Raw genomic sequence first — 42027 nt, 5'->3', positions numbered from 1 at the left:
TAGAGATAACAATCTTTATCATTCATCTTATCCACAAAATTATCATCGAAGACCTGGATTCGGATTTGGCGGACCATTCTCAGGATTCGGTGCATTTCCTGGTCCAGGAATCGGTCGACCAGGCTTTGGTTTTGGCTCACCACTAATAGGTTTTGGTGTACCCTTTCTAACTGGTGTAGCAACGGGAGCATTATTAACTCCAGGGTATGGACCTGGTTATGGCTATCAGCCTTACCCTCCATATCCCTATTATTAACAGGTCACCATGAGCTTTGTTGTTGCAACAAAGCTCATTTTTAATTTTTATATATAGGTAAACGCACAATTCTATAAGTACAAGTTGAGCGTTGTCTGTTTCTAACATAGGATGTGACATGAGGCCACTAGGCTTTAGTAATTAACTATTCATGTAAGGAGTAGATATCATGTATTCAGACCATTCATATGAATATAATTATATGCACGATCAGAATGATTGTTATCATTGCCCACCTCAAGAACCTAGTAACAGTTATCTAGAGGCAGATGAGCAACGACAGTTATTCCCTTGGCTCCCATCTTTCGGAGGCGGAGGACAAGGAGGACCTAGTTCACCACCTCCCTTTCCACCTCCTGGTCAAGGTTCACAATCTGGACCACCAATGGGACCACCACCAGAATTCACACCGTCACAAACACAAAAAGCACAAACATTTGCAGTTGACCCAGGAAGTATTCAAGGGTGCCTATATCGTTACACCTATATCTGGCTAAGAGGTTTCCAGCAGTTCTGGTTTTATCCAACGTATGTAGGTCGCAGATCTGTTTCTGGTTATCGTTGGAATGGATTTAGGTGGGTTTATTTCGGTATCGACTTACGTCAAATCCAATCATTTACTTGTTTCTAAATTTAAAAAGGCGTCAAGATCAGACACTGATCTTGACGCCTTTTTATATCTAACTATTTTCTCTTCCTTCATTTTCTTTTTTTTCTGCTACTTTATCTTGCATTTCCCCTTTTGCTTTATCTTTCTTTCCTTCTGCTTGGAGCTTAGGGTTATTTGTTGCATTTCCTATTTGATCTTTTACTTCTCCCTTTACCTTACTAACTGCACTTTTTACTTTATTGCTTAAATCTTTTCTTTCATTCATTGTTTTACACTCCCTTATAAGTGTTGGTATGTATTTACCACGTAGAAGAAATGATAAAACGTTTGATAATAATAAAATGATTCTAGCTAACAATAAGGTGAACTTACACAGAAACAAGGAGTGCTCTAACATGGAAGAATTTCCGATTATTCACACAAATTTCTGGGATGCAATACTTGCTGTACCAACTGTAGTCATACTTACCCAAATCATTAAAATTTGGATACACATTAAGCCCGTTTTGGTTCCAACAGTAGCAAATATCATAGGTTTACTAATTGCTATATTTTTTGCGCATAAACACAATATTTGGGCAGGTGTTTTTATGGGATTCTTTTATGGAAACGCTAGTGTCGGTGTCTATGCATCACTTAAAACAAGTCTAATAGCATACAAAAACAAACAAATAAAAAAATAGTTTTTCATCTTTTCTTAGGCTATAGAGATGAACATCCCATTATACTAACGCATAAGCTAATAGGAATACAACAAACGGGAGTGTATCGAATGGTAAAAAATGAAGTACAGCAGTTAATAAATCAATTAATTCAAATCGAACAAATCTCTACCACATTATATTTAGCTATGTCGGCGTATATGGAGCAAAAAAACTACACAGGCATGGCCAAGTGGTTAAAGATACAATCTGACGAAGAGCGTACACATATGTTAGTGTTAATTGATTATTTATCCGGTAAAGATGGGGTAGTTAAACTGGGCGAGATTCCAGCACAATCAAGTAATTATGGGACGCCTTTAGAAACATTTGAAAAAGTACTCGCGCACGAACAATATGTTACAGACGCTTATCGTCAAGCTTATGATTACGTGAAACAAATCGACCCACAAACAACCGTAATTATTCAAGACTTTCTCCGTGAGCAAATTGACGAAGAAGCACAAGCATTAACAATTGTAAATCGCTTAAAACTAGCAGAAAATAATACTTCGGCAATTTTGCTTATCGATCAAGAGCTTGGACAAAGACAGACTAAAGTATAAAGCAAGCAACCATCATAAACAAAACAGGTGGGTCATGCGCGTATATTATCTAAGTAAAAGCCAAACAGTACTATCTCAACATGGTGCACTACAGTATATAAGAAATACTTTTATATCAAATTTAATCTATAACCATGCCTATATTCATGATAGACAACTTAGATTTCTATTGTCCGATTCACTTTTTTTATCAGCTAGTCTTACAAGGGTTGCAAATGTGGTATCTGTTCTTACACTTAGAAAAAAGAACCAAGTCCTGTTGACAAGAGCTTGGTTCTAACATTGTTTTATTCGTTAATTAATGATTCAATTTTTTTAATACTAAACGGTTCATCCACTTTTATTCCATTAACAAAGACACTTGGGACTGATTCAACCTCTAAACCTCGTGTGTATTTTCGAGTTACATTAATAGGATCCACTTCATTGTCTTGAAGCATAGTTTCCTGATCAAGACCGTATTCTGAAATAATATCTTTAATATATTGTTCTGTTCCCCAAGCTCCATCTTGACTTTGCGAGTCGCTTATTATTCTTCTAGCAATTTCATAATATTCTTCCTTATTATAATGAATGAGGTTTTGATCAAATTTAGAAAGTCGTAAAGATGCATCGTTTAAATAGACCATAGATTGCATTCTAAACTTCGCTTCACCTGTTTCGATATATTTCTGTTCCAATTCAGGTAAAACTTCACTCATCCAATTCTTACACGCCGGACAAGAATAATCAAACGCTAAAAAGATTTCATTAGCAGCATCTTCTTCACCTAAATATACCATTTTTTGATCATCAATTGGTGTTGTATTTACTTGATCAACAGAAGTTGTATTTATACCTAATAAAACTGCAGCAACAATCACGACAATTGCAAATACAGAACCTATTATAATTAATGGCTTTTTCTTCATTTTTTCTCCTCCAAAAATGATTATTTTTTATATTATTTACTTTACCGCATAATGACTATTTTTTCCACAAAAAAATTGGGAGAGGAATCACCTCATCCCATTCATTTTCAATTAATCTTCATCTGCTTCTTCATTATCATTATCTTCATCATCTTTGTGCTCTTCTTCCCGTTCTTCTGCTTTTTCTCGCCCTTCTTCTTTGCGCTCTCTAGCTTCTTCTCTGTGCTCTTCCTCACGTTCTTTAGCTTTCTCCTGACGTTCTTTTTCTCGTTCTGCCGCTTCTTCTTTACCTTCTTCTTCTCGTTCTAACGCTTCCTCTTGACGTTCTTCCTCACGCTCTTCCACTTCTTCTTTACGTTCTTCTTCTCGTTCTAACGCTTCCTCTTTATCTTTTTTTGCCTCTTCCTTATATTTCTCCGCTAGCTTTTTCATTTCACTTTTATATTCTTCTTTTGTTATTTCTCCAGAAGCTAACATCGCTTGTAATTCTTCTCTTTGTTCAGCTCTCTCTTTCAAGTTATCTAATTTTTCAATCACATAGGATATATTAATTTTCGCTTGCTCTGGTAAATCCTCTCTTTCTAACAGAGCTGTTAATTCTTCAATACGCTCTTCTAATCGATCAGCAAGAGTATTTTCTATTTCTTCTACCTCTTCTGGATCATTGTCATCATCAGTTGATTTTGCCTCAGTTAAATCAGCATCTGCTTGATTTGTATTTGCTTGAGATTCTTTTATTAATTGGTCAATGCTTTCAATATCTCCATCTTCTATTGCAGCTTTTGCTTCCTTTAGCCTCTCTGTTGCATATTGATCTTGGAGAATCGCCTTATCTATTTTATCTACTGTTAACTCATACTCCACTTCTTCCATCAAACGAGTCGTATCATATAACTCTGCTTTAGTGCTGATTACTTCTTCTGCTTCATCAGCCAATACTTGCCCTCCAGCCACTAACAATCCCGCACCTAAAATAACACTAAATAATTGTTTTTTCATCTCTAACTCTTCCCTTCTCTTATTATTTAATATGATTTAACAAGCTTTCAATATTAGGTTTTGTTTGTTCATATGCTGATACAGGTGACATAAAAATAATAATAAGATTAACCGATTTATTATGTTCTTTAAAATATACATCTGTTCGAACAGCATCTTCAAACGTTGATTGATAAGATAATGTATTATTCTCTTCAGAAATAATTTCAATATTTTCTGTGCTAGCTTTCAATTCTTGTTTTATATCTGCAAACGTTCGATCACTTGAGACTGAAGAGATAATAGCTTGTGACTTACCATGACTAAGTATGACATTTAAATTATTTGTATCTGCATCAGATTTAAATTTCCAATCAGCATTTTCTTTAATAGAGAGATCATAATTTTTATTCTCATAAAGAATAGACCCTTTAGTTGATTCCGCCTCAACATTCTGTGATGGCTTATCTGCTTTACATCCAACTAATAAAAGTATTGAAAATAAAGCCATTAAGGTAAACACCGATTTCCTGTTCATGACGAACCTCCTCTCACGAAAAAAGCACACTTCCGCTAACAAGGAAAGTGCACTTGCTTAACGGTAACTGGCTAGCATAGACAAAGTCTTTAGCCCCTGTAGCTTTGCGCCCCAACTTTTCAGTAGGTTTGCCTTTATCAATTTTTAAATTCGTTTGTTTTCTTCTAATCATATATTAGGTTTGATACAGGTTAATTTTAACAAATTTTTTTCCCTTTTAACACAGGTAATTTATCGCTTTCTTCGTCTTTCTATTAAGCAAATATCCCTACTCTAATAGACTTATCAATATTGAAGTAGGCTTTGCATCACGCTCTATAACCATTACAATGTATGCTGGACAAGCGCTTTAGCAATCGCGATAGCATACTCCGTTGCTTTCTCCGCACCAACCAATGTTGTCATGGAAGTAGTTCCTTCAAGTAATAATGTGAATTGATTCGCCAAATCTTGCTCATTTTGTTTGCCTCTTGCTTGAGCTATTTTTTGAAAATAGTTTAATAATTTAACTTTGTGACCTCTTGCAATATTTTCAATTTCATTATCCGTTCCAGCATAATCTTCTATTGCTCTTAAAAACATATCTCCTTTATAAGATTCCTTCTTTAACCAACGACCATGCGCTTTAACAGCAAGAACGAAAGGAGAATCTGTATCTATTGCTACATGTGAATCTAAATAAGACCAATACCGATTTTCACGCTGTCTAAGTACTTCTTCTACCAACTTATCCTTGGAAGAGAAATGATTATAGAGAGTCATCGTTGCCACATTTGCTTCTCTAATAATTTGTTTTAGTCCTACGCCACGAAACCCATGCTCATAGAATAATTGTTCCGCTACTTTAAGTAACATATCCCTTTTTTCCGATCGGCTCATCTAACCATCTTCTCCTTTAATAAATCGAGCAATTCTGTATTTTAGAATACAGTTTGCTATTTTCATAGTCAAACTTTTAGTGAAAGGAGCTATACTTTTCTCACACGCATCTCACCTTTTTTCCATTTAAAATAGTTGATTACACAATTATCTTATGTTTATAATAGAAAGGTCGTTCTATATATTTTTGAATGGATTGCTTTGTATTTTTTTGGTTACACTAAGTTGAAAAGGAGGATCTTTTTCTTTATAACCATTATTAACAGTTTTTTCTATTAAATACAAGCAACTACGAATCAAACAATATGTTAAAGAGAGGTCTTTTTATGACTCAAATTGGAAAAGTATTTTGGATATCATTAATTATATCAGGTGTTTTTGTCTTATGGGGCGTAGTTGCACCAGAAAATTTAGAATCTATTACTTCAAACATTCAGTCTTTCCTTACCTCGCAATTCGGCTGGGTCTACATACTTTCTGTTGCAATCTTCTTACTATTTTCGATTTATCTTATGTTTAGCCGTTATGGAAAGATGCGTTTAGGCCAAGACGGAGATAAACCAGAGTACAATAAAATTACTTGGTTTGCTATGTTATTCAGTGCAGGTATGGGGATTGGAATTATATTTTGGGGAGCCGCAGAACCGCTTGCTCATTTTGCCGCACCTCCTAATGCAGAACCGGAAAGTATTGAAGCAGCTAAATTCGCTTTAAGATCATCCGTTTTTCATTGGGGATTACAGACGTGGAGTATTTACACAGTCATTGCATTATCTGTCGCCTACTTTAAATTCAGAAGAGGCGCTCCTGGGCTTATCAGCTCTACTTTTCAACCACTAATAGGAGACCGAACCAATGGTTGGATTGGCAATTTAATTGATATTACAGCGGTATTCGCTACCATTTTCGGTGTTGCTACTTCACTCGGTTTAGGAGCTTCTCAAATTAGTGGGGGGCTATCTTATGTAACAGATATTAAAAATAACTTTAGTACACAACTTATTATCATTGTCATTGTAACTATTTTGTTTATGCTCTCAGCTTGGACAGGCTTAAGCAAAGGAATCAAATACTTAAGTAATACAAATATAATATTAGCAATATTGCTTCTTGTACTAACCATTATACTAGGACCAACTATTTTTATATTTAATACATTAGTTTCAACAATCGGGGACTACATAAGCGCGTTACCATCACTTAGTTTTCATACAGCGCCATTTGATGAAAACGCTAATGATTGGATTCAGGACTGGACTGTCTTCTATTGGGCATGGTTTATTGCTTGGTCTCCATTCGTAGGTACCTTCATTGCTCGTGTGTCTAAAGGAAGAACCATTCGGGAATTTATTTTTGGTGTCTTATTTATCCCAACAATCTTTTGTGCTTTATGGTTTGTTGTTTTTGGTGGTTCTAGTCTGTTTCAAGAATTGAATGGGATTAACACAGGATTGACTGAGCTAGCAAAAGAGAAAACTTTATTTGGTTTATTTGAAGGATTTCCTTATGGTTCTGTATTAACCGTTGTGGCTATTTTGTTAATTTCTACATTCTTCATAACTTCTGCTGATTCTGCAACATTTGTGTTAGGTATGCAAACAACAAACGGTAGCTTAAACCCACCAAATAAAATAAAAATGATCTGGGGCATCATTCAATCAGCAACTGCCGCTGTATTACTTACTTCCGGTGGACTAGGAGCTTTACAAACAGCATCTATTGTTTCGGCTTTTCCTTTCACTTTCATATTACTAATGATGATTGTGTCACTCGTTAAAGCATTAAAAGAAGATTATCAAGAACAAAATGAATAATCAAGTAACAAACACTTTCCTCATACACTTGGAGTAAGCTTTGAGGGAAGTGTTTCATTTGATTCAATTATTGATCTTAATATAATTATCTATTAACGTAACTGAATCACTATAAGTACAATATTTAAGAAAATTAAACCCTAATATCCAAACCGTTGACTTTTCCTTAACGTAGCATTTTCAATTAACTGTTGTAATAATACAACAATGATTAAACCAGGTATAATTGATAATGTTAAATCCAATATTTAACATCCTCTAGCTTATGATTTTTTAAATACTACCTAACTGATAATAAGCTTCTTTGCTAAATGATTTCCCACCAGAATATGTTGAAATATCAGAAGAAGGAGGTATTAACAATGAGTCTAATTCTGATCTAGGAACAACTTGACCATTAATTAAGAGATCATCATTTTTATTAAATTGAATCTTTTCATTTTCTACAAAAAATGTATCAACATGCTCACCATTTGCATCAACTATTTTCTTGGTAATTTTAAGTTTTATAATTACTTTTTCCTGCTTTACATTTTTAATTACTTTTTTTCTGTCTTTGATTTTATAACTCTAAGTAATTCTCCATTATTACCTTTAACATCTGCACTATTCTCTACAATAGTTTCACCATCCTTAGCCATTTCAAAAAAGTCACTGGCATTGCTCTCTCCTTTTTTAATTTCCTCACTTACTGCATTTGATAATGGTGTTAACATTGACAAAATTAATACAAAAATAATAGTTACTTTTAAAAGCCTTTTATTCATTATGTTATATTTCCTTTTTATTTAAATACATTTTCTTTATATTTTTGATAATACCCGCAAAAAAATGAAAAATAAGTCTAAATTACTATTTTAATCACAAAGATAGATCATATCAATCCTGTTATATTTTATTTTTAGCTAAACAAATACAGCAACAAAACGGTAATGTTTTAATCGTACCATTACATATGTAATTATTTTTTTGGTATTTGTGATAATGCCCGATCTTGAATGGCTTGCTAGTATGCAAAAAATGTCTAAGTAATTATCGATCAGAAAAATAACAACAAATTCATACTTCCTTTGTTTTATTTTTTATATAAAAAGTCATAGCTACTGTCTTTTTAAAATTTAGTACTTTAAAAATAGATCTTTTTGCCGATATAGAGTTTAGACACTGGAATTCCTCTTGTTTAATGTATATATGCTTATCTTACGTCTCGATGAATCGTTAATATTGTCCATATATATATATTAAAAAAATGGTTATTTTTAAAATAATAACCATTTTTTCTTGTGTTTTTGGCAATTTACTTTTAAAAATGCCGAGATCAGAAAAGGCATCACAACGTATAAAGGAGGTTCATGTATAAATAAATATTCAATCTTCGGCATGAGATTTATTGTAGACTTCACTTAATAAAAATGCTTTAGTGATAAATTATAAGTCCTCGTATACAAACAACAGCAAAGATACAAGAAATTGTAATGCAATTTGAGGAGTAGCTAAGTGATTAATATTAAGGATAAAGGTGAATTTCATGAAAAAAATTATTAATCTCAAAAGTATTAAACATAAGATTTTATTTGCATTTTCTCTTGTGATTTTATTGGTAATTATTTTGGGTGTGTATAACTTTATAACATTGAAACAGATCAATAATCAAGTTGAAGACATTATCGAAAAGGATTTACAGACATTGATTGCTAATCAAGGAATGGAAGCAACACTTGCCAAACGAGTCGCAGCAGCCCGAGGTTATGTTCTACTAGGCAATAGTGAATTAAAGGATCGTTTTGCAGACCATACAGAGGTTGGAATTGAATTTGAAAATATAGCTAGAAGTGTTGGGGTTAACAAGGATTTTGATGATTTAATTGATCAAACCGTTGCATGGAGAACAGCAGTCAATGATGATGTATTTGATGCTTATGACCGTGGTGATCATGAACTTGCCACAAAGAATTTGAGTAAATTAACATCAGATGTGAGTGAACTCATGGCAGGATATGAGAAACTTGCCGGAAACGCTGCAGAGGAAATTAATAGACATGGGGAGGAAATCACTTCAAGTGGAGAAAAAACCTCAATAATAGGAATCGTTGTAACCGTTTTAATTACCGTTTTAAGCATTGGTGCAGCAGTCATTACAGCAAGATTGATTACAGATCCAATCAAAAAAGTGATGACCCGGATGAAACTGATCGCTAACGGAGATTTAACCGAAGAGTTATTACAAATCAATACTAGAGATGAAATTGGTCATCTAGTAGAAGCCACGAATGAAATGACAATAAACACTAGAGAATTATTGAATCAAATAAATGTAGTAGCTGAAACTGTTTCGAATCAAAGTGAAGAATTAACACAAGCAGCGAATGAGGTTAAAGTTGGTTCTGAGCAAGTAGCTATTACGATGCAAGAGTTGGCAACTGGATCAGAAACACAGGCAAATAGTGCTAGTGACTTGTCTTCACTTATGAGCACATTCTCAGATAAAGTACAGGATGTAAGTAGCAATGGTGAGCGAGTACAGCAACATTCAAATGAAGTAATGGGAATGACAGTTAAAGGAAGCGAGTTAATGACATCTTCTACAGAGCAGATGGACAAAATCGACAAAATCGTCCAAGGCGCAGTTGCTAAAGTAGGCGGATTAGATAAACAGTCTCAGGAAATTTCTAAGCTTATTTCTGTTATTCAGGATATTGCAGACCAGACAAATTTACTTGCACTAAATGCAGCGATAGAAGCTGCCAGAGCCGGAGAACACGGTAAAGGATTTGCTGTTGTAGCAGATGAAGTAAGGAATCTCGCAGAACAGGTATCTGATTCAGTGACTGATATTACCGTCTTCGTTACAAATATTCAAAATGAATCTAGTCTTGTCGCAGCTTCTCTAGAAGATAGTTATAAGGAAGTGGAGAAAGGAACCCATCAAATTCTTACTACAGGAAAAACTTTTAAAGAAATTAATTCATCTATATCTAAGACAGCAGAAATTATTAATTCTGTATCTAATAATTTAGCCGATATGGTTACAAGCAGTCGAGAGATGAATAGGTCAGTTGAGGAAATTGCTTCTATCTCTGAAGAGGCAGCTGCAGGAGTTGAAGAGACCTCAGCTTCAACACAGCAAACAAGTAGCTCCATGGAAGAGGTAGCAGGTAGTTCCGATCAATTAGCAAAGCTTGCTGAAGAATTGAATGGGTTAATAAGGAGATTTAAACTTTAAATCATTTTATTAAAAAAGCTATGAAATAGCTAACAGCGAATAAAAAGCTATCCTATATTAAAAATAATCCCTCATGCACTTTATCCAGTATGCGAGGGATTATTTCCTAAGCTGCCTACCCCTTTTGTCGGGATTTAGTCTATTGCAACCGTTCCATATGCTATCGTGAATGGCCTTTATTATACGATACGCTTAATATAAAATCACAACCCCCTGACTTTTTCCATTTTCTTATTTTTGTTCTGAAAGATTTGAATGGCGCTACTGTATTGATATGAATCCACCTCCAAATTGGCCAACTTGAAGGTGTTGTCGTTGCCCATTGTCTGCCACCCTGTTCAAATAATGCTTTATCATCATAGCTGTTTACTAGTTGAATGATACGGTTAACATCACGCTCAAACATATCGATTAACGTTTCGATCGATTGATCTGCATATTCATTATAAAAGTGCTGATAAAGTCCGCCAAGATCATTCCATTTATAATCTTGCGTTGGTGTAGCGACTTGTTTTCCTTCTTTATTAGCTTGTTCCCACGACAATATTAAATTCATCCATCCTAATTGATAAGCGATCATTTGCGAAGGTGTACGATTCACTTCATCAACTAGGATATCTTTATCAAGATTATTAATAGAACGAAATTCATCAATAAATAATGCCGCTCTTTTAGTAATTTCATCAATTAACGCTTGTTTACTAGTATATGCTTGCAAACACAATCACCTTTTCTTAATTAAAATAATTTTGACAGATAAAAAATAATCCCTCATGCACTTTAGCCGGTATGCGAGGGATTATTTCCTAAGCTACCTCCTCCTCTTGTCGGGGTTTAGTCTATTGCGACTATTCCATGCGCTATCATGGACAATCTTTATTATACGAAACACTTATTATCTTTCTATGTTAATTATACTACGAAAGCAATGTTTTCACACATTGAGTTCTCTACTCCACATCAATTACATGTACATATTTTATTCTTCTAATTCCCTTTTTTGTTTAATAAGCTTTTGAAATTCTTTTTCTAGTTCTTCAGATGGTTCCATACTTAAACGACTGAGCACTTCGGATATTTTCGTTTCAAGTAGTAAATAATCATCATGGGTTGCACCTTGTTCTTCCTGTGGTTGGCTCTGTTTATACGCTTGATAGTTACCTTCAAATACATGTATTGTTTGATTACGAACTTCTAGTATGTGCGTTGCAATATTCTCTACAAATTGTCGATCATGAGAAACGAATATTACACTTCCTTCGTATGCTTGGAGCAGCGATTCTAATTCCTCCACAGCCTCTATGTCTAGAAAATTGGTCGGTTCATCTAGAATCAATGTATTAATATCACTTACAAATAGTTTCGCGAGGGCGACCTTTACCCTTTCCCCACCACTTAAAACATTTACCTGCTTATAAACATCATCGTTTAAAAAACGCATTCTTGCCAGCACCGTTCGAATCAATGTCTCGCTTTGCTTTGACGAAGACTGGACATTTTCTAAAATCGTTTTTTCATCTTCTAAGATATTCAGGTTCTGACTAAAATAGCCTATCTTTACTGATGGAGAAACGGTAATACTAGGTTCTTGATTTATCACCTTTCGAATTAGTGTTGTTTTCCCGCTTCCATTCGGGCCAATAATCGCTAATTTATCTCCACCTTGCACATGGAAGCTTGTTTTATTCCATAGAAGACGTTCGTTCACTCTACCTGATAGCTTCTCTACCCGAATGATTATTCGTTTTTTAAAGGTTGCTTCATTTGGCACGCTCATCTTAACTGGCGAGAGTTGTTTCACTTTCTCAACCTTTTCAAGTTTATCTATCCTTGTTTCAATCGATGCCGCTGTCTTCTGTAATTTCTTTTGTTTCTTTGCGAAATATGGCTTCGCTCCTATTATTTTCGCTTCAGACTTACTCACTTTTTTTGGTGTTTTAGTCGCTCTTTGCGCTTTCTTTTCTTTTAATTTTATCGCTTCTTCTAGCTGCTTCTTTTCCTTCTCATACTTTTCATAGGCCAGTTGCTTTTGTTGTTTTTCTATATCTTTTTGGTTAACATAATCACTATAGTTCCCTTTATACTCTGTTAACTTTCCTTCTTCAATTTCCCAAATTGTTGAACAAAGCACATCTAAAAATGCTCTGTCATGCGAAACAATGACACATGCGCCTTGCCATCCTTTCAATTTCTTTTCTAACCATTCAATGTGATCCGTATCAAGGTTTGTCGTCGGTTCATCTGCAAGTAGTAGTTCCGCATTTCTATGAAGCATTTGTTGAATATATTCTTGCGTAACTTCTCCGCCACTTTTGGTCGTATCTGTTGATTTTAGTTGTGGCAATAGATCGCTTGAAGTATGCTCCGTGATTATTCCTTGTTCAGGCGTGATTATTCCATTTATCAGTTGAAGCAAGGTAGTCTTCCCACACCCATTGCGACCAACTAAGCCAATTCGATCATTATGATGAATTTGCAGGTGATTTATATCCAGTAATAACCGATCTCTAACATAATATTTTATATCTTTCGCTTCCAATAAAAGCATCGAAACAACCCCTTTCTCCGAGTTTAGGGGAAACAAAAAGCCCCCATCTGGATTCAGAATAGGAGGCAATATAATATATAGGTGCACCCAAAAAGAGACTACTCCCTTGGGCTCAACTACAAAAAGCCAATCCTATCCTGAAAAACGACAATTTAAGGCATAATAAAATAACGTAGAAATAATCTACACATAACCTGAAATTGTTTGTTTTCGTAAATAGGATTAATACTTCATGTAATTGGGTCACCCTTCCATTTAAAGTTACTACTAACGATACATCTAACGATAGCTAATTGTCAACTGTACTTTAAATTTCGATTGATTAATTATAGAATATTGCTAGAAAATAATTTCACTTAGTTCTCTAGGATCTGTTTATTTCTTGAATAATTAATGGCAGCTCTCTCAATTCTTCAATAATAAAATCTGCTTCAACATTCGTCCATTGGGAATCTTTTTTCCACACTCCAACCATCCCCATATGCTTAGCAGCACGTACATCATTTTCAGGATGATCGCCTACGTACATACTCTCATTCGAGGAAACACCCACTTGGCTTAAAGCTTTCTGAAAAATTTCGGGATTAGGTTTTTTTACCCCTTCCCATTCAGAAACAAGTATTGTATCTAAATATTTTTCAATTCCTAGCGCCCTTATATTATTCATTTGGAACTGACCTTTTCCGTTTGTAATCATTCCTAATCGAATAGAATATCTCTTAAGCTTTCTAACGTACTAATTAGATTGGAAAAAGAGATACAATCCTTGTGGAACTCGGTGATATAATCATGTAGCAACTCTTCCCAAGATATTTGACTAATGTTACATTCATTGACCAACTGCTGGTACACTTTATCCTTCCAAACATAACCACGACAATCCAACTCTATAAATCTCGACATGTAATTTTCTTTTGATATATGTCCAAGGTAATCATTTAACCTATCAGATTGATTATTTATAAACTTCTGTACAGAAGCATCTCTATTTAATAACGTACCATCTAAGTCGAAGAATACAGCTTTAATCACCTTATACACCTCACTTAGTTGTTTGATTACCACGTTTTGAATTTTTAAAATTGATATTTATATAATTAATGCTTCTTCGTTTACTAATGATTCTCCTTCTTCTATGCCACCTTTAAAAAAACAATTTTTAAAAGCTTTAAGCAATACTCGAATCTAATCGAAAAAAGGCACTTTTGTTCTATTTCAATTAAAAAAGTTATTTTAAGATATTTTTGGATTCAAAAAAGAAAACGCCTCTTTCATCAGTATGTAAAAGGCATTTTCATTCCATTTATTTTTTAGATTGGCGGAACTTATTAACACCGAATAAAACAATCCCAATTGCTAGAAGCAACACACTTAATAACATATAATTAAACATAGACGTTGCTGTATTTGGGAGCGTTTCTCCATGAGTTGAATTAGACGTATCAGATCCATTTGAATCTTTCGTTTCTTCTTGATTGGATTCATTTCCATCTGTTGATTGGTTTTGATTCCCTTCTTGATTTGATCCCTCTTCTTCGCTATGATCTCCACCTTGTTGGGTACCATTCGAAAACAGCTTGCGATCAAATACGGTAAACACACTAAAATGGTTTGTGCTTGCTTTTAACATCCCGTCTTGCACTTCACCACCAATATATTCCCATACTTTTTCTACTGGATTATAGTAGAAAACAGCTAAATCATCGTAGTTTTTTGATGCTTCGCTCACTTTAAACGATAATTCAATAGGCTCATCAAAATTAGAAATCGTTTGACCACCGGATTTAATTGTAAATTGATAGATTTCACTTAGTGCATTTTGGCCGAGCGGCAGCTTATCATTACTTACAGGATCGAATGAAATAACTGTATCACCTGTTAGAATTGATCCGGGAATACGTAAATGGGCATGAGGTAGATTAACCTCAATGGTAGCATTTTTTTCTTTTAATAGAGCTACTTGGTCAGCAGTCAATACTAGTTCACTTATATTAAGCTTTGAATCTTTGAGATTTACAATCATACTTCCATCATTTTTTGTTTTATCAACAAGAGCATCTTTAATTGAGGCTTGATTATTCTCAACAATAATATCATGATGCTCACCTACTCGGTTAACAACAATTTGAATATGATTCTCTTCACCCGGTATTATTTTAAAGTCTTGTTCTGTATAGCTGTCGTACAGCTCATTTCCAGAAATCGAAAAATTATAGTTTCCTTTTGGTAAACGATCGTCTATCCAAATAGACCTAAATAGCAACTGACCGTTTTTATCAATAAATCCAAAAGCGTTGGCCCAACCACCATTCCATTCATCTAATCCGCTCAGACGAAAGTTAAGCGAATCTGTAATCAACTGCCCATATTGGTCAACTACTTCAATAGTTACATCAAAGAGCTGTTCATCCGTATAAAAAGTTGAGCTTACAAAACCTTCCCTATACAGCAACTTATCAGAGCTCGAATAAGCTTCTATATGAGTGAAATATAATGTGTTAGGTTCTAGCCCTTTAAAAACATATGAAAATACATCCTTAGGTAATTGAGCAACTAATTTATGATCGATGTAAAGTTTGTAATAATCAATTATGGTATCTTCTTCATAAACTTGCCATTCTAGTTTTATTGAATCAGAAGACATCGTATAACCATTCATTAATTCAGCGGATGTGCCTGAACTAGAATACCCAAAAGAATAATCTAATTCAACACCCCTTTCTTCTAGTTGATCTAAAGTAGCCTGCGTCGTCGATCGATTAAAATCAAGTGGGTTTCTGGATATATTTATCGATGTTATGTTCTTCAATTCAGTTAAAGAATCAATATATTTAATTTTATTTCTATTTAAGTCTAGAATTTTCAAATTATTCAAACCTTTTAACGGCTTAATATCTGTGATCTGATTATCACTTAAATAAAGTTCTTCTAAATTGGACAAGCCTTGCAATGGACTTATGTCGGAAATAGATCCCTCTTCAATAGTGAGACTAGTCATATTTTTGGCGTATTCTAAACCAGTTAAATTTTTTATATTGACACCAATCTTTCGTAGTTCTTCAATTTTTTCTAAGTCTTCCTCAAACAAAGCCTCACGATTATATATAGAAAGTTCTAATAGAATAGATTTGCGAAGCTTATCGTCTGGCATATCAATTTGTTCCGATAAAGGCCTTAATGTAGTTATCGTCTTACCACTTCCTGATCTGCCACTGCTATCTTTAAGTATAGGGTACACGAATACCGAATATTCTGTGTTGTTTTCCAGACCTTCAATTAAATAGGACGTAGCATCGGCTTCTATTTTAGCAATAATTTCACCATCAACCTCAATCTCAATAAAATCAATGTGTTCAACTGGGTAAGAAGTGGAGAATTCAAGCAATAGTGATTCATCGGTGATTTTGTCTATCTCAAAGCGGAAATATCTAGGTTCATCATATTTATAAAAATAAAATACTTCAACACCTTTGGCTTTTAATTCATCTACAACGCTATAATCATCTAAATGTATTTCATATAGCTGAACATGCTCTAACTTTGGTAACGATACTAATTGACTTATATCCGTAATATCATTATGATTTAAAAATATTTTTTTTAAATTTATGAGATTTTCTATCCCTGACAAATCTTTAATGTTTTGAGAATCTGCATCAAGGGTTTCAATTGTCTTTAATTCCTCGACTGTTAGCGGTTTGTCGTAATTACCTACAACTTCACGCAACAATTTCTCAAGATTTTTATCAGGTATTTCCACGATTTCTTTGGTTAGTTCACCACCGTCTGCATTAACATTCAAGCTTTTGGAGGATTCATCTTCTTCAGATTCCAACCGCTGTGTACTTACAGCTTCATTTCGAATAGACTCACCTTCTTCATCCTTCAACTCTTTTGCAACAGTTTGCATAGGTAATGCAATTATTGAAAAAAGCATAATAGTGATTAACGTTAAACTTATCCATTTTCTATTTCTCATCTAATTCGCTCCCTTAATATAAATCACGAAAAAAGTTCTGAACTAAAAGAACTAATTATCATACAAAATTATACACTATTTACATGGAAAAATTAATAGTATTTTACTTTTTTAAAAATTATGTTGCCAATATATCTACTATCCAACTTAGGTTCAGCCCTTTGTTTCACCCGTAATTCATGCTTTTACGACAATAAAAAATAACCGAAAATGTACTTTAGTACACTTTCGGCTCTGATCGATTTTATATAACATAGGTTTATGAAAATATCTATTTCTGGTTAAATTTGTAATTACCCTAAACACGCAGTACCCATATATTTTTAAAAGTTATGTAAAATACAATGAGAAGACTTGTTGCTCATCCATTCCTTTAGACATATCGATGAAATATTCTTTTTGCCATTGTTGCGTCTTTATTGCGTTATTGTTTAGATCTGTTTCCCATGAAGGATAAACTCTCATTGCCATTTTCCCGTTAGAATTTTCATTTCTTAAAATCCCTTTTTTTAATAACACTGTCTTTGGAAAAATGAACTGACCTTTTCTCTCTTTATCTATGACTGTAATAATTAATTTATCGGTCATTTCATCAAACGAATAGGCTTGATTTTTATTATCACTACCCTTTTTCCAAAAAACAACAAAGTATCCTTTCTTCTTTGGCGTTTTCTTAGCCAATCGGCTTCTAAATGTATAATTTTGAATACTAAATGTACAACCTTCATATTCCTTATTTTGATTCTCTTCTTTAAAATTCTCCACATAATAATTATCCGTACTAGAGAATAACTGCTTTATTAATTCTAACGACTTCAAATACAAACCCTCCCTTATGTTTATATTCTATCTAAATTTGAAAGAGATAGCCTATTGCATTGAGAAAAAAAATTGAAGTGATCTCATAACGTCAATTAGGCATCTCACCAAATCTACTATTTAAAGCATAAAAAAGATGGAGAAAGCAAAGAACCAGCTCTTGCTCCTCCATTTACTTATGGTTTTACTAGAAGACTTCCAAACATCATGTCTTTCGGATTACTAATTTCTATTTCATTTATCAACTCAAAATCATCCGTATTATAAATATAAATTTTATCATCACTACTAGAAATCATACGATCCCCTTCAAAAATCACTTCACGCGAAGCAAAATCAAATGTAAAAGTATCTTCTATTGCTAGCGTTTCTATATCCAATTTTGCAATAGTGTGACGATCTGGGTCTATATCGGGTTCAGGCTGTTCAATAATATAAAAATGATCATCTACTGCTCTCAAATACCTTGCATTTTTAAATGGTAATTCAACTGTTTGCCATTTTCCGTTTCTTATGTTAAAAACTAACAATTGATTGATTAATGTATCCTCGCTATCCACGGCTGGTAGCATATATAAATTGTTTTCCTTTATAAAAATATCTGTTGTAAATAAGTAATCGGCTATTTTAAATTCCTTTTCTATTTCCAGTGTATCTTCGTTTGCTATTCTTATATACATCCCTGATTCCGTTAGATCATCGGATACTAATATTACTTTATCATCTTTAGGTATAACATGCAGTAATAAGCTGTTTTTTATATATTTTTCCTTTAACACCTCATTATTTGACATGCGTGATTTGATGATATGCGTACCTTTACCAGGTGTTGAGTAGAATGTATATAGATTATCTTCGTCCACAGTATAGCCAGTATATAGATATTGATCACCTACATTAGCTGGGACTTTATCCACTGTTAATGTTTCAGGATCAATTTTAATAATAAAATCTTGACTTTTACTATCTGAAGCAACTCCGATATACCAATTCTCATTTTCGAATTGTGGACCATTTAAATAAGCAGAACCATTTTCATCTACTCCACTTGCTGCAATTTTTTTTGTATCTACTAGATCGCCATCTTCCGTATATAATTGCAATTCACTTTTCCCTCGTTGTTCAGATAGTATAACGCCATACTTATATTTATCAAGCGTATTCTGATCAATCTGAGAGCTACAACTTACAAGAAACACTAGACAAGTAATAATGAAGCTACGAATATAGTTATTTTTCATATTTTAATTTCCTTCACATTTATTTAGAAGGGACCACATTATAAATTTGTGTGTTCCCTTCTTTATATGGATGTCACACTTCGAAGCGTTACTTACCTCGCATACCTATAAACGGTATAGGATTTACTACTATTGACCAAGTCGGAAGGTGTGACAATACCACCAAGCCAGTTTAAGTTCACACCCGCCTTTGTCTTAACTGCTTTATATACTAATTGTGAGCAGTAAAATTTTGATGTAGTTTCAATATTAAAAAAATTCTTATTGTATGGTTTTCCTATTTGTAAATTTGCCCAATCTGCCGCAGCAGCATCCTTAGAAGCAGAAGTTCCTCGAGTCGTTATTCCCCATACTTTTTTATATCTACGATACCATTTATCGTATCTATATTGAACGCCACCTTTTGGAAAAGATTCTACCGTTTTTTTAGGTGATAAAACCATCCCAGCATGACCAACCAAACTATCAAATCGAAGACCATCCGTCACTAATATAGTGCCTTTTCTTGTTGGGTATCTACCTGTTGTTGCCTTTAAGGCTATTTCGCCATCATTTTTGTCTGCATAAACTTGTGCTTCACCACTTTGTAATGCCTTATCGAATTTTTCAAAATCTTTAATCTGTTTTTCAATTAAACTGTCTTTTGTATTAACTGATCCTTCCTTAGCAAACGATGGTGTCGCTAGTACTCCCAAAACAAACAGCACAAAAAAGAAACTAAATAACAACTTTTTCAAATTACTTCCTCCTCGTATGGAATAATAGAAAAGCATTTTGTAGATCCCAATACCATCCTTTCATTTTATTGTGATAAGTAAATGTTTAACCGCAATACACTTATTTTGCAAAAACATTCACAAACAAATTATACCAATTTATTGCCGTATCAAAACCAAAGGCTTCTTCAAATATTGCTATGTACAGGAAAATATTAGAGACGTTATAGTGAATGCATCAATAACAACTTACTTTTTTCATTACATTAGTATGCATGATTCCACACAAAAACCTGTCGTCTATTTAAATTCAGAGCAACAGGTTTTTGTGTGTTTTCTACTAGATATGGAGTTAATCTAAAAAGAAATCACTATAGTCAGTTTTATTATCATTAATGTCATTTAAAACTTTTTTAATTTCTTCAATACTAATAGTCGGTTCTTTTGCTTTCATTAGAGCAACATAACCAGCTATAATTGCTGAAGATTGAGAAGTACCAGTTGATAAAAACTCCTCATTTTCAATCCCAGAAACAGTTACATCAACACCAGGAGCATTAATATCAACTTGATCATTAGCGTTAGTGTCGGTCCATATTTCTCCATCATTGTTTATCGCACCTACTGAAATTACTTTATCCATATTCACAGGAAATAACATTTCATTAGTCCCGTAATCACCGGATGAAGCCTATGATAACAATATTCTCTTTTATAGCTTGCTCTAAACTATTTTTCACTAAATCATTTTCAAAATAAGACCCTAGACTAAGACTAATAACACTCACGTTTAGATCAATAGATTGTTTAATAGCTTCAGAAACAAGCTCAGGCTTAATTGATTCGTCAGTATTCATTACTTTAAATGATAAAACTTCACACATTGAACAAATACCAACAGTGTTCTTACTACCCTTTATTAAACTAAACATCATTGTACCGTGACCATTAATATCATATGGTTCTCCACCATCAATCAAATTAATATTCTTATCAAGTTTACCAATTTGATAGTCCGATATACCACTGTCTATTATTGCTATTTTTTGATTTTCACCATTTACAACGCTATGAATTTGTTCGTAGCCAATAAATTTACTTTCCCATGTTTCTTGAACAGAATCATTGGAAAATAAATAATTTATTAATATAATAGTTGCAATTAGTAAAAAAAATATTGTAATAATGCTTAACCACTTTTTTTTCATCTTCAAATACCTTTCATATTAAAGTCACTGTGTTCTCATTTTATATACTAGAGCCCAAGTAACATCAGCAACTATACCTTTATTAGAAAGACCATTATAATAATCAATACTATTAGTAAACGCGAAATAGTATGAAGATGCAACAGCACCTATAGCAAATCCTGCTCCCAATGAAAAGAATCCTACAGCTCCTCCTGCAACTACATGTCCAAGGGCTAATTGTTTACCTTGGTATGACCATTTGTTAGCTGCCCAAGTACTTTTATAATGTCTTTTTCCCCACCAGTGACTTGTAGTATATGTCGAGCCACCTTGAAGGTAAAAATTTTCATCATTATTCTCAATTAAAGTACCATCACTTAAAGCTATTAATTCGCCATCTTGTATTTGTCTATTTGTTTCCTCAATTCCTTTTTTAATTTCATCAATATATGACTTTTTAGTATAAACTATGTCTAACCCTTGTTCTTTCGCTAACTGATTAATCACTTCAATATCCTTATTTTTAATACTTTTGCGAAGATTTTTTTCGTCAAAACTTATACTATTACTTTTAACGTCGACATTGCTTTCTACGGTTTCATTAACTAATTCTACCTTTTGATTTAATGCCTCAATTTCTTGTTCGTTACCATTGTTCCCGTTTTTTGCAAAACCTGTTGTACTAAATACTGAAAAAGATAAAGCTACTATCAAAAGCATAGAAATAAATTTCGTCTTCATAAAATTACACTCCTTTTTCTGGAATGTTTTATGCATTTCAATTATAAACTATTATAATATATAAATATACCTTTTTTTGGAATTATAGTAAAATTAACTTTTTTCACATAAATAATAGTTTGTGATATATTTATCCTTAGGAGTTGACTCATGATTACTTTATATCTTTATTTCCTTATAGGAATAGTTATTTTTGTTATTATTAGCATTCTCAAATACACAAAATCCATTAATAATTTCACTTTCTTAGTATTAATAACTATATTTATTTTTTTTCTGAGTTTTATAAGAAAACTATTTAATATAGAATTCTTATAAAGGACTTATTACTTGTTTAGTAGATTAGAACAACTTTATTCCCTTTCTAGAAGTAATACAATATTATATAACTAGAACATTGAGGAGGCGAAGAACATGAGTAACAGATTATCTGTTTATCTTGTTGTATTATTAGTTTTTGGAATGGTAATAATAAGTATTTTAGACTTCCCTTACACTGTCCAAAAAATATATTACTTCATTGAGGTGCTTTTGCTACTTGCTGTAGTGTGTGAATTTCAGTATAGAAACAGACGAAAAGGAAACAAAAGAAAATAATTGGATTTTTCAAAATATTTAATTTGTTTTTCAATTAAACTGTCTTTTGTATCAACTGATCCTTCCTTAGCAAACGATGGTGTCGCTAGTACTCCCAAAACAAACAGCACAAAAAAGAAACGAAATAACAACTTTTTCAAATTACTTCCTCCTCGTATGGAATAATAGAAAAGCGTTTTGTAGATCCCAATACCATCCTTTCATCTCATTGTGATAAGTAAACGTGTAACCGCAATACACTTACTTTGAAAAAACATTCACAAACAAATTATACCAAAGTTAAAGCGAGAAATATGTAAAAACTTGTAGTCTTTTTCTTTTAATAGATGTCTAGTTACCACCGTATTTGTCGCATGGTTTTATTTAGCGTGAGAGCTAGAATCTTCATAATGATGTAGTGTTAAGCAATTGTCATACAAAAGGAGATTTAGTGGTAGATGCTTGTTTTTTAATATTACTTTTTTGTCTGATTTAAATTACCACATAATAAAAAAGGAATATACACACCATTAATTAACAATGGTTTATATTCCTTACTCTTTTTGGTTTGAATAATTCAGCCACAATTATCTTCTAACCCTTACTTCTATTTTGATTCGCAAAGGTATAATCGATATAATGCCCTTTATCTTTGTCACGGTACATATAAGATGAATGCTGTTAATTTATTGTCAGAGCACTCGAAAGTATGCAAATTAATAAAATAGCTTCACTATAAATTATCACTTTCTTCAATCTCAGATTCAAAGCGATCAAGCAATGTACGTACTTGATCCGTTGTCTCGGTGTGCATTAATTCATTTCTTAAATGGCTTGAACCTCTAAATCCTCGGACATATATCTTAAAAAAGCGACGTAAAGGTTTGAACGGACGCGATTCTTCAGCAGTATATTTATCAAAAAGATCCAAATGTAACCTTAATAAATCAAGCAATTCCTTACTACTATGCTCTTTCTTTTCTTTTTCAAAGGCAAAAGGATTAGTAAAAATACCACGTCCAATCATCACGCCATCCACACCGTATTTGTTAGCTAGCTCTAAACCAGTTTGACGGTCAGGAATATCACCATTGATTGTCAAAAGCGTATTCGGCGCTACCTCATCACGTAGCTTCTTAATCTCTGGAATCAGCTCCCAATGCGCATCTACTTTACTCATTTCCTTTTTTGTACGCAAATGGATAGAAAGATTAACAATGTCTTGTTTCAATATGTGTGTGAGCCAGTCACGCCACTCATCAATCTCTGTATAACCAAGTCTCGTCTTCACACTAACAGGTAGTCCTCCTGCTTTCGCCGCTTGTATTAGCTCTGACGCAACTTCTGGTCGACGGATAAGGCCACATCCTTTACCGTTTCCTGCCACATTTTGTGCAGGACAACCCATGTTGATATCAATACCGCGGAACCCTTCTTTCGCCATACCAATACTCATTTGTCTAAAATATTCCGGCTTATCTCCCCATATATGTGCCACCAACGGCTGCTCATCTTCTGTGTAAGTCAAACGTCCACGAACGCTTTGGTGTCCATCAGGGTGGCAATAGCTTTCCGTGTTTGTAAACTCAGTAAAGAACACATCTGGTCTACCTGCCTCGCTTACTACATGACGAAAAACAATATCTGTCACATCTTCCATTGGTGCTAATATAAAAAACGGTCGTGGTAAATCACGCCAAAAATTATCTTTCATAACTAAATTCCAATCCTTTCATTATCGACACATTCGAACAAAATCCTATTATTATACAAAAATAAAAAGCAAAGATATCTTTGCCTCTTGTATACTTATACCATGCTTGAGCACTTATTTTCAATCTATATTTATATAGATGACGTAAAAGTAAATGACAATCAAAATACAATTTTTAAGCAGATTGAGATCTTACAAAAAGTAAACCAACATTTGATAACATGAAAATACCTTATCTTCATTAAAAAAGTTCGTTCATTTCTTCCATTCCATTAAGTATTCTTGCTCATTGGTTTGCTCATCTGTTAATTCTTCTCTTATAACAAAGCCATTATTCTTATAAAAACGGACTGCAGATGTATTTTCCTTGTATACTTTCAATTGGATCACATTTCTTCGTTCTTTCATAAAATCCAACAACGCTTTCCCAGACCCGTTATTTTGGTGTGCGGTATCAATAAAAAGAGCTGCTAAGTAGTTGTCTACCATTGAGATAAATCCTACAATTTTTGATTGATTGGTTATGACGTGTGTTTCTGACATTGGTATGTACTTTTCTCTCATATCTTTCACTTGCGCTTTCCAATAAGCCTCATTGATAAAATGGTGTGCTTGTAATGATCCTTTGTACCAAATATCAACCAACGTATCTATATCTGTATCTTTATATATTCTTATCATAAAATTCCTCTTTCTCCAATTAACTTATACTCTATAATGAATTTTTTTTGGGGCCAAGCCGCTTTCCAATTCTTCTTAATAATCCGTTCTTCATAGTTTGTTTCTTAACATTTAACCTCTCACCCTTTGATCCACGAGTGTGTACTCTTATTGTAGCACAAAAAACGTTCACTATAGTAGCAAACGTTTAAGCTTTTTATTCTATATATTCAGAACTTGTTTTAACCATTCACTAATTTAGAACGTAACTTATTAGAAATGAACTCAATAATAAGAATTAAAGCGACTAATCCAATCAAGATGGAACCAACTTGTGGCCAGCGGTAGCCTTGCATCGCAAAAATCAACGGCGCACCGATACCACCCGCACCTACTAAACCTAGAATAGATGCTTCACGCATGTTCATATCGAATCGGTAAATCATTACCGATAGAAATACTGACATCAGTTGTGGTAATATACCAAACCGTATCTTCTCAAATGTGGTACAGCCCATCGATGTCATAGATTCTAGTACTTTAGTGTCTAAATCTTCAATCGCATCAACATAAAGCTTGGCTAACATACCAATGGACGTAATACCAATCGTTAACACCCCGGCAAACGGTCCAGGACCAGTTACTCGGATCAACATTAGTCCATAAACCAATGATGGAATCGTTCTTACAAAAATCAACAACAATCGTGTCAATGCACTGACTGGTTTAGGTACAATATTTGATGCAGATAAAAAAGCTAGTGGAACAGCTAAAATTGCACCAATAATTGTTCCAAGAAACGCAATCGCAAGTGTTTCAAGTAATAAGTACATTACTCCTTGATTTGTTACATCAAATAAAAAAGCCAAGTCAGGATTCAGTAAGCCTGAAAATATATTTTTAGCGATCACCATTCCTCGTTGATCAAGTGCTAAACTAAGTTCGGATACAGACCAAAACATTAACACTGACAGAATAATAGCTATCGTCCATGCATATCCTCGACGTTCCGGCTCTGCTTGGAGTTGTTTTTCTACTGCGGTTAGTGTTGACATAAGCACATCTCCTTAGACGAGTTTCTTTCTAAAATATTCACTAGTTGACTCAATCAGATAGACTGTTACTACTAACATAAGAATAATCATTCCTAAGCTTGAGTAATCACGCCAACCAATTGTTTCATTAATCAATCGCCCAATCCCGCCAGCACCTACATAACCTAAAATCGCAGCATAGCGTACATTACCTTCAAAGCTATAAAGTGACGTTGATAAGTAATTAGGAAGAATTTGAGGGAATATCGCCGTGCGAAAGGCTGATATTTTACTCATGCCCATTGCTTCCATCGCTTCAAAGCTTCCCATATCAACATTTTCGATCGCTTCATACATTAACTTTCCAACATAAGAGGTAGTAAATAAGAATATAGCAACTGTTCCAGCTGTTTGAGGCAGTTGAAAAATATACGTTGCAATCAATGCTGTTACTAAAGTTGGCATCGTTCGAACTAAACTTAAAAATGTTTTTACAACCGAAACAACTACTCGCTGTTTCATAATGTTTACAGAAGCAAGCACCGCAAGTGGCAAAGCAACTGCAGCACCGAGCATGGAACCAAACAATGACATTTTTAACGTTGACATCAATTCTGGCCAAACACCTGAAATATATTCCCAATTTGGCTGAAGCATCTTAATAATAATTGTAAAAAATTCATGGATCCGCTCAATCAGTTGAGCCATATCGAAGTTAGTAACAACAGCTGAGTAATACAGCGCCAACGCGAGGACAATAAGAATAAGAGGTGTTTTCGAACGTCTCTCATGAACAACTGTACCATTTGATAGAGCAATTTTTTTAGGTCGGAACAATTTATCCCACATAATCCTTATTCTCCTCCCTGGCGAAGTTTAACTCCTCCACATCCCCTTCATAAATTAGCTTTAATACACCCTCATCAACCATTGATGCTTTACCATCATAGACGACTTTTCCAGCGCGAATGCCAATAATTCGATCTGCATACTCCAGTGCAACTTCAACATGATGAATATTCATGACGATGGTGATATCAAGCTCTTTATTGATTCGGGCAAAGTCTTTCATTACACGTTTGGAAGTTACTGGATCTAGCGAAGCAATTGGTTCATCCGCCAGAATGATATCTGGTTCTTGAGCTAAAGTACGTGCAAGTGCAACCCGTTGTTGTTGACCACCTGATAGTTGATTGACACGCATGTATGCTTTATCTAAAATTCCAACTTGATCAAGCGCTTCAAGTGCTTGTCTTTTTTGTGCCTTTGTATAAATACCTGTTAGTGTGCGCCAAAACGGATTATCTGGTGCAAATGCTACTAATACATTTTTTAAAACAGTCGTACGGTTCACCAAGTTAAATGATTGAAAGATCATGCCAACTTTACGTCTGAACTTTCGAATGGCTTTTCCTTTTAATGCACCGACATTTATCTCATCAACATGTAGCTTCCCGCCAGTGATATCGTGCATACGATTAATACAACGAATGAAGGTAGATTTACCAGCACCGGATAAACCAATAATTGCAACAAATTCACCCTTGTCAATGTGGAGGTTAATCTCCTTTAAAGCTTCTGTTCCATTTGGATACACTTTCTCTACATTATTAAACTCAATCATTAGATACCCTCATTTCCACCCGGAGTGTTCGTTCTCTTGATGATGGATTGTTAAAAGCGAGACACTCAAATAATTGGATGCCTCACTTTGTTCACTATCCATAGTATTGTTTATTTTAAATTTCGTAAGAACTCTTGTGCATCACGTTCCCCATCATAGTTGGCAGATTCAGCTTTTTGATAGCCTTCGTGGCTATAAATACTAATAACTTCTTTTCCTTCTTCTGTTTTTGCGATGTTGATGAATGCATCTTGTAAAGCTTGTTTCAAATCATCACTCATAACGTCTGCGTTTTTACTAACGGATACCGTATCGTTGTAAATCGGTTGTGTGACACCGATGACGTTCGTTTCTTCCCAAATGGACGCTTCACGACCAAAATCACCGATCCAGTTCTCTTCATTATCTCGTCTTGCATCAGCATACACTACGACAACATCGGCTTGCTCTGCTGCCAATTTTGCAAATGTATCACCGTAACCATTCGATTGAATCGACTGATCTAAATCAGTAATACTTTTTTCGTAATTTTCTTGTAGCCATAAGGTTGGATAAATATAGCCTGACGATGAAGACGTTGATTGTACAGACCAGCGAGCACTATTCACATCATCCCATGTTAATGCTTCCCCATTATTTACTTTCTCAGACAGTTCTTGTCCTTTTTCAGACGGTCCAGCAATAATTAAGCTACGATAATAGGTTGCTTGCTTATCTGATAAACCTTCCGTTGGTTTATTTTCATTCCAATCAACAGGATTTTCAGAATCATTTGATAACGCAGCACGTGTCGCTGTCAAAATAACTTCAGCACCATCATCATATAATACGTATGTACCGCCAGGAATTAATCCAACATCCGTTGTACCAGATGACAAAGCTTCACCAACTGCCTCATAAGTGGTGCCTACATTAATTTCTACATGATTCACATTCACACCTAAGTCAGCTAATTCCTCTTTTAGTAAGCCTTTTAAAGGTTCAGTTGCCGTTACGATTTCTTCTGGATCACGTGACGGAACAAATGATACCTTTAAGGTGTCAATTGCTTCATTTTTACTATCTTCACTTGCATCTTTCGGACTAGCATCCGTGACAGATTCTGTATCTTTTTTGTCATCACTACATCCAGCAATTACTAGCACCGTAAAAACTAGTCCTAACAAAATCAATAATTTATGTTTCATTTTCTATTCCCCCTAACAGAATGTTTGATCGAAAGTAACTTTCAGGTGCAGTATAGCATGGAATTAGTGCTTTACATTGTTAACTTATGGTTAAAAAATCTTAACATTGTAAAACCTTGCCTAGCAAAAAGAATGGTGCTTATACTAAAAAGACATAGGTAAACTGGAAGGGGCGGCAATGCTTTATGACAAAAGAACAAACACAAACATTAACCATTCTTGCGACGAGTGACATTCACGGTCATATCTATCCAACAACTTATCGAGGTAAATTGAATCAGCCAATCGGACTAGCAAAATTAGCTACAATCATTGAAAAAGAAAGAAAAAAATCAGCAGATACACTATTAATCGATAACGGGGATATGATTCAAGGTTCCCCATTAATGTATTCATATCATCATTCAACGCTACCTACCAATCCGATCATTGAAGCGATGAATCAGCTTGGCTTTGATGCTGGTGTCGTAGGAAACCATGAGTTCAATTTTGGAAGATCAGCGATTGATAAAGCAGTCAGTTCCTCTCATTTTCCGTGGCTTTCAGCTAATGTTATAGACCAGTCCAATAAACAACCAATTTACGGTAAACCTTACGTAATCCAAGAAACCGATAGCGGAATAAAAGTTGCAATCCTAGGAATAACAACGCATTACATACCTAATTGGGAAAAGCCAGACCATATTAGAGGAATAGATTTTTCTGACGCATATGAGGCAACTAACTATTGGGTAAAGGGCATTCGTGAGCATGAAGCAGTTGACGTTTTAATCGTCAGCTACCACGGTGGGTTTGAGCGTGATTTAATAACAGGCGAACCAACTGAAAAGTTAACTGGAGAAAACCAAGGCTACCGAATCTTAACTGAAATTGACGGAATTGATGTACTGTTAACCGGCCACCAGCACCGGAAGATCGCACAAATACATTCCGAAAAAGCAGTCATCCAACCTGGTGTAAACGGTGAGGCTTTAGGAAAAGTAACGTTAAATTTATCAAAAGTAAATAATACTTGGACGATTAATCACAAGCACGCTGAATTAATTCCTGTCACAGTTGAAACACCTGTTTCTGAAGCTATCTCACTAGTTGCTCGTGAAGCCCATAAACAAACCGAGCTATGGCTAGACAAGCCGGTTGGTTATGTGGAAGGAGACCTGTCTGTCACCGATCCATTTCAGCTTCGATTAGCAACACATCCATTGATATCTTTCATTAACAGTGTTCAGGAAGACGTTGCGCAAGTAGATATATCATTAACTAGCCTCTTTCACGACCAAGCTCCTGGGTTTTCAGGAGAAGTCACCATGCGTGAAATTGTCAGCAACTACATCTATCCTAATACGTTAACGGTTCTTCAACTAACAGGTAAAGCGATGAAACAAGCACTCGAATTATCGGCCAATTATTTTCAGTTAGATGACGAAAACAATATAACGATCAACCCAGACTTCTTATATCCAAAGCCAGCACCGTATAATTATGACATGTGGTCAGGAATTGACTATCAACTATCGATTAGTCAACCGGTTGGTAAACGAGTTACATCGTTGTACTATCAAGGTCAACTGATCCGAGAAGACGATACATTTCACGTAGTGATGAATCATTACCGTGCCAGTGGTGGCGGAAACTTTGATATGTTTAAAGATAAGCCGGTAATTAAACAGATCCAAACCGATATGACGGAGCTGTTGGTCGATTACTTTACAAAACATCCAATTGTTGTTCCTCAGTATAGAACAAACTTTACTGTTACTCGCTAGTTACTCGCATGTACACAAAATAAAATCACAGGTCTTAACAAGTCTTTGGTGGTCATTGCACCAGATGGATAAAATCATGTATAGATGTTTCACTCTACCATTTCATTCAACTTTTAATTACTAACTTGTTCGACTTATATAAACAACAAGTTGCATCGCTACAAACATTGAAAGCCCGCTCTCGAGGAGTAGGCTTTCAATTAATTGATTAGGTTATAACTAACACTTCGCTTCCACATCATCGTGTGAACTTATTGATTGTTTTCTAATAGGTATGTTCTAGCGCATCCTCAAACATAAAGATCGAACATAGTAACATCATAGCCAAGCTGCTTTAAATAGTTGAAAAATTGGCCGCGGTGATGAAACAAGTGTGAAACTTCTTCAACGAACCAATGTGCTTGAATTTCACCTTCTTCAAGGTAAAATGGTGTTGTCTTTTTAAGCAATAAATCCTCTTCCGATAAAGATAGTATATAAGTCTTATACGCTTTAAAACCATGATGCATCGCATTTATCATCTCTTCTGCCGATTCTAATCTATCGTATTTTTCTTCTATCTTTTTAACTGTGTCCCCATCTTTCCCCTGAAAAATATGAAGGTCTACTTCTGGGATGGACACGATATGTTTAGCAAGATCTTTAAGACTCCTCATATTATCTGCCGGCTGATACTCCCAATCCTTCACTTGTACTTTTCCTAGCAATCCTTCCATCGACCGAATACCTATTTCTAATTCACTCAATAGTTGATTTCTTAGAATGTCTACTGTGTTCATTGCTCTCATCCTTCCATTTATGATTGATTTCATACTATCATGCAATCATGACAAATCCTGTCACTATTACAAAGGCTGTTCTAAAAAAAATCAACTGTACTGCTCTGAAAGGTTTTTTAATTTTAGTTTCATATATGTAATCGCTTCGATAGGTTCTAATATTAATGCCTCACTTCCAAAAATCCAGATGAGATCAACAAAATAATTCAGTTCGGATTTTGGAATTGTTGCTTTTATCCAGCCCGTTCCATTCTCTCTTTCTTTAATTAGATGATCCAAATCTATCTCTGACCTGGCTCGTCGTACTCCTTCTCTCGATAATTCGACTGAAAAAGTAATCGGATCTAATACTTCTTCTTCTGATAATTTAATCCATTCCATCACAGATTGATAGGGAAGGCTCTGCACTTCAGCATCTGTTGTTACCGCTTGTTTTATTCGATCTACACGAAACAGGCGAATACCTTTACGGAAAAAGCAATAAGCAGGACAATACCAAAATCCGTTATAACTATATAGACCAATTGGTTGAATAATCCTCTTCCTTACACCATTTTTACTGTCATAGTGAATGGAAAGTGTCAATTGATCAACAGCTGCATGTAATATTGTTTCTAGATAATCAGCAGGTTGAACACGGTTTGGATTCCAAAAAACAATCCGACCTTTCATTGAGTCAATGCGAAGTTTGGCATCGGAGGGTAAATATTGATAAAACTTCTTCAAGGCGTAGCCAGTTTCAGTTTTAAATGGAAGGGAGTCAAAGAATTGAAGGGATTGGAAAGCAAAATAAAGTGCAACTACTTCCGATTCTTTTAAAAAAACAGGGGGAAGCATTCGTTCATTTAATACATAATAACCACCATCTGCACCAACTTCGGAATAGATAGGAACACCGATAGCACTCAATTCATCTAAATCACGAAGAATGGTACGATAGGAAACTCCGAACGCTTCCGCTAGCTCTCTTGCTGTGAATTTACGCTTCGTATTCACAGTCATCATTAATTCAATTAAACGTTGAGATTTAGACATTATCGTTCCTCCAAGCTTTTATTATAAATAGATAACAAGATGACGCTAAAACACCAAATATAAAAATTTGAGATGCTAGCAAACTAGCAAAGTTACCGTCTATCAATTAACTAATGTTCAAAAGTAATCCGACAATTAATATACCACCTGCTACATATGTGAGGAAGCTGATCATATATTTTATTAATTGATTCTTTTCATAGGATAATTCTACGAAGTATCTGCGATTATATCTACAAGCTCTTCTTTATTTCTTACTACAAGCACCACATTGGCATTTGTCTCAATACGTTCTTTTGAAATTGCAATCCAGACATCTCTACTTGCTCCAGTAACAATAACTGTTTTTCCATTCAGTTATTTCACCATTATATTTTATCCCACTGGTTCTTTTAATTAGTTCGATTTTTTCTATTTTCTATGCATAAAGGATAACTCTATTTCTAAACTAGAGGTGGTCAAAGATTAAAAAGGTACCAACCATGCTTCCAATCGTTGCGCCGATATTGCGTAAACTCTAAAGCACGGTTATTTCAATTAGAGCACATGAATCAATTGACATGTATGCCTAAAGAAAAGGCGCCTTATTAAGTGAATGCGCCTTTTTACGGTACAACTATTTATTAGCAATTGCTTCAAATGTGATTGTCTGAGTTGAATTTGTAGGATAGTTTCCGTGCTTGTAATCTGCTGAGATTGTTATATCTTTAAAACCAATTTGTTCAAGAATCATTTTAAATTCTTCAACCCCATACCAACGAAGTGGAAAACGTTCTAGTTCTGACTGTGTTAATTGACCATTATTCCATTTTTCATATCGATTATGCGATATCGTATATTGGCTTATAAAGTCAACTTCGACAATTTTACTTTCTAAAGTGATGATCCCACCATTTTGAGATTCCCAAGTTCTTGTCGATACATTACCAACTGTTAGATCCGTTTGCAAAAAAATGTCTAAAATAAGCTTGCCTCCATCGGAAAGATGATTATAGAAATTTTTCAAGGTACTAATAGAATCCTCTCTTTTATGTAGCAACAAAAATGTTCCAGTTGGTACAATAATCGCCTCATATTTTGTATCCAATGAAAATGACTCCATTCTCCCTTCAAACAATTTTGGGTCTAACCCTCTATTTTTACAGTTATTACGACAAATTTTCAGCATTTCTTTGGATACATCAAAACCATCCACTTTTATTCCTTTTTCTAAAAGCGGAATAAGAATTCGTCCAGTTCCAACCCCTGGTTCGAGAACATTCCCTTCACACGAGGCCAATCTATCACTGTAAAACTCCACATCACCAAAAGAAAGCCCAATATATTTGTCTATATCATATACCTCTGAAGAAAGATTGTTATAATAACCCAACATATACTTTCTCACTCCCTTCTATCCTCTTCCTATAAAACTAGTTTTAATTTTACAATAACTTACACGATAAAGGAATTCATTTTTCCTATGAAAAAATCTCATTTAAAGCCTTTGCATTTATTATAATTAGGTTCTGAGGCTACACTGAGTTGTACAGATAAAATAAGGTGTTAGATGCAAAAGAAAAAGGCTGGATCACTATTGGATTAAAAGCCACCCTATCCATTGATAAACTTAAACACTTAAAAAAGTGTTTCGTTTAGTGTTGACAATTCAAATAATCTGCCTTTATTTTTATTGGAACCTTTAAATAAAGTCTATTGACTCTTGAGCTACTCAATACTCCATAATTCAAATAGTCAGTGCTACTAAAGCCTAATATTAAAGAGAGATATATCTGCAATCATTAATTAACTATTTGCTCTTTATTTTTCAGCCTATAGTAGTTGAGATTAAAATAACGAGGAGTGATTTAAGTGTCTAAACATGATTATGATTTGATTGTTATTGGAGCTGGAGCAGGCGGATTAAATGCTTCACTAGAGGGGGTTTCACTAGGTAAAAATGTATTATTAGTAGAAAAATTTCAGCCTGGAGGAGAATGTACTTGGACAGGCTGTATTCCAAGTAAGGCATTAATACATATTGCCGATAATATCCACACTGCAAAAAAATTCACAACACCGCAAATTGATACTAAAAATGTAATGAATCAAGTCCGTCAATTAAGAAAAAAAGCTCATGAAGGTGAAAGTGTAGAGCTCTTACAAGCTCACGGTATTAAATATATAAATGGATTTGCTACTTTTGTGGATAATAACACTATAGAAGTTAATGGTGAAAACATAACAGCTACAAATATTATTATAAGTACGGGTTCTCGAGCATTTATTCCTAGCATACCGGGAATAAATACAGTAGACTATTTAACAAATGAGAATTTCTTTGAACTAAATGAACTCCCTAAGAGTCTTATCGTTTTAGGTGGTGGAGCTATTGGAGTAGAGTTAAGCCAAGCATTATCACGTCTTGGTGTTTCAGTGACTCTTGTGGAAATGGCTGAGTCCATTTTATATAAAGAAGACAAGGAAATTGTAGAACTGCTAACTGATATTTTAAGAAGTGAAGGAATAAGTGTACTTACTGGTGCTAAAGGAAATGAAGTTAAACAAGTTAACAACCTGATTGAACTGACCGTTGAGAAAAATGGTAAGCAAGAGATTGTTGTTGCCGAAAAAATGTTGGTTGCATTAGGAAGAAAGGCAAACCTTGAAAATATCAAATTAGAAAGGATAGGAATCAAGAAAACAGACAAAAGTATTATAGTCAATGAACATATGCAAACGAACATACCAAATATTTATGCTGTTGGTGACATAGTTGGTCCATATCTTTTCTCTCATATGGGAGGAGCACAAGGTAGAGCTGCGGTACGTCACATGTTTAATCAAACCGATAGTAAACCTATGACAAAGGATTATGCTTGGACAACTTTCACACACCCAGAACTTGCTAGAACCGGATTTACTGAAAAGGAAGCTAGTGAAAAATACGGTGATAACATTCGAATCTATAAAACAAGCTATTCTTCATCAGATAGAGCTGTTGTTGAGGGGAAATCTCAGGGGCTAGTAAAAGTAATCTGTGATTGTGAAGGGAAAATCGTAGGAGCTAGCATATTAGGTGAAAGAGCTGGTGAATTGTTAGGACAAATTCAGTTAATGAAATTGTTTAATCAACCTTTTTATAAGTTAGGAGAGGCGATTCAACCCTATCCGACTTATAGTGAAGTATTAACAAGTTTAAGTCAGGATGCACATGAATAATCATAAAACCCCCTTCATTTTGTTTGAGGGGGGATTTAATTAAAAAGGAGTGTTATAGGTGGATAAGTTATTTCGTACTGGAGACGTTGCTAAATTACATGACGTTACATCTGACACTGTACGTTTTTATGATAAAGAGGGATTGGTTACGCCAACAATAAAAAAACAAAAATATAGATATTATGACCTAAATGCCACTACCCTTTTTAGTATAGTAACTTTATTAAGAGAAATGAAGATGCCAATACAAAGTATAAAAGAACTCATTTATACAGAAGACTATAATCAAATTTTAAAGAAGTTAAGTAATCATACCCAAAGTCTGATTGAACAAAAAGAACAACTTGAAAGAAAGATAAACTACCTAAATGAATTTAATAAAAATCTAGATGTTTTCGAAAAAAAACCAAATACATTTGAACTTATAAATCAAATATCATTATATCTTTGCGAGGGACAGAGTTTTTCTTTAGAGGGCGTGGTCAATGACTATGATGCTTGCGGTAATTACGTTGATGATCAATTATGGAATAGAACATCTTTAATAATTAAGCTCAATAATCGTATTAATACTAACTCTAAAATAGAGGATAAATACTATTGTGGAAATATTATGGACAGTGAATGTAATGAAACAAAAGTGATTCATTTAAATAACATATTGAAATTTAATTATGTTGGAGCAATCGATGAAAATAGCAAATATTTAGAAGCCATATTTGAAAAAGCATTAGCTTATTGCAAGTTAAATAGCTTGATTATAGATACAATTGCTCCAGTATATGAGCTTTTCATAATGTCTCATAAGGTTGATGATACTGATAAGCATTATATAAGTGTTTTTTTTCAATTACAAACTAACTAAGAATGACGAATTAGTGTCTAGCACTCACCGAGAAAATCGAAGTTTAGTCGGAGAAAATCGAAGTTTAGTCGGAGAAATAAATCTAGTTAGCAGTATATCTAGATGTGAGAACTGTTAAGATAATGCTGTTATTAGAGCCTTTTACTTCAATATCAAGTCTGAAGAGTTGCAGTATGTTAAATATAATACATCATCACTACAGGAAGTTAGAAATCGCATAGATACATTTATGAATCATTATCATGAAGAGAATATTAACGAGAATTTAGGCTACCACTCCATATTGAATTCAGGGAAATGGCAGCCTAAAAAGGTGTTTTATTATTGACTTAAATCTTTATGTCAGTCTAATATTTTAATTATAAGCAAACGGGTGCTTTTTGTTCAAATATTTAAACAACTATTTTATATTTTAAACGACTTTATTATTCAAACACAAAAATATGTACCTGTAACTTAGTTGGTATTTCCCCAAATCCCCCTCCACTCCTTCTCTCCCAACGCTCCACTCCATCTTTTATGCCACTAGGCAATGGAACTAAGTTCTTCCCCAAAACGGCTGTTTTCTCCTTCTTTTTTCCACTCTGGGTTATATAGAATATTCCGACATTGTAATTAAGTTTGTCCTTAATAGAGAGAATAAAGATAAGAAAAACATGAGAAAAGAGATCAAAAAACCTCTTACATCCTCACACTCTCACTTCTCTTCCGTGTTCTTTCGAACTGTATAGAAAGCAATATGAAAACCAGCCGAACACGCCACTGACAAGGGATTGAATAGATATTGAACACAAGAAAAAGGACTGAATCACTATTGGATCCAGCCAGAATTTGTATTGATTTTACGATTGAATTAATATTGAATCGATATTGATAACACATGGTTTTCCCATTCTTTTTCTTCTCTCTTTCTTCCGCTCCATGTACCAACTATTTAGCATAGGGAAAGGGATTTTAGCAGGGGGATATCCACCACAGTGTTCAAGGGAAATACTTACAGTTATTAAATCCCAAGCCCAATTGTACTACATAAATTGTTGGGTAAAATAGAAAGCCACTTGAAATTACCTATTTGTATATATTTTACCCAATTAAAAATGGGCATAAAAAATAAATGTTAGTAATTTTCATTCTAACTTTGTATTAATATACCAAGTTAAGAATATAAATGAACATTAATAATCACAACAACCCGATATATTAAAATTTTATTTGACTTATAAATTATTGTCAGTTATCATTATGGATAATTTAATAATTAAATTTGATGACGAGAAAGAGTAGTTATGTAAATCTTATCTACAGAGAGTTGACGATTTGCTGGAAGTCAATGTTAAGACCATAATGAAAATCCTCTCCGAGAAGCAAAGTTGAAAGGACATTTAAACTTTGACGGCATTCTACCGATATCCAGGACACGTATGATAGTACGTAGTGTAATGAACTGACAAAAACCACTACTATGGTTTTTTTATTTTGTTAAAGGAAGATTATATATTTATATATAAACTCGATTCTACGTATGTAGGGTCGAGTTTTTTTATTATAATGAGGTGATAATGTTGAAGGAGTCCAATGTTGAAAGGGAATTAAGGGTTCGTGAAAAATGGGAAAAGGATGGGACGTTTGAACGTTCCATATCTAACCGAGAAGGAAGAGAGACCTATGTTTTTTATGAAGGGCCTCCAACTGCAAATGGTTTGCCACATGCAGGTCATGCCCTTGGGAGAACAATCAAGGACTTTGTAGCGAGGTACAAAACAATGTCTGGTTATCAGGTTTTAAGAAAAGCGGGGTGGGATACGCATGGCTTACCTGTGGAATTAGAAGTTGAAAAACAATTGAATATTCGTGGTAAGGATCAAATTGAGGAGTACGGAATAGAGAATTTTATTCAGAAATGTAAAGAAAGTGTCTTTGCCTATGAAAATGAATGGAAACAATTTACTGAGGCTCTTGGTTATTGGGTAGATATGGAAGATGCTTATGTAACCTTAAACAACGAGTATATTGAGTCTGTCTGGAATATCCTATCCACTATACATGAGAAGGGTTATTTATATAAAGGACACAGGGTTGTACCTTATTGTCCACATTGCGAGACTTCACTTAGTTCTCACGAAGTTGCACAAGGATATAAAGATGTTACTGATTTATCCGTTACAGCCAAATTTCAATTAAAGGGAACTTCAAAAGAATATCTTTTAGGTTGGACAACGACACCATGGACATTACCAGGTAATGTTGCTGTTGCTGTAAACCCTGATATGAATTATGTACGAGTTAGACAAGGATCAGAAATATTTGTTCTTGCAGAGTCTCTGGTTTCCACTGTTATGAAGGAAGATTATGAGATTTTGGAAGTTATGAAAGGAAAGGACTTAATTGGTCTCTCTTACGAACCACCTTTTAATTATGTCACAGTAACCAATGGACATAAAGTTCTCGGTGCAGATTTTGTTACTGATACAAGTGGAACTGGTATTGTGCATATAGCACCTGCCCATGGAGAAGATGATTACAAGGCAATTCAGGATAATCAATTTGATTATGTAAATGTTGTTGATTCCAAAGGTCGTTATAAGGAATATGTAGCCCCACTTGCAGGACAATTTGTAAAAGATAGTGACGTAGAAATTATTAAAATACTATCGAAGCAAAACCTTTTATTCGATAAGCAAAAGTATGAACATAGTTATCCCCATTGTTGGAGATGCGACAGTCCTCTTCTTTACTATGCCATGGAGGGTTGGTTTATTAAGACAACAGCAGTTAAAGAAAACATGCAATCAAATAACCAAGGGGTTCAATGGTTCCCTTCTCACATGAAGGACGGAAGGTTTGGAAACTTTTTGGATAACATGGTAGACTGGAATATTGGAAGAAACAGATATTGGGGAACTCCGCTAAACGTTTGGATTTGTCAAGATTGCAGTAAAGAAAAAGCCCCGCATTCTGTTAAAGAATTAAGGGAGCTTTCTACAGAAGAATTGCCAAAAGATATAGAGTTGCATAAACCATACGTAGATAAAGTACATCTAACTTGTTCTTGTGGCGGTACAATGTTTAGAACAAGCGAAGTTATAGATGTTTGGTTTGACAGTGGCTCCATGCCATTTGCTCAATATCATTATCCATTTGAAAATAAAGATATGTTTGAGAAGCAATTTCCTGCTGATGTAGTTATTGAGGGTGTTGACCAAACAAGAGGATGGTTTTACAGCTTATTAGCGGTTTCTACTCTGTTTACAGGACAATCACCTTATAAACGTGTACTTTCTTTAGGACATATTTTAGATGAAAATGGACAAAAGATGTCAAAAAGTAAGGGAAATGCCTTGAACCCTACAGAGCTAATTAATGAGTTTGGTGCTGATTCGTTAAGATGGGCGTTATTAGCTGACAGCTCACCATGGAATAATAAACGCTTTTCCAAAAAGACTGTTAGTCACGCTAAATCCAAAGTCATTGATACACTTTTGAATGTTTACTCTTTTTACTCTATGTATGCAGAGATTGATCAGTTTAATCCAAATATTGACTTGGGTGGGACTCAGACAACTCTCGATAAATGGATTGTTTCTCGATTAAATACCGTTATTGGGGAAGTAGTCCAAAGTGTAGATGATTATGATATAACAAAAGGGGCAAGAGCCATTGCAACGTTTGTTGATGAACTTAGTAATTGGTATGTAAGGCGATCCAGACAACGATTTTGGAGCAGTGGTATGACTGATGATAAAAGGTCAGCATTTAGCACCTTATTTGATGTCTTAAAGAAGCTCACGCAACTAATGGCTCCTTATACACCTTTTGTTACAGAAGATATATACTCAAACTTAGTGAAAGATAGTGTGCATGTATCTGATTACCCTCAACCAGATGAAACGCTTATTGATGAACAATTAGAAAAAGATATGGATGCTATCTTACAAATAATAGAGCTAACAAGATCCCTTAGAAATACAATTGGAATAAAAACCAAACAACCATTAGCTCAATTGTTTGTAGTCCCAACAGAAGAAATCACTCTGTCTCAGTTGCAAAAGTATTCGTCTATTATAAAAGATGAAATGAATATAAAAGAAGTAAAGTTTAAAAATGATTATGAAGATTTGTTACAGGTTGATTTCAAATTGAATTTCTCAGTAGTTGGGCCAAAGTTAGGCAAATCAGTAGGCAGAGTTAAAAATTTAATCGAAAAACTAAATGAAAAAGAAAAAGCAAAATTCATTGATGAGAGAGAAATAAAGTTATCATTAAATTCAGGTGATAGTATAACTCTTACAACGGATGACGTGCTTGTTGAGAAAAAGGGAAGAGATGGTTATGAGTTATTGGAAGGAAGTAATTTCTTAATCCTATTAGATACAACATTAACACAAGAATTAAAAGAAGAAGGATTAGTAAGGGAATTTGTTCGGGCAGTTCAAACATATCGGAAAGAGTTGAATCTTCCAGTTGATTTACGGGTAGATTTATATGTTCAGGCTGATTCATGGCTTCAAGAAGTATTGATTAAATTTGATGAATTGGTACAGAGAAATCTCATTATAAATGCAGTTCATTTTGAAAACAAACCAGATATGAGAAGTTTTAAGGTGGAAGGAAATCTGGTTAAATTACACATTCATTAATAGTGTCAACCCCTGTATCATTACAGGGTTTTTTTCGTTTGCACCATATAAATATCTGTACTATTAAAAAGCACTCTATAACTTGTTGTTATTTCATAAATCGAGATCTTCCAATAATGAGTTTTTTGTATTGTCGGTAATTTTTACAACATTTTTATTTTTTCTGAAATCTCCCAAGTTATTGACTTTTCTTTGAAACTGATCCAACTTTTCATAGCCTTCAATTGGGTTGTCCGAAAAAAGATTATCGAACATAAAATCAACTATTTTATGTATCGATTTTCCAGTTGTTATTAAGTTTATTAATGGTACATTAGAATTTGAACTTGCGTACAACCAACTAAATAGGACTCATTACCTTATTATATCTTATTTTAACTTCTTCTATCATTTCAAGTCATCTACTATATGTACCTGTAACTTAGTTGGTATTTTCCCAAATCCCCCTCCACTCCTTCTCTCCCAACGCTCCACTCCATCTTTTATGCCACTAGGCAATGGAACTAAGTTCTTCCCTAAAACGGCTGTTTTCTCCTTCTTTTTTCCACTCTGTGTTGTATAGAATATTCTGACATTTTAATTAAGTTTTTCCATAATAGAAAGAAGAATTAGGAGAATAGAGATAAGAAAAACATGAGAAAAGAGCTCAAAAAATCTATTACATCCTCACTCGCTTTCTTCTATACCGTGTTCTTTCGAACTGTATAGAAAGCGATATAAAACCGTCTGAACACAATACTGACAAGGGATTCAACAGATATTGAACACTAGAAAAAGGACTGAATAACTATTGGATCCAGCCCGAATTTGTATTGATTTACGATTGAATTATTATTGAATCGATATTGAAAACACATGGTTTTCCCACTCTTTTTTTCTTCTCTCTTCCTTCCGCTCCATGTACCAACTATTTAGCAGTAGGTACCGACTTTTTAGCAGAGGGAAAGGGATATCAGCAGGGAGATAAAAATGTTGCTTTGAAATAAAGTTTGATCAGAAAAGCCTGAGAATCCTCTATTTTACATAAAGTAAAAAGAATTCACTTTGAATAAAGATTGATCAAAATTATTTCTATTTCCTTTTTTTGCAGTTGATTCTAAAAGGATTTAACTAACTAGCTGTTACTGTTGGACGGACTAAAGATATAAAATCACTAGCGTCACATTAAAATATTTTCGTGTAATACTAAATACAGAATTTTCTGTATTTAGTATATTCCCATAAAAAAATCCTTTATAA

The 42027-nt window shown here is 34.2% G+C and carries 36 protein-coding genes, 1 pseudogene and 1 riboswitch; of the genes and pseudogenes, 10 read left to right on the top strand and 27 right to left on the bottom strand.

Annotated elements, in window-relative coordinates:
- Positions 1-256, top strand: a 256-nt coding sequence (locus ACH6CY_RS13335) for a hypothetical protein (RefSeq protein WP_374067823.1), incomplete at its 5' end; no start/stop codon positions are given.
- Between the two features lie 169 nt (positions 257-425).
- The gene (locus ACH6CY_RS13330) at positions 426-887 is read left to right on the top strand and encodes a hypothetical protein (protein ID WP_374067822.1); all 462 of its coding nucleotides are present in this window, start codon (positions 426-428) and stop codon (positions 885-887) included.
- Between the two features lie 49 nt (positions 888-936).
- Here ACH6CY_RS13330 and ACH6CY_RS13325 read toward each other — a convergent pair whose 3' ends face one another.
- Positions 937-1131, bottom strand: a complete 195-nt coding sequence (locus ACH6CY_RS13325; RefSeq protein WP_374067821.1) for a CsbD family protein — start codon at positions 1129-1131, stop codon at positions 937-939.
- Between the two features lie 130 nt (positions 1132-1261).
- On the opposite strand from ACH6CY_RS13325, the gene ACH6CY_RS13320 reads away from it, so the two are divergent.
- Both ACH6CY_RS13320 and ACH6CY_RS13315 read left to right on the top strand, forming a co-directional pair.
- Entirely contained in the window at positions 1262-1549 is a 288-nt protein-coding gene (locus tag ACH6CY_RS13320; RefSeq protein ID WP_374067820.1) for a hypothetical protein, read from the top strand.
- An 89-nt stretch (positions 1550-1638) separates the two neighbouring features.
- Positions 1639-2133 carry a ferritin gene (locus tag ACH6CY_RS13315; protein WP_374067819.1) on the top strand — a complete coding sequence of 165 codons (495 nt, stop codon included), beginning with the start codon at positions 1639-1641 and terminating at the stop codon, positions 2131-2133.
- A gap of 287 nt (positions 2134-2420) precedes the next feature.
- Here ACH6CY_RS13315 and ACH6CY_RS13310 read toward each other — a convergent pair whose 3' ends face one another.
- The 4 genes from ACH6CY_RS13310 to ACH6CY_RS13295 all read right to left on the bottom strand — a co-directional run bounded on the left by ACH6CY_RS13310 (position 2421) and on the right by ACH6CY_RS13295 (position 5439).
- Entirely contained in the window at positions 2421-3044 is a 624-nt protein-coding gene (locus ACH6CY_RS13310; RefSeq protein ID WP_374067818.1) for a DsbA family protein, read from the bottom strand.
- A 111-nt stretch (positions 3045-3155) separates the two neighbouring features.
- A complete protein-coding gene (locus ACH6CY_RS13305) occupies positions 3156-4043 on the bottom strand; it encodes a DUF5667 domain-containing protein (RefSeq protein ID WP_374067817.1) in 888 nt (295 codons plus the stop codon).
- Between the two features lie 22 nt (positions 4044-4065).
- Positions 4066-4560, bottom strand: coding sequence for a hypothetical protein (locus ACH6CY_RS13300; protein WP_374067816.1), 495 nt, complete (start codon positions 4558-4560; stop codon positions 4066-4068).
- 59 nt (positions 4561-4619) lie between these two features.
- Positions 4620-4703: riboswitch (cyclic di-GMP riboswitch) on the bottom strand.
- 181 nt (positions 4704-4884) lie between these two features.
- Positions 4885-5439 carry a TetR/AcrR family transcriptional regulator gene (locus ACH6CY_RS13295; protein WP_374067815.1) on the bottom strand — a complete coding sequence of 185 codons (555 nt, stop codon included), beginning with the start codon at positions 5437-5439 and terminating at the stop codon, positions 4885-4887.
- 326 nt (positions 5440-5765) lie between these two features.
- Between ACH6CY_RS13295 and ACH6CY_RS13290 the strand changes: the two genes are divergently transcribed.
- Positions 5766-7253 carry a glycine betaine uptake BCCT transporter gene (locus ACH6CY_RS13290; protein ID WP_374067814.1) on the top strand — a complete coding sequence of 496 codons (1488 nt, stop codon included), beginning with the start codon at positions 5766-5768 and terminating at the stop codon, positions 7251-7253.
- A 539-nt stretch (positions 7254-7792) separates the two neighbouring features.
- Here the strand turns inward: ACH6CY_RS13290 and ACH6CY_RS13285 are convergent.
- Complete coding sequence (locus ACH6CY_RS13285) at positions 7793-8020, bottom strand: hypothetical protein (protein WP_374067813.1); 228 nt, start codon at positions 8018-8020, stop codon at positions 7793-7795.
- Positions 8021-8781: 761 nt separating this feature from the next.
- Here ACH6CY_RS13285 and ACH6CY_RS13280 point away from each other — a divergent pair.
- The gene (locus ACH6CY_RS13280; protein WP_374067812.1) at positions 8782-10476 is read left to right on the top strand and encodes a methyl-accepting chemotaxis protein; all 1695 of its coding nucleotides are present in this window, start codon (positions 8782-8784) and stop codon (positions 10474-10476) included.
- Between the two features lie 160 nt (positions 10477-10636).
- On the opposite strand, the gene ACH6CY_RS13275 is transcribed toward ACH6CY_RS13280, so the two are convergent.
- The 17 genes and pseudogenes from ACH6CY_RS13275 to ACH6CY_RS13195 all read right to left on the bottom strand — a co-directional run bounded on the left by ACH6CY_RS13275 (position 10637) and on the right by ACH6CY_RS13195 (position 28505).
- Entirely contained in the window at positions 10637-11194 is a 558-nt protein-coding gene (locus ACH6CY_RS13275) for a ClbS/DfsB family four-helix bundle protein (protein ID WP_374067811.1), read from the bottom strand.
- A gap of 261 nt (positions 11195-11455) precedes the next feature.
- Positions 11456-13024, bottom strand: a complete 1569-nt coding sequence (locus ACH6CY_RS13270) for a Vga family ABC-F type ribosomal protection protein (RefSeq protein ID WP_374067810.1) — start codon at positions 13022-13024, stop codon at positions 11456-11458.
- Positions 13025-13388: 364 nt separating this feature from the next.
- Positions 13389-14056, bottom strand: a pseudogene (locus ACH6CY_RS13265) (HAD family hydrolase).
- 271 nt (positions 14057-14327) lie between these two features.
- Positions 14328-17003, bottom strand: coding sequence for a leucine-rich repeat domain-containing protein (locus ACH6CY_RS13260; RefSeq protein ID WP_374067809.1), 2676 nt, complete (start codon positions 17001-17003; stop codon positions 14328-14330).
- Positions 17004-17333: 330 nt separating this feature from the next.
- Positions 17334-17822, bottom strand: coding sequence for a MepB family protein (locus ACH6CY_RS13255; protein ID WP_374067808.1), 489 nt, complete (start codon positions 17820-17822; stop codon positions 17334-17336).
- Positions 17823-17998: 176 nt separating this feature from the next.
- Positions 17999-19063, bottom strand: a complete 1065-nt coding sequence (locus tag ACH6CY_RS13250) for a hypothetical protein (protein ID WP_374067807.1) — start codon at positions 19061-19063, stop codon at positions 17999-18001.
- A gap of 92 nt (positions 19064-19155) precedes the next feature.
- Complete coding sequence (locus tag ACH6CY_RS13245) at positions 19156-19800, bottom strand: YiiX/YebB-like N1pC/P60 family cysteine hydrolase (RefSeq protein WP_374067806.1); 645 nt, start codon at positions 19798-19800, stop codon at positions 19156-19158.
- A gap of 331 nt (positions 19801-20131) precedes the next feature.
- Positions 20132-20422, bottom strand: coding sequence for a S8 family serine peptidase (locus ACH6CY_RS13240; RefSeq protein WP_374067805.1), 291 nt, complete (start codon positions 20420-20422; stop codon positions 20132-20134).
- Positions 20423-20456: 34 nt separating this feature from the next.
- Entirely contained in the window at positions 20457-20987 is a 531-nt protein-coding gene (locus ACH6CY_RS13235; protein ID WP_374067804.1) for a S8 family serine peptidase, read from the bottom strand.
- Positions 20988-21011: 24 nt separating this feature from the next.
- Positions 21012-21710, bottom strand: a complete 699-nt coding sequence (locus tag ACH6CY_RS13230) for a hypothetical protein (protein WP_374067803.1) — start codon at positions 21708-21710, stop codon at positions 21012-21014.
- Between the two features lie 557 nt (positions 21711-22267).
- Positions 22268-22447: a hypothetical protein gene (locus tag ACH6CY_RS13225; RefSeq protein WP_374067802.1), complete on the bottom strand. Its 180-nt coding sequence runs from the start codon at positions 22445-22447 to the stop codon at positions 22268-22270.
- Between the two features lie 572 nt (positions 22448-23019).
- Positions 23020-24000, bottom strand: a complete 981-nt coding sequence (locus ACH6CY_RS13220) for a tRNA dihydrouridine synthase (RefSeq protein ID WP_374067801.1) — start codon at positions 23998-24000, stop codon at positions 23020-23022.
- 255 nt (positions 24001-24255) lie between these two features.
- Positions 24256-24681 carry an N-acetyltransferase gene (locus ACH6CY_RS13215; protein WP_374067800.1) on the bottom strand — a complete coding sequence of 142 codons (426 nt, stop codon included), beginning with the start codon at positions 24679-24681 and terminating at the stop codon, positions 24256-24258.
- A gap of 221 nt (positions 24682-24902) precedes the next feature.
- Positions 24903-25715 (bottom strand): phosphonate ABC transporter, permease protein PhnE, encoded by an 813-nt coding sequence (gene phnE / locus ACH6CY_RS13210; protein WP_374067799.1) that lies wholly within the window; start codon positions 25713-25715, stop codon positions 24903-24905.
- Positions 25716-25727: 12 nt separating this feature from the next.
- Positions 25728-26543 carry a phosphonate ABC transporter, permease protein PhnE gene (phnE, locus tag ACH6CY_RS13205; RefSeq protein ID WP_374067798.1) on the bottom strand — a complete coding sequence of 272 codons (816 nt, stop codon included), beginning with the start codon at positions 26541-26543 and terminating at the stop codon, positions 25728-25730.
- Positions 26533-27318 (bottom strand): phosphonate ABC transporter ATP-binding protein, encoded by a 786-nt coding sequence (phnC, locus tag ACH6CY_RS13200; protein ID WP_374067797.1) that lies wholly within the window; start codon positions 27316-27318, stop codon positions 26533-26535. The genes phnE (ACH6CY_RS13205) and phnC overlap by 11 nt, the downstream gene beginning before the upstream one ends.
- 110 nt (positions 27319-27428) lie before the next feature.
- Positions 27429-28505 (bottom strand): phosphate/phosphite/phosphonate ABC transporter substrate-binding protein, encoded by a 1077-nt coding sequence (locus ACH6CY_RS13195; protein WP_374067796.1) that lies wholly within the window; start codon positions 28503-28505, stop codon positions 27429-27431.
- A gap of 185 nt (positions 28506-28690) precedes the next feature.
- Between ACH6CY_RS13195 and ACH6CY_RS13190 the strand changes: the two genes are divergently transcribed.
- Positions 28691-30271 (top strand): bifunctional metallophosphatase/5'-nucleotidase, encoded by a 1581-nt coding sequence (locus tag ACH6CY_RS13190; protein WP_374067795.1) that lies wholly within the window; start codon positions 28691-28693, stop codon positions 30269-30271.
- Between the two features lie 290 nt (positions 30272-30561).
- On the opposite strand, the gene ACH6CY_RS13185 is transcribed toward ACH6CY_RS13190, so the two are convergent.
- The 3 genes from ACH6CY_RS13185 to ACH6CY_RS13175 all read right to left on the bottom strand — a co-directional run bounded on the left by ACH6CY_RS13185 (position 30562) and on the right by ACH6CY_RS13175 (position 33460).
- Positions 30562-31083 (bottom strand): DinB family protein, encoded by a 522-nt coding sequence (locus ACH6CY_RS13185; RefSeq protein WP_374067794.1) that lies wholly within the window; start codon positions 31081-31083, stop codon positions 30562-30564.
- Between the two features lie 57 nt (positions 31084-31140).
- Positions 31141-32085, bottom strand: coding sequence for a helix-turn-helix transcriptional regulator (locus tag ACH6CY_RS13180; RefSeq protein WP_374067793.1), 945 nt, complete (start codon positions 32083-32085; stop codon positions 31141-31143).
- Between the two features lie 616 nt (positions 32086-32701).
- On the bottom strand, positions 32702-33460 hold the full coding sequence (locus ACH6CY_RS13175) for a class I SAM-dependent DNA methyltransferase (protein ID WP_374067824.1): 759 nt from the start codon (positions 33458-33460) through the stop codon (positions 32702-32704).
- Between the two features lie 476 nt (positions 33461-33936).
- On the opposite strand from ACH6CY_RS13175, the gene ACH6CY_RS13170 reads away from it, so the two are divergent.
- On the top strand, positions 33937-35286 hold the full coding sequence (locus ACH6CY_RS13170; RefSeq protein WP_374067792.1) for a dihydrolipoyl dehydrogenase family protein: 1350 nt from the start codon (positions 33937-33939) through the stop codon (positions 35284-35286).
- Positions 35287-35344: 58 nt separating this feature from the next.
- Entirely contained in the window at positions 35345-36151 is an 807-nt protein-coding gene (locus tag ACH6CY_RS13165) for a MerR family transcriptional regulator (RefSeq protein ID WP_374067791.1), read from the top strand.
- Between the two features lie 425 nt (positions 36152-36576).
- Here ACH6CY_RS13165 and ACH6CY_RS13160 read toward each other — a convergent pair whose 3' ends face one another.
- The gene (locus ACH6CY_RS13160; RefSeq protein ID WP_374067790.1) at positions 36577-36705 is read right to left on the bottom strand and encodes a hypothetical protein; all 129 of its coding nucleotides are present in this window, start codon (positions 36703-36705) and stop codon (positions 36577-36579) included.
- Positions 36706-37713: 1008 nt separating this feature from the next.
- Between ACH6CY_RS13160 and ileS the strand changes: the two genes are divergently transcribed.
- A complete protein-coding gene (gene ileS, locus ACH6CY_RS13155; RefSeq protein WP_483874865.1) occupies positions 37714-40788 on the top strand; it encodes an isoleucine--tRNA ligase in 3075 nt (1024 codons plus the stop codon).
- Positions 40789-42027 lie beyond the last annotated feature (1239 nt).

The organism is Paraliobacillus sp. JSM ZJ581 (genome assembly GCF_044383835.1).
GTDB lineage: Bacteria > Bacillota > Bacilli > Bacillales > Amphibacillaceae > Paraliobacillus.
This window is presented reverse-complemented; position numbering and strand designations above follow the sequence as displayed.

Bases quoted from the DNA above. Each gene is read 5' to 3' on its own strand.
- ACH6CY_RS13330 (WP_374067822.1), top strand. From the start codon at position 426: ATGTATTCAGACCATTCATATGAATATAATTATATGCACGATCAGAAT.
- ACH6CY_RS13325 (WP_374067821.1), bottom strand. From the start codon at position 1,131: ATGAATGAAAGAAAAGATTTAAGCAATAAAGTAAAAAGTGCAGTTAGT.
- ACH6CY_RS13320 (WP_374067820.1), top strand. From the start codon at position 1,262: ATGGAAGAATTTCCGATTATTCACACAAATTTCTGGGATGCAATACTT.
- ACH6CY_RS13315 (WP_374067819.1), top strand. From the start codon at position 1,639: ATGGTAAAAAATGAAGTACAGCAGTTAATAAATCAATTAATTCAAATC.
- ACH6CY_RS13310 (WP_374067818.1), bottom strand. From the start codon at position 3,044: ATGAAGAAAAAGCCATTAATTATAATAGGTTCTGTATTTGCAATTGTC.
- ACH6CY_RS13305 (WP_374067817.1), bottom strand. From the start codon at position 4,043: ATGAAAAAACAATTATTTAGTGTTATTTTAGGTGCGGGATTGTTAGTG.
- ACH6CY_RS13300 (WP_374067816.1), bottom strand. From the start codon at position 4,560: ATGAACAGGAAATCGGTGTTTACCTTAATGGCTTTATTTTCAATACTT.
- ACH6CY_RS13295 (WP_374067815.1), bottom strand. From the start codon at position 5,439: ATGAGCCGATCGGAAAAAAGGGATATGTTACTTAAAGTAGCGGAACAA.
- ACH6CY_RS13290 (WP_374067814.1), top strand. From the start codon at position 5,766: ATGACTCAAATTGGAAAAGTATTTTGGATATCATTAATTATATCAGGT.
- ACH6CY_RS13285 (WP_374067813.1), bottom strand. From the start codon at position 8,020: ATGAATAAAAGGCTTTTAAAAGTAACTATTATTTTTGTATTAATTTTG.
- ACH6CY_RS13280 (WP_374067812.1), top strand. From the start codon at position 8,782: ATGAAAAAAATTATTAATCTCAAAAGTATTAAACATAAGATTTTATTT.
- ACH6CY_RS13270 (WP_374067810.1), bottom strand. From the start codon at position 13,024: ATGCTTTTATTGGAAGCGAAAGATATAAAATATTATGTTAGAGATCGG.
- ACH6CY_RS13260 (WP_374067809.1), bottom strand. From the start codon at position 17,003: ATGAGAAATAGAAAATGGATAAGTTTAACGTTAATCACTATTATGCTT.
- ACH6CY_RS13250 (WP_374067807.1), bottom strand. From the start codon at position 19,063: ATGAAAAATAACTATATTCGTAGCTTCATTATTACTTGTCTAGTGTTT.
- ACH6CY_RS13240 (WP_374067805.1), bottom strand. From the start codon at position 20,422: ATGGATAAAGTAATTTCAGTAGGTGCGATAAACAATGATGGAGAAATA.
- ACH6CY_RS13235 (WP_374067804.1), bottom strand. From the start codon at position 20,987: ATGAAAAAAAAGTGGTTAAGCATTATTACAATATTTTTTTTACTAATT.
- ACH6CY_RS13230 (WP_374067803.1), bottom strand. From the start codon at position 21,710: ATGAAGACGAAATTTATTTCTATGCTTTTGATAGTAGCTTTATCTTTT.
- ACH6CY_RS13220 (WP_374067801.1), bottom strand. From the start codon at position 24,000: ATGAAAGATAATTTTTGGCGTGATTTACCACGACCGTTTTTTATATTA.
- ACH6CY_RS13215 (WP_374067800.1), bottom strand. From the start codon at position 24,681: ATGATAAGAATATATAAAGATACAGATATAGATACGTTGGTTGATATT.
- phnE (WP_374067799.1), bottom strand. From the start codon at position 25,715: ATGTCAACACTAACCGCAGTAGAAAAACAACTCCAAGCAGAGCCGGAA.
- phnE (WP_374067798.1), bottom strand. From the start codon at position 26,543: ATGTGGGATAAATTGTTCCGACCTAAAAAAATTGCTCTATCAAATGGT.
- phnC (WP_374067797.1), bottom strand. From the start codon at position 27,318: ATGATTGAGTTTAATAATGTAGAGAAAGTGTATCCAAATGGAACAGAA.
- ACH6CY_RS13195 (WP_374067796.1), bottom strand. From the start codon at position 28,505: ATGAAACATAAATTATTGATTTTGTTAGGACTAGTTTTTACGGTGCTA.
- ACH6CY_RS13190 (WP_374067795.1), top strand. From the start codon at position 28,691: ATGACAAAAGAACAAACACAAACATTAACCATTCTTGCGACGAGTGAC.
- ACH6CY_RS13185 (WP_374067794.1), bottom strand. From the start codon at position 31,083: ATGAAATCAATCATAAATGGAAGGATGAGAGCAATGAACACAGTAGAC.
- ACH6CY_RS13180 (WP_374067793.1), bottom strand. From the start codon at position 32,085: ATGTCTAAATCTCAACGTTTAATTGAATTAATGATGACTGTGAATACG.
- ACH6CY_RS13175 (WP_374067824.1), bottom strand. From the start codon at position 33,460: ATGTTGGGTTATTATAACAATCTTTCTTCAGAGGTATATGATATAGAC.